This window comes from Pseudidiomarina sp. (assembly GCF_033722695.1).
Classification (GTDB): domain Bacteria; phylum Pseudomonadota; class Gammaproteobacteria; order Enterobacterales; family Alteromonadaceae; genus Pseudidiomarina.
Map to the genome: position 1 here is coordinate 1 of NZ_JAWVYM010000014.1, position 57,671 is coordinate 57,671.

At 54.6% G+C, this 57,671-nt stretch carries 53 protein-coding genes (1 of these 53 running past the window's edge); 27 read left to right on the plus strand and 26 right to left on the minus strand.

Annotation, left to right across the window (positions count from 1 at the left end; genetic code table 11):
- Positions 1-111 precede the first annotated feature (111 nt).
- From ctaD to lexA, 4 genes are all read right to left on the minus strand, one after another.
- Complete coding sequence (gene ctaD / locus R3196_RS06675) at positions 112-1,698, minus strand: cytochrome c oxidase subunit I (RefSeq protein ID WP_318935980.1); 1,587 nt, start codon at positions 1,696-1,698, stop codon at positions 112-114.
- 13 nt (positions 1,699-1,711) lie between these two features.
- Positions 1,712-2,797: a cytochrome c oxidase subunit II gene (coxB, locus tag R3196_RS06680; protein WP_318936048.1), complete on the minus strand. Its 1,086-nt coding sequence runs from the start codon at positions 2,795-2,797 to the stop codon at positions 1,712-1,714.
- A 335-nt stretch (positions 2,798-3,132) separates the two neighbouring features.
- Positions 3,133-3,546, minus strand: coding sequence for a hypothetical protein (locus R3196_RS06685; RefSeq protein WP_318935982.1), 414 nt, complete (start codon positions 3,544-3,546; stop codon positions 3,133-3,135).
- Positions 3,543-4,163: a transcriptional repressor LexA gene (lexA, locus tag R3196_RS06690; RefSeq protein WP_318935983.1), complete on the minus strand. Its 621-nt coding sequence runs from the start codon at positions 4,161-4,163 to the stop codon at positions 3,543-3,545. Before lexA ends, R3196_RS06685 begins: the two co-directional genes overlap by 4 nt.
- 147 nt (positions 4,164-4,310) lie before the next feature.
- On the opposite strand from lexA, the gene plsB reads away from it, so the two are divergent.
- Positions 4,311-6,758: a glycerol-3-phosphate 1-O-acyltransferase PlsB gene (gene plsB / locus R3196_RS06695; RefSeq protein ID WP_318935984.1), complete on the plus strand. Its 2,448-nt coding sequence runs from the start codon at positions 4,311-4,313 to the stop codon at positions 6,756-6,758.
- Between the two features lie 24 nt (positions 6,759-6,782).
- Here plsB and ubiA read toward each other — a convergent pair whose 3' ends face one another.
- Genes ubiA through R3196_RS06725 form a run of 6 tightly spaced genes read right to left on the minus strand, consistent with a single transcriptional unit; the run spans position 6,783 to position 11,600 of the window.
- Positions 6,783-7,649: a 4-hydroxybenzoate octaprenyltransferase gene (ubiA, locus tag R3196_RS06700; RefSeq protein WP_318935985.1), complete on the minus strand. Its 867-nt coding sequence runs from the start codon at positions 7,647-7,649 to the stop codon at positions 6,783-6,785.
- Positions 7,621-8,190 carry a chorismate--pyruvate lyase family protein gene (locus tag R3196_RS06705; RefSeq protein WP_318935986.1) on the minus strand — a complete coding sequence of 190 codons (570 nt, stop codon included), beginning with the start codon at positions 8,188-8,190 and terminating at the stop codon, positions 7,621-7,623. Before R3196_RS06705 ends, ubiA begins: the two co-directional genes overlap by 29 nt.
- 6 nt (positions 8,191-8,196) lie before the next feature.
- A complete protein-coding gene (locus R3196_RS06710; RefSeq protein WP_318935987.1) occupies positions 8,197-9,033 on the minus strand; it encodes a rhomboid family intramembrane serine protease in 837 nt (278 codons plus the stop codon).
- Complete coding sequence (gene glpE / locus R3196_RS06715) at positions 9,034-9,357, minus strand: thiosulfate sulfurtransferase GlpE (RefSeq protein ID WP_318935988.1); 324 nt, start codon at positions 9,355-9,357, stop codon at positions 9,034-9,036.
- Between the two features lie 8 nt (positions 9,358-9,365).
- Positions 9,366-10,391: an L-threonine 3-dehydrogenase gene (tdh, locus tag R3196_RS06720; protein WP_318935989.1), complete on the minus strand. Its 1,026-nt coding sequence runs from the start codon at positions 10,389-10,391 to the stop codon at positions 9,366-9,368.
- A 15-nt stretch (positions 10,392-10,406) separates the two neighbouring features.
- Entirely contained in the window at positions 10,407-11,600 is a 1,194-nt protein-coding gene (locus R3196_RS06725; protein ID WP_318935991.1) for a glycine C-acetyltransferase, read from the minus strand.
- A gap of 84 nt (positions 11,601-11,684) precedes the next feature.
- Between R3196_RS06725 and coaD the strand changes: the two genes are divergently transcribed.
- Both coaD and pckA read left to right on the plus strand, forming a co-directional pair.
- Positions 11,685-12,170, plus strand: a complete 486-nt coding sequence (gene coaD / locus R3196_RS06730) for a pantetheine-phosphate adenylyltransferase (protein ID WP_318935992.1) — start codon at positions 11,685-11,687, stop codon at positions 12,168-12,170.
- 118 nt (positions 12,171-12,288) lie between these two features.
- A complete protein-coding gene (gene pckA, locus R3196_RS06735) occupies positions 12,289-13,890 on the plus strand; it encodes a phosphoenolpyruvate carboxykinase (ATP) (RefSeq protein WP_318935993.1) in 1,602 nt (533 codons plus the stop codon).
- A gap of 7 nt (positions 13,891-13,897) precedes the next feature.
- On the opposite strand, the gene R3196_RS06740 is transcribed toward pckA, so the two are convergent.
- The gene (locus R3196_RS06740; RefSeq protein WP_318935995.1) at positions 13,898-15,925 is read right to left on the minus strand and encodes a S9 family peptidase; all 2,028 of its coding nucleotides are present in this window, start codon (positions 15,923-15,925) and stop codon (positions 13,898-13,900) included.
- 113 nt (positions 15,926-16,038) lie between these two features.
- Here R3196_RS06740 and R3196_RS06745 point away from each other — a divergent pair, with 113 nt between their 5' ends.
- Positions 16,039-17,817: an SLC13 family permease gene (locus R3196_RS06745; RefSeq protein WP_318935997.1), complete on the plus strand. Its 1,779-nt coding sequence runs from the start codon at positions 16,039-16,041 to the stop codon at positions 17,815-17,817.
- Here R3196_RS06745 and fabR read toward each other — a convergent pair.
- Positions 17,786-18,406: an HTH-type transcriptional repressor FabR gene (gene fabR / locus R3196_RS06750; RefSeq protein ID WP_318935998.1), complete on the minus strand. Its 621-nt coding sequence runs from the start codon at positions 18,404-18,406 to the stop codon at positions 17,786-17,788. The two genes, R3196_RS06745 and fabR, sit on opposite strands and share 32 nt — an antisense overlap.
- 202 nt (positions 18,407-18,608) lie before the next feature.
- Here fabR and R3196_RS06755 point away from each other — a divergent pair, with 202 nt between their 5' ends.
- Positions 18,609-19,754 carry a fatty acid desaturase gene (locus tag R3196_RS06755; RefSeq protein ID WP_318936049.1) on the plus strand — a complete coding sequence of 382 codons (1,146 nt, stop codon included), beginning with the start codon at positions 18,609-18,611 and terminating at the stop codon, positions 19,752-19,754.
- An 18-nt stretch (positions 19,755-19,772) separates the two neighbouring features.
- Here R3196_RS06755 and R3196_RS06760 read toward each other — a convergent pair whose 3' ends face one another.
- The 6 genes from R3196_RS06760 to R3196_RS06785 form a co-directional block, all read right to left on the minus strand.
- Positions 19,773-22,091: a Tex family protein gene (locus tag R3196_RS06760; RefSeq protein WP_318935999.1), complete on the minus strand. Its 2,319-nt coding sequence runs from the start codon at positions 22,089-22,091 to the stop codon at positions 19,773-19,775.
- A 101-nt stretch (positions 22,092-22,192) separates the two neighbouring features.
- Positions 22,193-22,789 carry a 3'-5' exonuclease gene (locus tag R3196_RS06765; RefSeq protein WP_318936001.1) on the minus strand — a complete coding sequence of 199 codons (597 nt, stop codon included), beginning with the start codon at positions 22,787-22,789 and terminating at the stop codon, positions 22,193-22,195.
- The gene (greB, locus tag R3196_RS06770) at positions 22,782-23,267 is read right to left on the minus strand and encodes a transcription elongation factor GreB (protein WP_318936003.1); all 486 of its coding nucleotides are present in this window, start codon (positions 23,265-23,267) and stop codon (positions 22,782-22,784) included. The genes R3196_RS06765 and greB overlap by 8 nt, the downstream gene beginning before the upstream one ends.
- Before the next feature lie 18 nt (positions 23,268-23,285).
- Positions 23,286-23,579, minus strand: a complete 294-nt coding sequence (locus R3196_RS06775; protein ID WP_318936005.1) for a type II toxin-antitoxin system RelE/ParE family toxin — start codon at positions 23,577-23,579, stop codon at positions 23,286-23,288.
- The gene (locus tag R3196_RS06780; protein ID WP_318936007.1) at positions 23,567-23,839 is read right to left on the minus strand and encodes a CopG family ribbon-helix-helix protein; all 273 of its coding nucleotides are present in this window, start codon (positions 23,837-23,839) and stop codon (positions 23,567-23,569) included. Before R3196_RS06780 ends, R3196_RS06775 begins: the two co-directional genes overlap by 13 nt.
- Before the next feature lie 456 nt (positions 23,840-24,295).
- Positions 24,296-25,225: a sodium-dependent bicarbonate transport family permease gene (locus R3196_RS06785; RefSeq protein WP_318936008.1), complete on the minus strand. Its 930-nt coding sequence runs from the start codon at positions 25,223-25,225 to the stop codon at positions 24,296-24,298.
- Between the two features lie 134 nt (positions 25,226-25,359).
- Here R3196_RS06785 and R3196_RS06790 point away from each other — a divergent pair, with 134 nt between their 5' ends.
- The 5 genes from R3196_RS06790 (at position 25,360) to envZ (ending at position 32,260) form a co-directional block, all read left to right on the plus strand.
- Positions 25,360-25,971 (plus strand): TetR/AcrR family transcriptional regulator, encoded by a 612-nt coding sequence (locus R3196_RS06790; protein WP_318936009.1) that lies wholly within the window; start codon positions 25,360-25,362, stop codon positions 25,969-25,971.
- Positions 25,968-27,647, plus strand: coding sequence for an isovaleryl-CoA dehydrogenase (locus tag R3196_RS06795; protein ID WP_318936010.1), 1,680 nt, complete (start codon positions 25,968-25,970; stop codon positions 27,645-27,647). Before R3196_RS06790 ends, R3196_RS06795 begins: the two co-directional genes overlap by 4 nt.
- A 5-nt stretch (positions 27,648-27,652) precedes the next feature.
- Positions 27,653-30,079, plus strand: a complete 2,427-nt coding sequence (locus tag R3196_RS06800) for an alpha/beta hydrolase family protein (protein WP_318936011.1) — start codon at positions 27,653-27,655, stop codon at positions 30,077-30,079.
- Between the two features lie 105 nt (positions 30,080-30,184).
- Positions 30,185-30,913 (plus strand): two-component system response regulator OmpR, encoded by a 729-nt coding sequence (ompR, locus tag R3196_RS06805; RefSeq protein ID WP_318936012.1) that lies wholly within the window; start codon positions 30,185-30,187, stop codon positions 30,911-30,913.
- A gap of 6 nt (positions 30,914-30,919) precedes the next feature.
- Entirely contained in the window at positions 30,920-32,260 is a 1,341-nt protein-coding gene (envZ, locus tag R3196_RS06810) for a two-component system sensor histidine kinase EnvZ (RefSeq protein WP_318936050.1), read from the plus strand.
- Here the strand turns inward: envZ and sthA are convergent.
- Positions 32,249-33,655 carry a Si-specific NAD(P)(+) transhydrogenase gene (gene sthA / locus R3196_RS06815; RefSeq protein ID WP_318936013.1) on the minus strand — a complete coding sequence of 469 codons (1,407 nt, stop codon included), beginning with the start codon at positions 33,653-33,655 and terminating at the stop codon, positions 32,249-32,251. The genes envZ and sthA overlap by 12 nt on opposite strands.
- A gap of 88 nt (positions 33,656-33,743) precedes the next feature.
- On the opposite strand from sthA, the gene nudE reads away from it, so the two are divergent.
- Positions 33,744-34,298, plus strand: coding sequence for an ADP compounds hydrolase NudE (gene nudE / locus R3196_RS06820; protein WP_318936014.1), 555 nt, complete (start codon positions 33,744-33,746; stop codon positions 34,296-34,298).
- Complete coding sequence (gene cysQ, locus R3196_RS06825; protein ID WP_318936016.1) at positions 34,291-35,148, plus strand: 3'(2'),5'-bisphosphate nucleotidase CysQ; 858 nt, start codon at positions 34,291-34,293, stop codon at positions 35,146-35,148. Before nudE ends, cysQ begins: the two co-directional genes overlap by 8 nt.
- On the opposite strand, the gene R3196_RS06830 is transcribed toward cysQ, so the two are convergent.
- Both R3196_RS06830 and R3196_RS06835 read right to left on the minus strand, forming a co-directional pair.
- Entirely contained in the window at positions 35,123-35,335 is a 213-nt protein-coding gene (locus R3196_RS06830) for a YheU family protein (protein WP_318936018.1), read from the minus strand. The two genes, cysQ and R3196_RS06830, sit on opposite strands and share 26 nt — an antisense overlap.
- Positions 35,335-37,239, minus strand: coding sequence for an ATP-binding cassette domain-containing protein (locus R3196_RS06835; RefSeq protein ID WP_318936020.1), 1,905 nt, complete (start codon positions 37,237-37,239; stop codon positions 35,335-35,337). Before R3196_RS06835 ends, R3196_RS06830 begins: the two co-directional genes overlap by 1 nt.
- A 102-nt stretch (positions 37,240-37,341) precedes the next feature.
- Here R3196_RS06835 and R3196_RS06840 point away from each other — a divergent pair, with 102 nt between their 5' ends.
- Positions 37,342-37,557, plus strand: a complete 216-nt coding sequence (locus R3196_RS06840; RefSeq protein ID WP_318936021.1) for a YheV family putative zinc ribbon protein — start codon at positions 37,342-37,344, stop codon at positions 37,555-37,557.
- Positions 37,554-37,970 carry an MAPEG family protein gene (locus R3196_RS06845; protein ID WP_318936022.1) on the plus strand — a complete coding sequence of 139 codons (417 nt, stop codon included), beginning with the start codon at positions 37,554-37,556 and terminating at the stop codon, positions 37,968-37,970. Before R3196_RS06840 ends, R3196_RS06845 begins: the two co-directional genes overlap by 4 nt.
- Before the next feature lie 13 nt (positions 37,971-37,983).
- Here the strand turns inward: R3196_RS06845 and R3196_RS06850 are convergent, their stop codons facing one another.
- Entirely contained in the window at positions 37,984-39,033 is a 1,050-nt protein-coding gene (locus R3196_RS06850; protein ID WP_318936051.1) for a branched-chain amino acid aminotransferase, read from the minus strand.
- 122 nt (positions 39,034-39,155) lie between these two features.
- Between R3196_RS06850 and R3196_RS06855 the strand changes: the two genes are divergently transcribed.
- From R3196_RS06855 to ligD (R3196_RS06875), 5 genes are all read left to right on the plus strand, one after another.
- The gene (locus tag R3196_RS06855; RefSeq protein ID WP_318936023.1) at positions 39,156-41,276 is read left to right on the plus strand and encodes a diguanylate cyclase; all 2,121 of its coding nucleotides are present in this window, start codon (positions 39,156-39,158) and stop codon (positions 41,274-41,276) included.
- 69 nt (positions 41,277-41,345) lie between these two features.
- Positions 41,346-42,560, plus strand: a complete 1,215-nt coding sequence (locus R3196_RS06860) for an EAL domain-containing protein (protein ID WP_318936025.1) — start codon at positions 41,346-41,348, stop codon at positions 42,558-42,560.
- Positions 42,561-42,569: 9 nt separating this feature from the next.
- Complete coding sequence (locus R3196_RS06865) at positions 42,570-43,172, plus strand: DNA polymerase ligase N-terminal domain-containing protein (RefSeq protein WP_318936027.1); 603 nt, start codon at positions 42,570-42,572, stop codon at positions 43,170-43,172.
- Entirely contained in the window at positions 43,165-44,193 is a 1,029-nt protein-coding gene (gene ligD / locus R3196_RS06870) for a non-homologous end-joining DNA ligase (protein WP_318936028.1), read from the plus strand. The genes R3196_RS06865 and ligD (R3196_RS06870) overlap by 8 nt, the downstream gene beginning before the upstream one ends.
- Positions 44,194-44,210: 17 nt before the next feature.
- On the plus strand, positions 44,211-45,140 hold the full coding sequence (gene ligD, locus R3196_RS06875) for a non-homologous end-joining DNA ligase (protein WP_318936029.1): 930 nt from the start codon (positions 44,211-44,213) through the stop codon (positions 45,138-45,140).
- On the opposite strand, the gene R3196_RS06880 is transcribed toward ligD (R3196_RS06875), so the two are convergent.
- Together R3196_RS06880 and R3196_RS06885 are read right to left on the minus strand one after the other, a co-directional pair.
- Positions 45,137-46,111, minus strand: coding sequence for an alpha/beta hydrolase (locus tag R3196_RS06880; RefSeq protein ID WP_318936031.1), 975 nt, complete (start codon positions 46,109-46,111; stop codon positions 45,137-45,139). The genes ligD (R3196_RS06875) and R3196_RS06880 overlap by 4 nt on opposite strands.
- Before the next feature lie 25 nt (positions 46,112-46,136).
- Positions 46,137-47,450: a mechanosensitive ion channel family protein gene (locus tag R3196_RS06885; RefSeq protein WP_318936033.1), complete on the minus strand. Its 1,314-nt coding sequence runs from the start codon at positions 47,448-47,450 to the stop codon at positions 46,137-46,139.
- A gap of 138 nt (positions 47,451-47,588) precedes the next feature.
- On the opposite strand from R3196_RS06885, the gene R3196_RS06890 reads away from it, so the two are divergent.
- From R3196_RS06890 to R3196_RS06900, 3 genes are read left to right on the plus strand one after another with little or no spacing between them, the layout of a single operon-like run.
- Entirely contained in the window at positions 47,589-48,329 is a 741-nt protein-coding gene (locus R3196_RS06890; RefSeq protein WP_318936034.1) for a type II CAAX prenyl endopeptidase Rce1 family protein, read from the plus strand.
- Complete coding sequence (locus tag R3196_RS06895) at positions 48,326-49,420, plus strand: threonine aldolase family protein (RefSeq protein ID WP_318936036.1); 1,095 nt, start codon at positions 48,326-48,328, stop codon at positions 49,418-49,420. Before R3196_RS06890 ends, R3196_RS06895 begins: the two co-directional genes overlap by 4 nt.
- Positions 49,421-49,471: 51 nt before the next feature.
- Positions 49,472-50,389, plus strand: coding sequence for a M14 family metallocarboxypeptidase (locus tag R3196_RS06900; protein WP_318936037.1), 918 nt, complete (start codon positions 49,472-49,474; stop codon positions 50,387-50,389).
- Here the strand turns inward: R3196_RS06900 and R3196_RS06905 are convergent.
- Positions 50,378-51,109 (minus strand): MauE/DoxX family redox-associated membrane protein, encoded by a 732-nt coding sequence (locus R3196_RS06905; protein WP_318936038.1) that lies wholly within the window; start codon positions 51,107-51,109, stop codon positions 50,378-50,380. The genes R3196_RS06900 and R3196_RS06905 overlap by 12 nt on opposite strands.
- A 136-nt stretch (positions 51,110-51,245) precedes the next feature.
- Between R3196_RS06905 and R3196_RS06910 the strand changes: the two genes are divergently transcribed.
- The 4 genes from R3196_RS06910 to R3196_RS06925 are packed head-to-tail and all read left to right on the plus strand — an operon-like array spanning position 51,246 to position 56,287.
- Positions 51,246-53,048 (plus strand): acyl-CoA dehydrogenase, encoded by a 1,803-nt coding sequence (locus R3196_RS06910; protein WP_318936039.1) that lies wholly within the window; start codon positions 51,246-51,248, stop codon positions 53,046-53,048.
- A 28-nt stretch (positions 53,049-53,076) separates the two neighbouring features.
- Entirely contained in the window at positions 53,077-53,817 is a 741-nt protein-coding gene (locus R3196_RS06915) for an esterase/lipase family protein (RefSeq protein WP_318936040.1), read from the plus strand.
- A gap of 11 nt (positions 53,818-53,828) precedes the next feature.
- The gene (locus R3196_RS06920) at positions 53,829-54,074 is read left to right on the plus strand and encodes a hypothetical protein (RefSeq protein ID WP_318936041.1); all 246 of its coding nucleotides are present in this window, start codon (positions 53,829-53,831) and stop codon (positions 54,072-54,074) included.
- Positions 54,071-56,287, plus strand: a complete 2,217-nt coding sequence (locus R3196_RS06925; protein WP_318936042.1) for a glycosyltransferase — start codon at positions 54,071-54,073, stop codon at positions 56,285-56,287. Before R3196_RS06920 ends, R3196_RS06925 begins: the two co-directional genes overlap by 4 nt.
- Here the strand turns inward: R3196_RS06925 and R3196_RS06930 are convergent.
- Positions 56,284-56,979 carry a TVP38/TMEM64 family protein gene (locus R3196_RS06930; RefSeq protein WP_318936043.1) on the minus strand — a complete coding sequence of 232 codons (696 nt, stop codon included), beginning with the start codon at positions 56,977-56,979 and terminating at the stop codon, positions 56,284-56,286. The two genes, R3196_RS06925 and R3196_RS06930, sit on opposite strands and share 4 nt — an antisense overlap.
- Before the next feature lie 152 nt (positions 56,980-57,131).
- Between R3196_RS06930 and R3196_RS06935 the strand changes: the two genes are divergently transcribed.
- Positions 57,132-57,671, plus strand: partial view of a uracil-DNA glycosylase family protein gene (locus R3196_RS06935; RefSeq protein WP_318936044.1) — the 5' portion only. 33 nt of this gene lie beyond the right edge of the window; 540 of the gene's 573 nt are visible here — the first part of the coding sequence; it begins with the start codon at positions 57,132-57,134; the stop codon falls past the right edge of the window.

Here is a 57,671-nt window from a genome sequence, read left to right on the forward strand (position 1 = left end):
CATATAACGGAACCAATGCAAAGCCGAAGGCAAACATCCCGGCTACCGTAAACAGTAGCCGGCGAACGATGCGCATATTATCCGGGCGTGAATTGGTATCGGTCATCGTGGTTATTTCACCTCTGGTGGTGTGTCAAAGGTATGGTACGGAGCCGGAGAAGGCACTGTCCACTCCAGACCTTCAGCACCATCCCATGGTTTCGCTTCGGCTTTCTCGCCGCCGCGTACGCACTTGATCACGATGTACAGGAACAGTAGCTGGGTCAGACCGAAGGCAAAGCCACCGATACTGACAATCTGGTTGATATCAGCGAACTGTAGCGAGTAATCCGGGATCCGCCGTGGCATACCAGCCAGGCCGGCAAAGTGCATCGGGAAGAACAGCACGTTGACGGAAATCAGCGACAGCCAGAAATGCCAGCGGCCCAGGGTTTCGTCATACATGTGTCCGGTCCACTTCGGCAGCCAGTAGTAGGCCGCTGCCATGATCGAGAAGATGGCTCCGGTTACCAGTACGTAGTGGAAATGCGCGACCACGAAGTAGGTGTCATGGTACTGGAAATCCACCGGCGTAATCGCCAGCATCAGACCCGAGAAACCACCTATGGTAAACAGGATAACGAAGGCCAGGGCGAACAGCATCGGTGTTTCGAAGCTCAGCGCGCCGCGCCACATAGTGGCTACCCAGTTAAAGACTTTCACCCCGGTTGGTACTGATATCAGCATGGTGCAGTACATAAAGAAGAGTTCTGCGGCCACCGGCATACCCGTGGTGAACATGTGGTGGGCCCATACCAGGAATGACAGCCCCGCGATAGCACCGGTGGCGTACACCATTGAGGCATAACCGAACAGCGGTTTTCGTGAGAACGCCGGAATGATTGCTGACACGATGCCGAACGCCGGCAGGATCATGATATAGACCTCAGGATGCCCGAAGAACCAGAAAATGTGCTGGAACATGACCGGGTCACCGCCACCTGCGGCATCAAAGAAGCTGGTGCCGAAGTATTTATCCGTGAGCACCATGGTCACCGCTCCGGCCAGTACCGGCATAACAGCAATTAGCAGGAAGGCGGTAATAAACCAGGACCAGACGAACAGCGGCATCTTCATGTAGGTCATGTCAGGCGCACGCATGTTCATGATGGTGACGATGACGTTTATCGCCCCCATTATCGATGAGATACCCATAATATGCACCGAGAACACGAACAGCGCGGTTGAATCACTGCTGTAGGTGGTCGATAAAGGTGCATAGAAGGTCCAGCCAAAGGCCGGGCCGCCGCCTTCCATAAACAGTGAACCTAACAGAATGGCAAAGGCGAACGGCAGGATCCAGAAGCTCCAGTTATTCATTCGCGGTAGCGCCATATCCGGCGCGCCAATCATCATCGGTATCATCCAGTTGGCCAGACCGGTAAAGGCAGGCATAACCGCACCAAATACCATGATCAGGCCGTGGACTGTGGTCATCTGATTGAAGAAATGCGGATCAACTAATTGCAGACCTGGCTGGAATAGCTCGGCGCGAATAACCATCGCCATCGCCCCGCCGACCAGGAACATAATGAAGCTGAACCACAGATACAAAGAACCTATGTCTTTGTGGTTGGTTGTAAACAGCCACCGGGTGATACCCGACGGCGCGTGGTGGTGATGATCGTTGTGATCAGCCTCGCCAGCAGCATAACTCATAGTCGGGTCTCCCTTATTCGTTCATAAATTCGTTAATATCAGCGGCCTGAATCAGGTCGCCGGTATCATTACCCCAGGCATTACGCTCATAGGTAATAACCGCAGCCAGTTCGCTCATGGTGAGCTGATTGCCAAAAGCCTGCATCGCTGTGCCTGACTTACCATTGACCACGATATCGATGTGTCCCTGGATGTCATTCATGACCATGTCGGTGCCTTTAAGGCCCGGGAATACACCGGGAACGCCCTGGCCATTAGCCTGATGGCAAGCAGCGCAGTTGCCGAGGTAGATTTTCTCACCCAGCTCCATCAGCTCGTCTTTGCTCATCTGCATGCTCAGCAGTTCCTGCTCGCGTTGCTTGGCTTCGCGTTGCTGCTGCTCCTGCTCGGTGATCCACTTCTCATACTCGGCAGGTTCTTTGGCGATGACCACCACCGGCATGAAGCCGTGATCTTTACCGCAAAGCTCAGCACACTGACCGCGATAGATACCGGGCTCATCGACACGGGTCCAGGTTTCGTTAATAAAGCCGGGATTAGCATCTTTCTTGATGGCAAAAGCGGGAACCCACCACGAATGGATAACATCATCCGAAGTGATCAGGAAGCGAACTTTCTTGCCAGTCGGGATGACCAGCGGGCGGTCAACTTCCAGCAGGTAGTTTTCACCTTTTTCGAGTTTGTTATTGATCTGATCCTGGCGGGTGGCAAGTAAACTATAGTATTCGACGTCGCGGTCAAAATACTTATAGTGCCATTTCCACTGCGAACCCGTAACCAGAACGGTTACTTCGGATTCGCTGACATCCTCCATCGCGATAAGCGTAGAGGTTGCGGGAATAGCCATACCGATAAGGATCAAAAAGGGCACCACAGTCCAGATAATTTCCACCTGAATATTCTCGTGGAAGGTTGCGGGCTTGCGGCCTTTTGATTTGCGATGGCGAACAATGGACCAGAACATGGCACCAAAGACGACTACACCAATGACACAGCAAATATAAAAGATGGTCATGTGCAGGTCGTATACGCGGTTACTGACCTCGGTTACACCCTGAGTCAGGTTAAACTGCGATTGCGCGCTGGCAACAAACGGCATGCTTGCTGACAGTGCAGTGATTAGTCTCGTTCTCACGGGACGTCTCCTCTCATTCTTCCGACGCGGGATTAACCGCGAATACACCGAAGTGCGAGCCTGAAGAACAACGAGGTAAGCAGAAAAAGGAACAGCATTTCGTAGAAAATCGCTTTCCCTACTAACCCTTTGTTGTTATGTGTTTTTAGTTATTATCGTTTTTGTGTTAGCAGTAAGCTGCTGAAACAAAATACCATGAGTAGCTGAAAAAGCCACCGCCAAAGTTAATAAAATTTGAAAATTGCAGAATAAAAAAGGGCTGCCGAAGCAGCCCTGGGGTACTCGCCTTCACCGCAGATTTAGTGGAGTGGGGTAGATGAAGGCAATTCGTTAAAAACGAAACTGTGGGTATGACTGACCTTACTGGCCATTTTTAAACGTTGCTGCATACGCGGCGCGATATCGTCCAGAAAACTCAGTACCACACTGCTGGTGCCGGCCAGCAGCGCTTGCTCGGTCGCCCATTCGCGATGATCCTGATCCCGCCCGCTAACCCAGCGAATACGTGTGCGGCTGACGCCAGCTGCAACCAGCCGGGCGATAATATCGCGGGAGCCGCCGATGACCGTGACCCACTCAGAGGTGCGCAACGCCAGGGACTGCAGGCGCGGCAGGGCTTCAGCAAAACGTGCATTACCAATCTCTATTTCGGCACCGCAGGTCAGGGAGTCCGCGAAAACGTTTTCAGGGTGTTGTTGATAATTGTGTCTCATAACCATGCTCCATTGCGAATAACGCCAACAGCTAAACCTTCGATGGTGAAAAACTGTTGGGTCAGATCGACCTGAATGGGAGAAAACTCGTCATTTTCCGGGTGTAATATAATCATATTGCCTTTGCGCTCAAAGCGCTTGACGGTGACATCCTCATCTACCCGGGCCACGATGATCTGGCCGTTACGGGCTTCCTGAGTTTTGTGTACCGCCAGTAAATCGCCGTCAAGAATGCCGATGTCTTTCATACTCATACCGCTAACTCGTAGCAGGAAGTCGGCGTGGGGACGAAACAAGTTTTCGTCAACCCGATAATGACTCTCAATATGTTGTTGTGCGAGAATCGGCTCGCCGGCAGCAACCTGGCCGATAAGTGGCAGGCCCATGGGCACATCTTCTTCTTCGGTACCAAGCAAGCGCAGGCCGCGGGACATGCCCGGCAGCATTTCGATGGCGCCTTTTTTCGCCAGCGCTTTCAGATGCTCTTCGGCCGAGTTGGCTGATTTAAAGCCAAGCCGCTGAGCAATTTCGGCGCGTGTGGGTGGCATGCCCGTCGCATCGATTGTATCTTTAATCAACGTCAGGATTTCTTGCTGACGTGGTGTTAATGGACGCATGTTGATACCTGTTTATCTATACAGTGATACTGTGAGTATATACAGGTGTTTTTGTTTCGCAATGTTTTTTATGAAATTTTTTTTCTGGCTTCAGCTGTGCCCGATAAATGTTATGCTTTCAGTATCCGTACTCGGTGAGAGGTTTGAATGAGTTTTCGAGGCTTTTGGCTTAAGGTTCTGTACTGGCCGGTGCGCTGGTTCACCCGCTTTGAAGTCATACTGGATAAAGATGCGGAGGCTCTGAAGGGAGCCGAGCAAGTCGTGTATGTAATGCGCTCAACCTCGGTCACTGATCTCTTGGTGGCCCGGCGGGCGCTGCGCGGCGCCGATCTGCCGGATCCGCGCGAGCCATTGTTGCTTAACGGTGTAGAGCACGCGCGGACGCTTTATCTGGAACGCGTCGGGCGACCTTCCAGTGAAGTCGCCATTGATGAATTTCTGTCGCTGTTGAAAAATCATCAGCAGGATAGCAGCCTGGATGTAAAGGTCATACCAATCGGCTTATTCTGGGGGCGGAAAGCCGGCCAGGAGCGCCGTGAAGGCCATACTATGGTGGCTGATCTCGAGAATCCCGGGCGCTGGCGCAAGTTCTGGCTGGTGTTGTTTTCCGGTCGGCATATCTTGGTGCGTGGCAGCCGTCCGCTGAGTATCCGCGAAGTGGTCAGCAAAGACGGCGCCGATCGCCGGATGGCACATAAACTGGCGCGCGTTGCGCGGGTACATTTTGTGCGGCTGCGCCATGCTGTTGCCGGGCCCAAAATTACTGAACGAGAACTGGTTATTCAGTCGCTGCTGGAAACGGCTGCACTGAAAAAAGCCATCCGAGACGAAGCACGCAGCAAAAAAATATCTGAAGAGCAGGCTCGTAAGACTGCCCACAAATACCTGGACGAGATTGCTGCCAGTTATAGTGAAACCCTGGTGCGCATGCTGGATCGCTTCATGGGTTGGCTGTGGAGTCGCATCTATAATGGCATTCATGTTGAAGGCGGCGAGCGCATCCGCGCGCTGGCACAGGCCGGTCATGAGGTGATTTATGTGCCCTGCCATCGCAGCCACATGGATTACCTGTTATTAAGTTACGTCATTTATAAAGAGGGCCTGGTCCCCCCCCATATCGCTGCCGGCGTGAACCTGGACTTTTTCCCGGCAGGGCCTTTATTCCGGCGCGGCGGTGCGTTTTTTATCCGCCGCAGCTTCAAAGGTAATAAGCTGTATTCAGCGGTATTTCGCGAGTACCTGAACCGGCTGTTTCAGAAAGGCTACCCGGTTGAGTATTTCACCGAAGGCGGGCGCAGCCGCACAGGTCGCTTACTGCCGCCGAAAACCGGTATGGTCGCCATGACCGTGCAGGGCATGCTGCGAGGCCAGCAACGGCCGGTCTCCATCGTACCTGTCTACCTTGGCTATGAGCATGTAATGGAAGTGAACACTTACTTAAAAGAGCTCAAAGGCAAGTCTAAAGAAAAAGAGTCAGTGTTTAAGGTGCTCACCAGCTTGCGGCATCTGCGCAACTTTGGTGAAGGCTATGTGACCTTTGGTCAGCCGATCAACCTCACTAAGGCCCTGGATCGGCTGCAGCCTGACTGGCACGAGTCAACCACTACCGGCGCTGAAGAGCCGTCGCGGCCGAAGTGGCTGACGCCAACGGTAAACCTGCTGGCGGAAGAAATCATGCAACGTATCAACGATGCCGCTGCCTTTAACAGTATTAACCTGACGTCACTGGCGCTGCTGAGTTCCGAGCAGCATGCGCTGACCCGTGAAGAACTGGTCAGTCAGTTGGACCTCTATACCCGTATTATGCGCAGCGTACCGTACAGCAGCGATGCCTACGTGCCTGAGCAAAGTGGTGAAGAGCTATGGCAGCTGGCCCAGCGTCACGATAAGTTCACCGTTGTTGACGATAGCATGGGCGAACTTATCCGCGTTGATGGCACCACCGCCATTGCCATGACTTATTACCGTAATAACATCATGCATATGGTTATAGTACCGGCTATCGTGGCGGCAGTTGCCAGTGCGCATTATGAGTTCAAAGCCAGTACAGTGGTGAACCTGCTGGAAGCCTTGCATCCACTATTGCAGGATGAGCTTTTCGTCAGTCATTCGCGTGAGCGCATGGCGCCGTGGGTAGAAGCCTTGCTGGAAGAATATGCTGAGTTGGGTCTGATCCACGAAACTGAAGGTGAAGACTGCTACCGGGCTGCTGCCCGCGACAGCCATAAGTTCTTTCAGTTACAGCTGCTGGCACGCAGCGCCGCTGAAACCCTGCAGCGCTATGCTGTGGTGCTTGAATTACTGCAGCAGATGCAACCTATTGGTCGCGGGGATCTGGAACGTCATGCAGTAGCACTGGCCGAGCGGCTTAGTGCTATGCACGGCATTAATGCCCCGGAGTTTTTCGACAAAAAGGTACTGGCCAATGTCATCGGCACGCTGAAACGCGAGGATTATATCGGCGTGGACGAGGACGGACAGCTGATTGCCGATGAACGGGTTGGCCATTTCAGTGACTCCATCGATACCCTGCTGGAGCCGGCGGTACTGCAAACCATCCGCCAGTCAGTCCAGCAGCTTATCCAGGACGATTAGAACCCCAGAACTTAGAACCATACTTTAGAACCAGAACTCGGCGGCCACCGCGGCCGCCAGTACTAATCCGACATAATTGTTATGCAGAAATGCCTGCAGGCAACGCTGCGGCTCGCGCCACCAAATCAACCGCTGCTGCCAGACAAAGAGTAAGGCAATAATCACCAGCGCCGCCTGATACAGCAGACCAAACTCAAGCAGTTGTCCCAGCCAGAACAGTAAGCCCAGAGTCACCAACTGAAGCAACGCAATGGCGATGCGGTCATAGCCGCCGAACAGAATGGCGGTCGATTTTACGCCAATCCGCAAGTCGTCTTCCCGGTCAGTCATGGCGTATTCGGTGTCATAGGCGACAGTCCAGGTAATATTAGCGGCAAACAGTACCCAGGCCGCTAGTGACAGGCCCTGGTCAAGTGCGGTAAAGGCCATCAGGATACCAAAACTAAAAGCAATCCCCAGTACCACCTGAGGCAGGTTCGTGAAGCGCTTACAGAACGGATAAAGCACCGCCACGCCAGCGGCGGCAACCCCCAGCAGAATGGTTTCGCGGTTAAACTGGATCAGAATAAAAAACGCAATCGCCAGTAACAGTGCGAATAACAACATCGCGTGCCACGGCCGCAGTTCGCCGGCAGCCAATGGCCGCATGCTGGTGCGGGTTACGTGCCCGTCAATGTGCCGATCGGCGAAATCATTGATGACACAGCCGGCCGATCGCATCACAAATACGCCCAGCATAAACAACACCACGACTTTGAGCGGCGGTGAGCCAGTACCAGCGATAAGCAGTGCGGCCAGGGTTGGCCAGCCCAGCAGCAGGCTGCCGATCGGGCGGTCGGCGCGCATCAGGCGCCAGTAGGCGTTAAAGCGTGTGGTCGCGGAAGGGTGCATGAGCGATCTCCTGATAAAATGGTGTCGCGCCAATAAAAACTTCGGCCACCAGAATGGCCTGCCCGGCGGCGGTAAAGCAACTGCGGCGGCCCCACAGCTGCTGCGAACTGAAGCCCAGTTGCTGATGGAGTTCACCGACGGGTGTGTCCGGTTCAAAAGCGGCGACCTCAATTGCACTGCGCTGCAAATCCGGCTGCGAAAACAGATGCTCGCCCAGCGGCCGCGTACCCAGACGGTCAAGCTGCAGCTGCCCGTCTGGGTCAGCATGAGCAAACACGCTGCGGGCAAATACCCAGGGTTGCTCATCGCACCACAAAATGACCTCGCGCACGGTGGTCGCCGGGGGATTACCCAGCCAGCGCGCCTCGTCGGTAGTTACCGGCGCATCCTGCTGACGCAACAGCTGCACCCGGAACGTCTGACAATGACGTTTCAGTTTCGCGGTTAACGAATCCGGATCGAGCAGCCAGTCACGGGCCGCCGTGGGAATAGCCGTGCGGGCCATATCGGCGCTTTGCCAGGGGGTATCGGAGGGCGACATCGCTGCTTAGCGCGCCGTGCGCGAGCGCTCGCTCAGCCAGCGCAGCACCCCACCCAGCACCAGGCCGCTGATCAGGCCAGCGGTGTGGGCGGTATTGGCGACATTAATCCAGAGCAGATCTGTGTAGCCCAGGATCAGCCAGATCAGCATAAAGCCGATCAGGCCCGGCGGCAGAAACAGCGGGTGGGTAGGCCGTTGCCAGGCAACCACCACAGCAACGCCGAACAGGCCATAAACCACACCCGACAGACCGCCAAAATAGGGGCCGCCCATGTAAAACTGAGAAATGTTCGAAGCCAGCGCACAGAACACAAAGGCCAGGATCAGCCAGGTGGTGCCATAAAGACGCTCAAAGCGGCCGCCTAAATACCACCACCAGAACAGGTTAAATACCAGATGGAGCAGGCTGAAATGCAGTAGCGCCGGAGTCAGCAGACGCCACGGCTGGCTCAGGGGTAATTCATCCCAGGAGTCACTTATTCGCAGGGTGTTAAATATGGCCTCAGCGCTGGTTGGAATCAGCAGCAGTACAAACACCAGTAATACTGCGCCGGCGTATATCGCGGTAAACCAACCGCCCTGACGCAGGACTTTTTTCAGCGGCGAATCCGATGCAGGTTCAGGGCGATTGCCATCGGCGCTGCTTTCATTTTCAGCCGCCTCAGGATCGGTTTTAAACTGTTGGATAAGGTCCTTTGCATGGGCCAGGTAGCTGGATTGCGTCAGCCACAGCTCCAACTGGTTACCATGCTCACTGACCGTGACCGGAACGCCCTGTTGCCGGAGAAAGCGGTGCAACCGGCCCATCATATCTGCGTCACGGGTGGTCAGTAGTTTCTTCATTTAGCTTGACTCCACGGCGTCCGGAAATTGCTGGCCCCAGGCGGTAAAACCGCCATCCAGGCTGCTGACGGTTTCAAGCCCCTGATGGGTCAGGTAATCGGCAGCGCCTTGACTACTGTTGCCGTGGTAGCAGACCACCACCACGGGTTGATCGTCTTCGAGTTCCTGTAGAAAACCGGCCAGGGTGGCATCCGTCAGATGCACCGCGCCGGGAATGTGCCCGGCAGCATAGGAGCGGGCGTCACGAATATCGGCAAAGCGGGCCTGCCCCTGCTGCCAAAGCTCGTGTGCTGTTTCTGTATTGATCCGCGTAAATGCTGCCATAGCCAAGCTTACTCCCAGTTCAGTATAACTTTTCCGGATTGCCCGGAGCTCATAATATCAAAGCCCTTCTGGAAGTCATCTACCGGCAATTCATGGGTCAGAATCGGTGACAGATCCAGCCCTGATTGCAGCAAAGCGGCCATCTTATACCAGGTTTCGAACATTTCCCGGCCGTAGATACCTTTGATAACCAGGCCTTTGAAAATCACTTTGTTCCAGTCAATGGCAACGTCCTGTGGTGGAATACCCAGCATGGCAATTTTGCCGCCATGGTTCATAGTATCCAGCATCTGCCGCAGGGCTGAGGGTACGCCGGACATCTCCAGGCCGACATCAAAGCCTTCTTTCATGCCCAGTTCGGTCATAACGTCTTTGAGGTTCTCTTTGCTGACATCCACGGTGCGGGTAGCGCCCATGGTTTTTGCCAGGTCCAGCCGGTATTCGTTCACATCGGTAATCACCACATGGCGGGCGCCCACATGACGGGCAACGGCCGCTGCCATGATGCCTATAGGGCCGGCACCGGTAATGAGGACATCTTCGCCGACCAGGTCAAAGGCCAGGGCGGTATGCACGGCATTACCGAAAGGGTCAAAAATCGCCGCCAGTTCATCACTGATGTCGTCGGGTAGTTTGAAGGCATTGTCAGCCGGGATCACCAGATACTCAGCGAAGGCACCGGGGCGGTTCACGCCAACACCGACGGTATTGCGGCACAGATGGCGACGGCCAGCACGGCAGTTACGGCAATGACCACAGGTGATATGGCCTTCACCCGAAACGCGGTCACCAACATTGAAGCCACGCACACCGTCGCCCATAGCTTCCACTACACCGACGTATTCATGGCCGACCACCATGGGTACAGGAATGGTCTTCTGAGACCATTCATCCCACTTATAAATGTGCACATCGGTACCGCAGATAGCGGTCTTTTTGATGCGGATGCGCAGGTCGTTATAGCCATAGTCAGGCTTCTGTGCATCGGTCATCCAGATGCCGGGTTCGGCATGGAGTTTAGCCAGTGCTTTCATTCATAACCTCCGCAGTTAAATAATGTCGAGTTCTTTACCGATACGGGTAAAGGCTTCAATTGCTTTGTCCAGCTGCTCGCGGGTATGGCCCGCTGACATCTGCGTACGAATCCGTGCTTTGCCACGTGGTACCACCGGGAACGAGAAGGCCACCACATAAATGCCTTCTTTTAACAGCCGCTCGGCCATTTCGGCAGCAACCCGTGCGTCGCACAACATGACCGGAATAATGGCATGATCAGCACCGCACAGATTAAACCCGGCTTTGGTCATTTCGCTACGGAAGTGTTTAACGTTTTCCCACAGCTGGTTACGCAGCTTGTCGCCGCTTTCAAGCATATCCAATACGTGAATGGATGCCTGAACGATCGATGGGGATACGGAATTTGAGAATAAATAAGGACGCGAGCGCTGGCGCAGCCAGTCGATCACTTCTTTTTTACCCGAGGTGTAACCGCCGGAAGCACCGCCCAGGGCCTTACCCAGGGTGCCAGTCAGAATATCAACGCGACCCATTACGTCGCAGTACTCGTGGGTACCCCGACCTTTCTCGCCAAGAAAGCCGGTCGCGTGGCAGTCATCAACCATAACCAGGGCGCCGTATTCATCGGCCAGGTCACAGATGCTTTTGAGATCGGCAATCACGCCATCCATGGAGAACACGCCGTCGGTCGCAATCAGAATATTACGGGCGCCATCGACTTTGGCCTGTTTCAGCTGCGACTCCAGGTCGCCCATGTTGTTGTTCTGATAACGGTAGCGCTTGGCTTTGCATAAGCGGATACCGTCGATAATACTGGCATGGTTCAGTTCGTCGCTGATAACTGCATCTTCAGGCCCCAGCAGGGTTTCGAACAGGCCGCCGTTCGCATCAAAGGCAGACGAATAAAGAATCGTATCTTCAGTACCCAGGAACTCACTCAGCTTACGCTCAAGGGTTTTATGGATATCCTGCGTACCACAGATGAACCGCACCGAGGCGGTACCAAAGCCGTGCTCATCCAGGCCTTTTTTGGCTGCTTTAATCAGTTCAGGATGATTAGCCAGGCCAAGATAGTTGTTGGCGCAGAAGTTCAGTACGGATTTACCGTTATCGACCACGATTTCAGAGCTTTGATCGCTTTCAATAATGCGTTCGTGCTTATACAGGCCTTCTTCTTTTAGCTCAGCCAGTTGACTCTCGAGTTGTTGATAAAAATCGTTGTTCATGTAATTCTCCGTTTCATTAATACCTTATAGTTTAACTGATCAGCAGGGTACTGCACATCCTCAATTAAGAGGTTGGAGAAAATCATGCACAGACGTGCCATTTATCCCGGGACTTTTGATCCCATTACCAACGGTCATGCCGAACTGATTGAACGCGCCGCCAGCCTGTTCAGTGAAATTGTAGTCGGCGTGGCAAAAAGCCCCAGTAAAAATCCGTTGTTTGACCTGGACGAACGGGTAGAGCTGGTGCGCAAGGTTACCGCAGATATCGACAATGTGACTGTGGTGGGCTTCAGTGGGCTGCTGGTCGATTTTGCCAAAGAGCACCAGGCAACGGTGCTGATCCGCGGTCTGCGGGCGGTGTCAGATTTTGAATACGAGTTTCAGTTGGCCAATATGAACCGCCGGTTATATCCGCAACTCGAAAGTGTATTTCTCACGCCTTCAGAAGAAAATTCCTTTATTTCCTCTACCTTAGTGAAGGAAGTCGCCCTTCATCACGGAGACGTCCGACAGTTTACTGATCAACGGGTCGCTGACGCGCTGACTGCCAAAGTGGCGAGAAAATAGCTGTACAGCACGGATATAACCTCTGGCAGACTATTATTTTTTGCGTTTTAGGGTTAGAATCGCGCCCCAAAATTTCCTATTTATATTTTGCTTTGATCAGACCCGCAGGAGCTCACCAATGACTGATCTGGATTTAAGCCGCTACGGCATAACAGACGTCAACGAAATCGTTCACAATCCTTCGTATGACCAGCTGTTCGAAGAGGAAACCCGCAGTGACTTGGTGGGTTACGAAAAAGGCGTGGTGACGAACCTCGGCGCAGTGGCAGTAGACACCGGTATTTTTACCGGCCGTTCGCCGAAAGATAAATACATTGTGCGTGACGACACCACCCGTGACACCTTGTGGTGGGCTGATCAGGGCAAAAATGATAACAAGCCGATTTCGCAGGAAGTCTGGGCTGATTTAAAAGACACAGTAACCACCCAGTTATCTGGCAAGCGCTTGTTTGTGGTCGATACCTACTGTGGCGCCAACGAAGACACCCGCTTGTCGGTGCGCTTTATTACTGAGGTTGCATGGCAGGCTCATTTCGTTAAAAACATGTTCATCCGCCCGACCGCTGAAGAGCTAAAAACCTTTAAACCAGACTTTGTGGTCATGAATGGGGCCAAATGCATCAACGACAAATGGCAGGAACACGGCCTGAACTCTGAAAACTTCGTGGCTTTTAACCTGACCGAGCGGATTCAGCTGATTGGCGGTACCTGGTACGGCGGCGAAATGAAAAAAGGTATGTTCTCGATGATGAACTACTTTTTACCGCTTAAAGGTATTGCTTCAATGCACTGCTCGGCCAACGTCGGCGAGCAGGGCGATGTGGCTATTTTCTTTGGTTTGTCCGGCACCGGTAAAACCACCCTGTCGACGGATCCGAAGCGCGAGCTGATCGGTGACGACGAGCACGGCTGGGATGACGATGGCGTGTTTAACTTTGAAGGCGGCTGCTACGCCAAAACCATCAATCTGTCGAAGGAAGCCGAGCCTGACATCTACCACGCCATTCGTCGTGATGCGCTGCTGGAAAACGTCACCGTGCGCGCTGACGGCACTATCGACTTTAACGATGGTTCAAAAACTGAAAATACCCGGGTCTCTTATCCTATTTATCACATCGATAATATCGTCAAGCCGGTATCTAAAGCAGGCCACGCGAAGAAAGTGATCTTCCTGACCGCAGATGCATTTGGTGTTTTGCCGCCGGTATCCAAGCTGACGAAAGAACAGACGAAGTACCACTTCCTGTCTGGCTTCACCGCCAAACTGGCCGGTACAGAGCGCGGCATTACTGCCCCGACGCCGACTTTTTCAAGCTGTTTTGGCGCAGCGTTTCTGAGTCTGCACCCAACCCAGTACGCTGAAGTGCTGGTCAAGCGAATGGAAGCCGCCGGCGCTGAAGCCTATCTGGTCAACACGGGCTGGAACGGTACCGGTAAGCGGATTTCGATCAAGGCCACCCGCGCTATCATCGACGCCATTCTGGATGGCAGCATTGAAGACGCAGAGTTTATTAACCTGCCATACTTTAATCTGGCGGTGCCAACGTCACTGAATGGTGTGGATGAACAACATATTCTGGACCCGCGTAATACTTATGACAACGAGCAGGACTGGGATGTGAAGGCGCAGGATCTGGCGCGCCGTTTTGTGGCTAACTTTGAGAAGTTTACCGACAACGACGAAGGAAAATCCTTAGTCGCTGCCGGTCCTCAGCTTTAATCTCCGTTTACAGCTTCTCTGCGTGGGGTAATTCGTGAGGCGGTGCTTCGGTGCCGCCTTCCACCAGGAAGTGCTCCATCCAGCGCATCAGCCGCATACTGTAATCCAGCTGTGCCGCTGCCTTGCGGTTACCATGACCTTCGCCCGGATACAGTACTAGACGCACCGGAACCTTGTCGTGGGTTTTCAGATAGCGATACATCTCCATCGACTGGCTCGGATGCACCCGGGTATCTTCTTTACCGTGCAGAATTAGCAGCGGGGTGCGGGCTTTCTCAGCATGGTAAATCGGGCTGCGCTCCAGGTACCACTGCCATTTGTCCCAGGGGTAGCTGCGGGCGTGAACAGCGTGCATTTCTTTGGCGATATCGGTGGTGCCGAACTTAGAAATATTATCGCTGATACCCACTGACATCACGCTGGCATCAAAATGCTCAGTCAGCGCCGTGGCGGCCCAGGCTGAAGCAAAGCCACCGTAAGAACCACCGGTGATACCAATTTTCGCGTCATCGGCCAGGCCAGTTTCAACCAGATAGTTCTTACCATCGACCAGATCGTCGAATTCCTTGCCGGCGTAATCGTTCTGGCCCAACTTGGAGAATTCAACTCCGCGGCCCGTGCTGCCGCGATAGTTCGGGAAGAACAGCGCGTAGCCACGTTGGGCGGCGTACTTAGCCGGGCTTGCGTAGCGATCCAGCCAGCCGTTGCTGTAATGCGACTCAGGGCCACCGTGTACGACCATGATTAACGGGTAGCTCTGCCCGCTCTGGTAATCCGTCGGGTAAACAACGATTCCTTCTAACTCTAAACCATCCCGGGCTTTATACGTGATGCTCTCCTGCCGCGGCATGGTGATGTCCGCCAGCCAGGGGTTGGAATCGGTTAAGCGGATTAGCGTCTGGTTCTGCAGACGGAACAGCTCAGTAGGGTGTTCTGGCTTGTGCGCGCGCACGAGCACGTCACTCTGGCCCGGCACTGCTTCAACATCAACCACAACGGCAATGCCAGGAGCCAAAAGCTGACGGCTTTCCAGCCATTGCATGGTCAGCGCCTGAACTTCCGAGGTGGTACCACGATGGCCAAGCCAGATCACTTCATCGTTACGACGCCAGGCGATATCTTTCACGTGCCCCTGATAGTCTGGCAGCACCTCGGTACGCGCATTGTCTTTCTCGGTGTCGTAAACATAGAGACGGCCCGCTGACGGGTCGTTGTAGTCTGCCGCACCGATCACTGCCAGATAGCGGCCATCCGGTGAAAAGCGGGCATCGCCCAGTTTGCCTTCTGACTCGAAGTCAGAAACCGGGGCGCCGGAGAAATCGATCAAACGATACTGGCTGCTCATGTAATTATCGTCAACCAGCGGGGTAGGCGCAGTGCGCACCAGCAGTTGCTCGTGCTGTGGCCGGAATTCCGCTGACCAGATCTGCACGTCGCTGGTTAACTGCTGCGGCTTCGCATCTTCGGCTTGGGTATCCCACAACCAGACATGGGTAAATTCCAGCTGTTCTTCGTAGATTTCGGCCTTAAAGCCTTTTTTCTTTAGCTTCTCTTCGTTGGCATCGGCCTTGCTTTTCGCGCGGAACGCGATGTAGCGACCGTCACCGCTGATCGAGTAGCTGGCAATCGAGACGTCGTGGGTCAGTACTTTCTGTGCTTCGCCACCGGTAGTCGCGATGCGATACAGGCTGGTGTGTTTGTCGTCACCGCGCTTGCTCAGAAAATAAATGTTGTTGCCGTCTGGGCTTACGGTTACCGAGCCGATTTGCTCCTTGCCGGTCACAAAGGGTACCGGCTCGCTCTCACCGCGCACGGTAAAGAGCTCTACATAAGGGCTACCGTCGTCATCCTGGTAAGGTTGACGGGGATTGACCCGGGTAAAGGCAGCAAGCTGTGCGCTCGGTGCCAGCGCTGCGCTGTTGACAGATTTTATGGTTACGGTTTCTTCTAAAGTGATCTCGCGTGCTATGAGCGGCATACTTACCGCGGTTATCAAGGCTGCGAGGCCCACTTGTCGTAGCATGGAACTAACCATCAACTTCTCCTTATTGTTTTCAACCAGCCAATCTTAACAGTAAAAGAATTGACATCCCAAGAAATCCCGCCACTCTTAAGTAATTAAAAGACTGACTGAAAACGGAAGCAGTAATGGTTGACCAAATTCTTATAGGCGTGATTATCATTGGCGCCCTGGTGCTTTTTGTCTGGGAAAAGTGGCGCTACGACATCGTCGCAATGATGGCGTTAATGGCAGCCGCAATTCTAGGGCTGGTGCCACGTAGTGAGGTGTTCTCCGGGTTTGGTAATCCGGCGGTCATTACCGTGGCTGCTGTATTAGTTATCAGTCATGCCCTGTGGCGCTCTGGCGTAGTCGATGAACTGGCGGTGACTATGAAGCGGGTGGGAGATAATCCGTTTTCACAAATGATTGCGCTGACGGCGCTGACCACGTTTTGCTCTGCGTTTATCAGTAATACCGGCACCATGGCTATTATGATTCCAGTCGCTCTGCAGCTGTCCCGCAGTGGCGCGGGTCATGCTTCGCGGGTCCTGATGCCAATGGCTTTCGGCTCTCTGCTGGGCGGCACCATCACCATGATAGGTACGCCGCCGAACATTATTATTGCGGATCTGCGTCGCGAGGCCCTGGGTGAATCCTATGGAATTTTTGACTTTACTCCGGTTGGTTTAAGCGTGGCGGTGGTCGGCCTGGTCTTCATGTGGATTTTCAGCCGTTTTCTGGTTCCGGCGAAAAAAAGCCGCGATATGTCGACCTCACCCTACGATGTAAGTGCCTATCTGACCGAACTTTATGTACCGCCGAGTACCAGTCTCGTGGGCGAAACCCTGTATGAGCTCGAATCCCGGGTGCAGGAAAACTTTTCAGTTGTGGCGTTGAAGCGGGACAAAAAATTGATTACCGCGCCGCCACGTTATCAGCGGATCCGCGCTGAAGATGTGCTGATTATCGAAGCCGATACCGAAACCATGCAGGAGATCATCGACGTCACCGGGCTCGAGCTCAACGCTGAAGAAGAGATTGACGACCGCTTCCTGATCTCTGATGAGATTCAGGTTATCGAAGGTATTGTCGGCCAGGACTCGCGACTGATTGGCCGCTCGGCCTCGGATATGCGCCTGCGCCATCGGTTTGGCGTGAACGTACTGGCGGTGGCACGACATGGGCAGGCCGGTCAGCCGAAGCTAGGCAATATTCGCTTTAAGCCGGGCGATGTACTCCTGCTGCAGGGTGATAAAGAAATTCTCAGCGATGTATTCCGCCGCTTTGGCTGTTTTCCGCTGGCACAGCGCAGCATGCGTATTGGTGGCGAGAAGAAAATTCTGCTGCCGCTACTGATTTTTGCTACCGCTATTGGCCTTAGTGCTTTTAACATTCTGTCGGTGCCGGTGGCGTTCACGCTGGCGGCCGGCGCTATGGTGCTGACCAATATTATGCCGGTGCGGGAGCTCTATGAAAACGTCGACTGGCCCATCATTATTTTGTTGGGGGCGACCATTCCCCTGGGCTCGGCGCTGGAGCGCAGCGGCGCCGCCGATAGCATCGCGCAGGGTGCCCTGATGGTCAGTAGCGGGGCGCCGGCGGCCGTCGGTATCGGCTTACTGATGTTGGTGACATTGCTACTGTCGAACATCGTCAATAATGCTGCTGCGGCGGTTCTGATGGCGCCCATCGGGCTGAGTATGGCGAGTACCCTGGGAGCCTCACCGGATCCCTTTCTGATGACGGTAGCCATCGGTGCCGCCTTGCCGTTTCTGACGCCCATCGGCCACCAGTCGAATATCCTGGTTATGGGGCCGGGTGGTTATGTGTTCGGGGATTACTGGAAGTTGGGCCTGCCGCTGACCATGGTGATTATGGCGGTGGCGATTCCGGTTATTCTCTGGGTCTGGCCGCTAACCGGGTAGCTTCAGCGCCACGCGCCACAATGCGCACCTGTTGAATAGTTTGTTCGGTAAGGCGCTCACATTCCTGCGCGTCGGCGTCCAGCGCATCAGCCCCGGCACCAAAGACGATGCGCACTATAGCATCAGCCTGCAGCTCCGCCAGCTCGCGCTGATAGTCTTGCTCATCAAGCAGATAATCCACCAGTTCGGCGGTAAAGTGTTCGATTTCACGCACCACCGCCATACGGAAGTCCCGTGAGTTGCCTGATTTTTCCTGCAATAACAGCCGGAAAATCGCTTTATTGTTACCAACAAACTGCATAAAGGTACGCACTGAACTGCGGATAATAGAACCGCCGTTGGCGATCTGCTGGCGTGACTGGCGCAGCAACTGACGCAGTGCCAGCCCTCCTTCATCAACCAGAGTCAGCCCCAGTTCTTCCATATTCTGAAAGTGTCGGTAAAACGAGGTCGGAGCAATGCCCGCTTCCCGGGCGACTTCGCGCAGGCTGAGGCTGGCGTAGCCATGTTCAGCGCTAAGCTGGTTCATCGCCGCCTGAATTAAAGCGCGCCGTGTTTTTTCTTTTTGTTGTGCCCGGATACCTGCCATTCGCCGTAATGTCCTGCTTATCGTTTGTTTTCAGTGAGCTGGGTAAAACCGATTATGTCAGTGAACGCGTGTTCACGCAATTTATCGCAGATAAGTGTAATTACCATTGCGTTAGGGGGGTAATCCCTGTAAATTGAGCGTACACTTGTTAGCTTAAAGTTTATTGTTTTATATGTTGTCAGAGAATATGTCCTCAGAAAAAATTCAGAAGCCCCCCTTAATCTGGCTTACCACGCTGGTGTTTACCATTACCTTTCTCGTATCTGCTATCGGCGTCCCCTGGTACGGGCTGACTCATGGTTTTTCAACCACCCTGGTGGTGGCGATGATCGCCACCATTGGCTTTGCCGGTATTTCGATTACCGCCGGTTATCACCGGCTGTGGGCACATAAAACCTACGATGCCCACTGGAGCTTGCGGATTTTATTTGCGCTAGGTGGTGCCCTGGCGGTACAGAACAGCGCCCTGCACTGGTCCTCGGATCACCGTGAACACCACAAGCATGTGGATGACAACGATAAAGACCCATATTCAGCTAAGCGTGGTTTCTGGTATTCGCATATTGGCTGGATGCTGCGTGAGTATCAGGCCTCCCGCTATAGCAACTACGATAATTGCAAGGATCTGCAAAACGACCCTGTCGTGATGTGGCAGCACCGTAATTACCTGACCCTGACGTTGCTGACCACCTTTGGCTGGCCGATTGCGCTGGGTCTGATGGTTGGTGATATCTGGGGTGCGATTTTGTTGGTTGGCTTTGCGCGGCTGGTGATCAATCACCACACCACTTTCTTTATTAACTCGCTGGCGCATATCTGGGGCAAGCAAACCTACACCGATCGCAATACCGCCCGCGATAACGGCTGGCTGGCGTTTCTGACTTTCGGTGAGGGTTATCACAACTACCATCACATTTTCTCGGCCGATTACCGTAACGGTATCCGCTGGTGGCATTACGATCCCACCAAATGGTTGATCCGTAGCTGCAGCTGGCTGGGCCTAACCAGCAACCTGAAACGCACTAACGGCTTTCAGGTCGAGAAAGCCCGGCTGGAAATGCAATTTAAAGCCCTGCGGAATAAGGGTGGGATTAGTTGTGAAACGACCATGGAGCGGTTGCAAAACGAATATGATGTACTGATTGCCAAGCTACGCCAGTATTATCAGGTACGTAAGCAATTGCTGGATGCGCGCGCCAAGGCGATAGCCGAGCAAATGCATGTGCCCACGCTGAATGAGTTACAGCAGCAGGTTGAAGACTTGCGGCAGTCCTTCCGTGAGCACAGACATCAGTTCCGGGAACTGGTGAATGCCAGCCTGCGCAAGCCATCAGAGCAGCTGAATTAATCAGCTGCTTTTTTTTTGCTACTTTTTAGCTTTAGCAAAGGCGTCAGCAAAGGCTGAACCCATCGCTGAGTTGGCGGCGGGTGCCGGAGCTGGTTTGGGCTTCGTAGCCGCCGGCTTATTCCCCTTAGCCGCAGGCTTAGCGGCAGCAGTTGGCGCTGCTACCGGTTCATCGTTAAGGCGCATCGACAAACTGATGCGCTTACGCTGCAGATCAACCTCAAGCACCTTCACTTTCACGATATCGCCGGCTTTAACCACTTCACGCGGGTCACTGACAAACTTATCCGCCAGCGCTGACACATGAACCAGACCATCCTGGTGCACGCCGATATCAACAAAGGCGCCAAAGGCCGCCACGTTACTGACTACGCCTTCTAAAGTCATGCCGGGATTAAGATCCTGCATGGTATCCACGCCTTCTTTGAAGGTCGCGGTCTTAAACTCAGGGCGGGGATCCCGGCCGGGTTTATCCAGCTCGCTGAAAATATCTTTAATGGTCGGCAGACCAAAACGCTCATCAACATAATCAGCCGGGTTCAGGCTCTTTAGAAAGCCGGTATCGCCGATAATACCCGCCACCTGCTTGTCATGTTGCTTGGCGATACGCTCCACCACGGGGTAAGCCTCCGGGTGAACCGCCGAGGCGTCCAGCGGCTGTTCGCCGTTGGTAATGCGCAAAAAGCCTGCGGCCTGTTCAAACGATTTGGGACCCATACGCGCCACTTTGAGCAGTTCTTTACGGCTGTTAAAACGGCCGTTGGTGTCCCGGTGCACCACGATATTCTGTGCCATAGTTTTGCTCAGGCCGGCTACGCGGGCCAGCAGCGGCATCGAAGCGGTGTTGAGGTCCACGCCGACGGCGTTTACACAGTCTTCAACCACCGCATCCAGGCTATGTGCCAGTTGCGCCTGACTCACGTCATGCTGATACTGGCCCACGCCGATGGATTTAGGTTCAATTTTAACCAGTTCTGCCAATGGATCCTGCAGCCGGCGGGCGATAGATACTGCGCCACGCAAGGACACATCGAGATCAGGGAATTCTTTGGCGGCCAGCTCGGACGCCGAATAAATCGAAGCGCCGGCTTCGTTGACCATGACTTTCGCGGCCTTGATCTCAGGGTTGCCCTTTAGCATGGCCTCGACCAGCTTGTCGGTTTCCCGTGAGTGGGTGCCGTTACCAATCGAGATAAGCTCAACTTTATGTTGCTTACACATGCCGGCAAGGGTGCGCATGGCCTTGTCGACCTGATTCTGGGGCTGGAACGGGAACACGGTATTGGTGCCCAGTACCTTGCCGGTGCTGTCAACGACTGCCACTTTAATGCCGGTACGTACGCCCGGATCCAGCCCCATAGTGGTTTTGGCGCCGGCCGGTGCCGCCATCAGCAAATCTTTCAGGTTATTTGCGAAGATCTGGATAGCGTCTAGTTCGGCGCGCTCACGCACCGTTCCAAACAACTCAGTTTCCATATGTAGCAGGATCTTGATGCGCCAGGCCCACTGAATGGTCTGCTGTAACCAGGCATCGGTCGGCAGACCTTGTTCGCGAAAGCCAACATGAGCGGCAATCAGTTGCTCGCCATAGCTGCGGGCTTTGGGATCTTCCTGTTGCGGGTCAGCATTAAGCTTAAGTTGCAGGAAGCCCTCATTGCGGCCACGGAATAATGCCAGCGCCCGGTGCGATGGTATTTTTTTCAAACCTTCGCTGAAGTCAAAATAATCGCGGAACTTAGCGCCTTCGGTTTCTTTACCTGGTACCACGGTGCTGGTGATTTCAGCGTTGTTCCATAGATAGTCACGAACCTTCTTCAGCAAGGCCGCATCTTCAGCGAAGCGCTCCATCAGAATAAAGCGCGCGCCTTCGAGAACGGCTTTGGTATCGGCGAAGCCCGCTTCGGCATTGATGTATTCAGCGGCCTGCTGTTCAGGATCCAGATTCTGGTCGGTAAAGAGGGCGTCGGCCAGTGGCTCAAGGCCCGCTTCAATGGCGATCTGGCCTTTGGTGCGGCGTTTGGGTTTAAACGGCAGGTAGAGATCTTCGAGTTCAGTCTTCGACTCGGTGCCCAGAATAGCCCGCTCCAGTTCATCTGTGAGCTTACCCTGGTCGCGGATGCTGGCGAGGATCACCGCGCGGCGATCCTGTAGTTCGCGCAGATAACTCAGGCGCGAAGCCAGGTTACGTAACTGGGTATCATCGAGGCCGCCGGTGGCTTCTTTGCGGTAGCGCGAAATAAAGGGCACGGTGGCGCCGTCATCAAGTAGCGCGATAGCAGCCTGCACTTGCTGCGAACTGACTGCTAACTCGTTCGCGATTTGCTGAGTAATCGAGCTCATAGTATCTCTCATGCTGAAAAAAAAACGGGCTCAAGTATACCAGCCTGAGCCAGCTAAGGGGCGGTGCGGATAAAAAAATTGGCGGGTTTCAGCGGCAATGCTTATTTTTCAGATGCTTCGGCCAGTTGCCAGTTCACATAGGGCAGCAGGCGGGCAATATTTTCGGCGTCATCAATACCTCGATGCAGCCGGCCCCTGAATTCCATATTGTGAAACGCCAGGGCTTTGCGCAGGCTGGTGCGCATAGGCTTGTCGTGGCTCTGGCACCACACCTGCTTGAGGTTGTAGTGGGGCAACTGCATAAATGCCGGTGCTACCTGATGACGCCGTTCTTCAGCCTGCAACTGGCGGTTATCGTAGTTGCCCCAGCTGCACCAGAGATCCGGCTGCCGCTGCTCAGATAACCAGCGGTCCAGCTGCGCGACGGCTTCGGCATAACGGGGCGCAGCATCCACCTGCTCCTGCTCAATACCGGTGAGGCCTTTGCAGAAGTTACTTAGCTCGGGGTGAACCACCGGCTTGACCATAAAGCTTGCCGAGCTTAAGACCTCGCCATCAGCCGTTGCCAGCGCGCAGCCAAACTCAATCACTTCCATATCATCGACGGTCTGCTTCTCGCCGGTGCTGGGCAGTGGTTGGTCCCAGCAAGTGGCTTCAAGATCCACGACCAGGATACACTCCGGCTTCACCTCAGGCATCGGCATTCACCTCATAGTTAATTTCAGTAATAAACCAGGTTTTGGTGCCCCCAGGGGTATTAACCCGGACTTCATCATCCACTTGTTTGCCCAGCGCCGCGCGGGCCATAGGTGCATCAATGGAGACGACATCCTTGCGATCATAAATTTCATCGGGCCCGACAATGCGAAAGCGACGCTCATCGCCGGCGTCATTCTCAATAGTCACCCAGGCACCAAAAAATACTTTGCCGTTCTGCTGGGGAGAGTAATCAACGATCTTGAGGTCTTCCAGGCGCTTGCTCAGAAAGCGGATGCGGCGGTCAATCTGGCGCAGCTTCTGCTTATTGTATTTATAGTCTGCGTTTTCAGAGCGGTCTCCGAGGCTGGCAGCCCAGGCCACTTTCTCGGTTGTTTCGCGACGCTCCACCCGCCACAGATGCTGCAATTCAGCCTCAAGCTTCTGGTAGCCCGCACGGGTAATTAAGTTGGTTCTCATAAATTTATCAGGCGGTCCTTATGAGTATCCGGCTTCTTTCTGATGCCGGATAGCTAAAATAACGGCAGTTTTTCCGTCATAGCGATATAAAGCAACATAACCGTTTTTGCCGAAATCTATTAACCACTCTCGAAATTCCGGTGGCATATCATCCATCGGACGGCCAATCTCAGGCTTATATGCAAGTATGTTTACACCCGTGCGAATGGTTTTTACCGCCAGACGAGCTGCGGCCGCATCCTTTTCAAGGAGAAAATTGTACAGCCGTTCTACATCGCCAAGAGCAGCGGGAGACCAAATCAGGTGTGACATGGCGGGAGCTCTGCATCATCACCCGCTTCCAGTTTTGCCAGCCAGGCATCGGCTTCTGCAAAAGTCAGGTGAAGACCGTTACTCTGGTAAGCTTCCCAGGCATTCAGGGCATCCTGTTTAAAAGCCTCGCGTTTTTCTTCCCGCTCCACATAATCATGGATTGCCTCACGCATAATCCAATGCGCAGAGCGCTGCCTGACATCGGCGAGCTGCTGTACGCGCTTCTTCAGATCGTCATTTAATTTTACCGATGTGGCCATTTTATCTCCCGGGTATCAGAGGGTAGTACCTTTTAATAATAGCGCAGTGTTTATCGGGTTGCCAGCTGAACTTCTGACTGCTGTAACCCGCATCGCCAAATAAAACAGACTTTCATTAAATTTATCAGGCGACTTTTCGAGTTTAATACTTAAGAATAAATTTACCTGGCTGGCATGCTGATTCTGGCATTTGCCTCCTATCAACTCCTGAAGCCCGGCGAACAAGAAGAGCCAGCTATTGCAGAGGTTCTGTTAAGTGACAAGAACGCTAAAACGGAGCCACAGGATGGACAAAGTCCAGCGGCTGACGAGGATGATGCTCTGGCTGATTGTGGAATAGCTCTTAAGTCGACACTGAGTAAGTCATTTATCGAACTGAGGATCACCGTTGCTCAGTCCGGGATTAGCCAGCAGGCGCAAGGTCCTGCTGGCTTGTCGGGTATGGTAGCGGTTGTGCTACTTATCCAGCCAGGCGGCGAGCAGCGGCAGATGCAGCAGCACGTTAATCGGGAAGGTGATGCCGAGCGAGGCGAGCATGGCCAGGCCGATATCGGCTTTTTTGATGGCGGCGCGGATCGCTGCCGGAGCGGCGATATAGGATGCGCTCGCCGTGAGCGCAGCCAGCACCAGGATACTACCCGTTGGCAGGTCCAGCCACCAGCCGACCGCCAGGCCGAGCCAGGCCAGCGGGAAGGGAACCAGCGCTGCGAATATAATCAAGCGCCAATGCTGCCAGGGCAGCGGCTGGAATACCCGGGCGGTACAAAGCCCCATTTCTAACAGGAACAATGACAGGAACGCTTTAAAGCCACCCACGACCACGCCTTCGATAGGTGCAAGCCCTTCAGGACCGTACATCCACCCCAGTAGCACACCACCCATCAGCAAAATCACGCCGCGGCTGGTGAGTGCTTCAATCCAGATGGCGGCCATCGAGCCTTCGATATTTGGATCGCGGTGCTGATACAGAGCCAGCATCAGGATAATTGCGGGTAATTCAAGGATAACCAGAAACAGGGTGGTTTCCGGTGCCAGCGGCATGCCGGCAGTTTCTGCGAGTGCCCAGGCGACGGCGAAGGTACCGGCGCTGACGGAACCGTAATGGGCGGCGATACTGGCGGCGTTGGCCGCATTCAGTTTGACCGCGTAGCTCAGTACCGGATACACCAGCAACGGAATAATTAGCCCCAGGGCGGCGACTAACAGAAGCTGGCTGAGTTCAATACTGGCGGCGTCGGCATGGAGTGCCAGGCCACCTTTGATACCGATGCTCAGCATCAGCAGTATGGTTAGAATTTCATAAACCGAGCCTGGAACCTTGAGATCAGATTTCAGTACCCCGGCCAGCAAACCAAGTGCAAAAAAGGCGATGACTATATCAGGCATAACGTCTCCAGAATTGTTGCTGCCGGCAGTATAGCAATGGTTGCAAAGAATGACGATGACAAATTCAACTGGCTTGACCAAAGAAATGAATCGTGATTCACTTCTTTATATGCATATCATTTTGAGATCTGGTCATGGCCTATCGTGAAACGGAGCGTGGAAAAGCGCGCAAAGCAAAAACCCGTCAGCGAATATTGCAGGCCACGGCTGAACTGGTGGATGAAAGTGGCTTTGGCCTGGTGCAAATGGGCCAGATTGCTGGCCGGGCTGGTATCGCGGCCGGTACGCTGTATCGATATTTCGCCAGCAAAGAGGCTTTGTTCGCTGATTATTTTCGTCTTGCTACTGAACAGGAAGTGCGCCAGGTAGCGGCTGCGCTACAGCAACCCGGACCAAGCAGTGAGCGGATGGAAGCCGGCCTACGGGTATTTGCCCGGCGGGCCCTGTTGAAACCGCGCACTGCCTGGGCGCTGATTGCTGAGCCCGTTGATCCTGCGGTTGATGAGCAGCGGTTACTCTATCGCCAGCGCTACGCACGCTTGTTTGAGCAGGTGATCAGCTTCGGCATGGAAAGCGGTGAGTTGCCGCCTCAGGATGCCCGGCTGACCAGTACCGCCATGGTTGGCGCGTTAGCTGAAGCTTTGGTGGGTCCGCTGGCTGAGCCGTTAACTGACCACGATGCCACCATCGATCACATTATCGCGTTTTGCCTGGCCGGGCTGACGCGCAAGGAGTATCCCCGATGAGTAAAGAATCGTTCAGCAAGGCAGAGAGGTTTCTTGCCAGCACCCATGAGGTATTCAATCAGCCGCCGGCGTTGGAAAACTATAACCTGTATAAATCCGATGTCGCCCTGCAGCAAGCGGTACGCCGTGAAGACGCTGGCTGGGCGGACGCTGACATCACCACTTTTGGTGCGCTGGCCGGGCGCAGCGATATTATTGAACTGGGCTTTAAGGCAAACGCCAACAAACCCGAGTTTCACTCACATGATCGCTTTGGGCATCGTATTGATGAAGTAAAATACCACGACGCCTACCATCAACTGATGCAGATTGCTGTTGAGAATGGCCTGCACAATAGTCCCTGGGCTGACCCCAAGCCCGGCGCCCATGTTGCCCGCGCCGCCAAATATTATCTGCACACGCAGGTCGAGGCTGCCCATGGCTGCCCCATTACCATGACCTTCGCCGCGGTACCGGCGCTGCAGCACCAGCCGGATCTGGCCGAACAGTGGCTACCGAAGATTATGTCGTCACACTATGACCCCCGTAATGTTCCGGACAGCCAAAAGCGCGGCCTGACTATCGGCATGGCGATGACCGAAAAGCAGGGTGGCTCGGATGTGCGCGCCAATACCACCCGTGCGTATGCGATTGGCCAGCAGGGGCCGGGCCAGACCTATGAGCTGGTCGGCCATAAGTGGTTCGTGTCCGCCCCCATGTGTGACGCCTTTCTGGTGCTGGCGCAGACCGCCAAGGGCGTGAGCTGCTTTTTACTGCCGCGCTGGCGGCCGGATGGCAGCAAGAACCCGCTGCAGATCCAGCGTCTGAAGAACAAGATGGGCAATGTTGCCAATGCCTCGAGTGAAGCCGAACTGCGGGGTGCGCTGGCCTGGATGGTGGGCGAGGAAGGCCGTGGTGTGCGCACCATTATCGAAATGGTGGCGATGACCCGCTACGACTGCATGATCGGCTCCTCGGCCGGTCAGCGGCAGGCGGCAGTTCAGGCCCTGCACCATTGTCATCACCGGGCGGCTTTTGGCGCTAAACTTAGCGACCAGCCGCTGATGCAGAACGTGCTTGCTGACCTGGCGCTGGAAAGCGAGGCGGCCATGACCTTAACCATGCGCATGGCCAGGGCTATGGATAACCTCGATGATGAACATGAGAAATTACTGACCCGGATCGCGGTACCCGTCGGTAAGTACTGGATCTGCAAACGCTCAGCCAATCATGCTTATGAAGCCATGGAATGTATTGGCGGCAGCGGGGTGATGGAAGACTGCATTATGCCGCGCTTGTACCGTGAAGCGCCGATCAACGCCATCTGGGAAGGTAGCGGCAACATCCAGTGTCTGGATGTGCTGCGTGCTATCAGTAAGCAACCCGAGGTACTGGACGCTTATTTCGCTGAACTCAAAGCGGCGCAGGGTGGTAACAACTATCTGGATCAGGCCGTTAGCCGGCTGCAGGATGCGTTCGCTGACACCAGCGATATGGAATATCGGGCGCGCAGCATCGTTGATCAGCTGGCGCTAACCCTGCAGGGGGCGCTGCTGGTTCAGCATGCGCCGAACAACCTGTCTGATGCGTTCTGTGCCAGCCGGCTGGGCGACCAGCCGCATGGGAATTATGGTACCTTACCTCAGGGCATCGATGTCGAGGCATTGATCACACGCGGATTTAACCAGGCGGAGTAACAAATATGAAGAAAGTAACGCAACTGCTGGCGCTGGTCGGCGGGCTGGCACTAATAGCCGGGCTGCAGAGTGCTGCAGCGAACCCGGTGAAGCTGGATTACCAGAAACCGGCTCAGGAAATTATTGATATCGTTGATGCAGCACCGTCGCCCGGCGCAGGACTGAGCCCTGATGGCCGTCTGCTGGTGGTCACCGGCTATCCGGCATTACCGGAGATCAGCGATCTGGCCGCACCTGAGTACAAACTGGCTGGACGCCGTATTAACCCGGCCAATAACAGCATCAGCCAAGCCCGTTACATTAATAAGCTGAGCCTTATCGACGTAAACAGTGGCGACGAAGCTGCCATCAAAGGTCTGCCAAAAAATCTTAAAGTCATCGGCTTATCCTGGGCTCCTGACAGCTCAGCTTTTGCGTTTTTACAGATGAACGATGATGCGGTGAATTTGTGGCATGTGGATGTTGCCAAACAGAAGGCAAAGCAGTGGAGCAAGGAAAAAATCAATGCGGTGTGGGGCAGCCAGATTGAATGGAGCCATGACAGCAAGGGTGTGTACGTACTGACGGTACCCAATAACCGCGGCGAAGAACCCAAGCGCAATCCGGTACCCACCGGGCCGATCATTACCGAGAGCCGCGGTCGCAGCGCACCAGCGCGAACCTATCAGGATCTGTTACAGGGCAAATACGATGAAGCCCTGTTTGACTACTACTTTACCAGCCAGGTTATGCATATCAGCACCCGTGGTAAAACCACCGAGCTGAATATCCCGGCCGTGATTGACGATATCAGCCTGTCGCCTAATGACGATTATCTGTTGGTGACTACCCTGCAGGCGCCATATTCCTATGCGGTGCCGCACTATCGTTTTGCCCGCACTACGGATGTCTGGAATACCAAAGGCCGCACCATTTATCAGGTGGTTGATCAGCCGCTGGCTGATGATCTGCCGATTGCTTTTGATGCCGTGGTAACCGGCCGGCGTGATATCAGCTGGCGCAATGACGCTGACGCGACCCTTATCTGGGCCCAGGCCACTGACGGTGGTGACCCGGCCAACGAAGCCGAAATCCGGGATCAGGTGTTTCAACTGGCAGCGCCATTTACCGGCGAACCGCAAAAGCTGGTTGATTTAAGCAAGCGTTATGCCCGGTTACTGGCCGCCGACGCGCAGCACGCGCTGGTGTGGGAACGCTGGTGGGCGGATCGTGATGAAAAGCTCTGGTTAGTCGACACCACCGGTGCTAACGAACCGCGGCTGGTGTGGGAGCGTTCATGGGAAGACCGGTACAACAATCCGGGTACGCCGGAAATCGTTATGCGCGATGGTCGTCGCCTGCTGTATCTGGCTGATGGCGCCATGTTGCTGACCGGTGACGGTGCGTCTGACGAAGGCGACCGGCCGTTTATCGATCGCTACTACCTGAGTGATGGCCGCACCGAACGCCTGTGGCGCTCAGAAGCGCCTTACTACGAAGAGCCGATGGACTTAATTGATCCGGCGCAACTGACTTTCCTGACCCGTCGGGAAGCCGTGGATGAACCGGCCGATTTTTATGTCCGGGATCTGCAACAGGATACGCTGACTGCTCTGACGAATACGCCCCATCCGATGCCGCATACGCTGGGCATTAGCCGTGAGCTGATTCACTATGAGCGCGAAGATGGTCTGGCGATGTCGGCCAAGCTATTCCTGCCGGCCGGCTACGATAAAGAAAAAGATGGCCCGCTGCCGACTATCGTCTGGGCCTATCCGCGCGAATATAAGAGTTCATCCGCTGCCGCACAGGTGTCGGGCTCACCTTATGAATTCAACCGCATCAGCTACTGGACGCCGCAGTTCCTGGCCACCCAGGGCTATGCGGTGATGGATGCGGCGACTATGCCGATTGTCGGCGAAGGCGCGCAGCGGCCGAACGACAGCTTTATTGAGCAGTTAGTCATGAACGGTAAAGCCGTGATCAAAGCTGGTGTCGATCGGGGCGTAACTGACCCGCAGCGCGTCGCGCTGGGTGGCCACTCCTACGGCGCGTTTATGACGGCTAACATTCTGGCACACAGCGATCTGTTCACCGCCGGAGTAGCGCGCAGCGGCGCCTATAACCGCAGCCTGACACCGTTCGGCTTTCAGCGTGAAGAGCGCACGGTGTGGGATGACGCTGAACTCTATGTGACCATGTCCCCGTTTTTCCATGCCAACAAAATTAATGAGCCATTGCTGATGATCCACGGCATGAATGACAACAACTCCGGCACCTTTCCGATGCAGAGTGAGCGTTTGTATCAGGCGGTTAAAGGCCTTGGCGGCACCAGCCGGCTGGTGATGCTGCCGCTGGAATCGCACGGCTACCGCGCCCGTGAGTCGGTGCTGCACATGCTGTGGGAAACCACCAACTGGCTGGACGAATTTGTGAAGAACAAGCCGCAGTAAAACATTTGGAAACAAAAAGCAGCGTGGTGTTACATTGCGGTTATTGGTAAAACCCGCTGCTTCTTTTATAGTAAATGCAGATGCCTGTTTAACGGAGAATACGAAATGTCACAGGAAACCTTCAAGGTTCTGGTCGTCGACGACGATGCGCGGCTGCGTAGCCTGCTGGAGCGTTACCTGAGCGAGCAGAACTTTTATGTGCGCACCGCCGCCCAGAGTGAGCAAATGGATCGTCTGCTTGAGCGTGAAAACTTCCACCTGATGGTGCTCGATCTGATGCTGCCGGGTGACGATGGCTTATCCATTTGTCGCCGGCTACGGCAGAGCAATAACGACATCCCGATCGTTATGCTGACGGCCAAAGGCGATGAGGTTGACCGCATCATCGGCCTTGAGCTGGGTGCCGATGATTACCTTGCCAAACCGTTCAATCCCCGTGAACTCTTAGCCCGGATCCGGGCGGTATTGCGCCGTCGTGGTAAAGAAATCCCCGGGGCGCCCTCGAACAGTGATGAGCAGATCAAATTTGGTGACTTCCGGCTGAATCTGGGTACCCGCGAAATGTTCCGCGGCGATGAGCCCATGCCGCTGACCAGTGGTGAATTTGCAGTGCTCAAAGCGCTGGTTACTCATCCGCGCCAGCCGATGTCGCGCGACAAGCTGATGAACCAGGCACGCGGCCGTGACTACAGTGCGCTGGAGCGCAGCATTGATGTGCAGGTTTCCCGGCTACGGCGGATGCTTGAAGTGGACCCGGCCAACCCGCGCTATATCCAGACCGTATGGGGACTCGGATACGTATTCGTACCCGACGGCGAAAGCAAGCCGGCGTAAGCCGTGATGCGAATTCTGCCGCGTTCCGCGTTTGCCCGCACTGTTGCATTAATTGCCTGTCTGCTACTGATCAACCAGGTGGTGTCATACATCATGGTGGGCTTGTACGTGGTTAAGCCAAGCATGCAGCAAATTAGTTCGGTGGTGGCCCGCCAGGTAGAAGGGGTGCTCACCCTGGATCGCTGGCTAACCGATAGTCGCCTGACCATGAGCGAGAAACGGGAGCTGGCGCGAGCCTACACTGCCGCTACCGGCATTCGCTTAATGAGCCAGAAAGAAGCGCTGCAGCAGGGACTCACTCAAACCACAGGTTATAACTTTCTATCCGCAGAAATGAGTCGCCTGCTGGGTACTGAGGCTGAAGTGCGGATTTCTCAGGGCCAGAATTATCAGGTCTGGATTCATACTGAAGGCATGCCGGATTACTGGCTGCAGATGGAACTCGACAGTTTTGATGAGGCGCGCTTCTCGCCGTTGATGTTCTACCTCATCCTTATTGGTATCCTCAGTGTGCTGGGCGGGATGCTCTTTACCAATTGGCAAAACCGCCCGCTTAAAGCACTGCAGGCAGCAGCCCGCAAAATTGGCCGCGGCGAGGTGCCTGAGCAGCTGCCAGAGCGCGGCTCAACCGAAGTGATTGCGGTGACCCAGGCTTTTAACCAGATGTCCAAAGGGGTGCAGCAGCTGGAGCAGGACCGCGCGTTGCTGATGGCCGGGGTGTCCCATGACCTGCGCACGCCACTGACCCGGATCCGACTGGCCACTGAAATGATGCCACCAAGCGAAGACTTTCTGGCCGAAGGCATCATCAGCGATATCGATGATATGAACGCCATCATTGATCAGTTTATTGACTATGTGCGGATGGATACCTCAGCAGATAATGAAACCCAGAACCTGAATTATCTGATTGAAGATGTGGTGGGGCACGTGCCGGATACCTGGAAGTCGGTGATCAGCGTGAACTACCAGACCATTCCGGATGTCCCGGTGCGGGCAATTTCGATTAAGCGGGTGCTGGTGAATTTACTGGAAAATGCTGAGCGCTACGGGCGCCAACGCATTCAGATTGATACTGGCTTTGATGCGGAGCAGCAGCTGGTCTGGTTTAGTGTCAGTGATGATGGGCCGGGTATCCCCGCCGGTGAGGTGGAGCATCTGTTACTGCCTTTTACCCAGGGCGATAAGGCCCGTGCGACCAGTGGGTCAGGGTTGGGATTGGCAATTGTGAAACGGATTATTGAGCGTCACCGCGGCCACATTAGTCTGGGCCGCAGCGAACAACTCGGCGGTTTGCAGGTACGGGTGGAGCTGCCGGTGGCCAGTTCCACAGGCTCAGCCACGTAAGCGGTTGAGCCCGTTCAGTGCCGCCACCCGATAGGCTTCAGCCATGGTGGGGTAGTTAAAGGTGGTGCTGACAAAATACTCGATGGTATTGCCATCACCTTTTTGTTCCATGATGGCCTGGCCGATGTGGATGATTTCCGCCGCCCGCTCACCGAAGCAATGAATACCCAGCACTTCTTTAGTCTCCTGGTGAAACAGGATCTTCAGGCTGCCGACGGCCATATTTGATATCTGCGCCCGGGCCAGGTGTTTAAACTGCGCCCGGCCAACTTCATAAGGAACTCGCTGTTCCGTCAGTTCTTCTTCGGTTTTACCCACTGAACTGATTTCCGGAATGGTATAGATGCCGGTGGGAATATCGCTTTTCAAACGCTGGGCACAGTCACCGGATAGCATTGCGGTTGCGCAGATACGGCCCTGATCATAAGCGGCACTGGCAAGTGACGGATAGCCGATGATATCGCCAACCGCATAGATGTTATCCACCGCCGTCTGGTAGAGCTTGGAAACTTCCAACTGCCCGCGATAATTCGGCTCGAGACCGACTTTATCAACCTGCAGCTCTTCAATATTGCCCGAGCGCCCGTTGGCATAAAGCAGACAGTCAGCAACGATACGCTTGCCCGATTTGGTTTTCATGACCACATGCTCATCGGTGCCTTCAATGCTTTCATATTCTTCATTGTGGCGGATCACCACGCCGCTATTGCGCAGATGATAGGACAATGCATCGGAAATCTCGGCATCCAGGAAGGACAGCAGACGATCGCGGGTATTGATTAAATCAACTTTAACGCCAAGCCCACGGAAAATGCTGGCGTATTCACAGCCCACCACGCCAGCGCCGTAAATAATGATACTGCGCGGTTCATGCTCAAGCGCTAGCACAGTATCGGAATCGTAAATCCGGGCATGACTGAAGTCGACATCTTTCGGGTGATAAGGCCGCGAGCCACTGGCGATCACCACTTGTTTGGTTTCGATATATTCTTCAACCCCCTCATCCTGGGTCACTTTAATACAGGTCGGGCTTTCAAAACTGGCTGTGCCGTGGATTACGGTGACCCCATTACGGTTGTAGAAACTGCTGCGTAAATTCACCTGTTTACGGATCACGCCCTGAGCATGCTTAAGAATTTCAGCAAAGGTCAGGCCACGCTGAATACGATCGTTGGAAAACAGCGGATTGCTGTGGTATTCGATGAGCCGGCTTACCGAATGCCGCAATGCTTTGGAGGGGATAGTCCCCCAATGGGTGCAGCCGCCACCGATGGAGCTGTGTTTTTCGATCATCACGACTGAGCAGCCACTCTTTGCCAGTTGCATGGCCGCGCCTTCGCCGCCGGGGCCGCTGCCAATCACTACTGCGTCAAATTGTGTCTTGGTCTGACTCATTAAGGACTCCTTTAGGTTGTGCGGTGCAGTTCTTTCCCGTTATAGTAACTAAAATCATGCAGGTTGAGCCAGCTTTAACGGATCCCGAATGGCGCACAAACAAATTCCTGAAATTTTGACCCGACAAACCGTCGCCCGCAGCAGGCTATTACGCATCGAGGCGATTGACCTGCGGTTCAGCAACGGCGTCGAGCGCCAGTTTGAACGCATGCAGGGTAGCGGTCGTGGCGCTGTGATGATGGTGCCGTTTATGGATGACGACACCCTGATGCTGGTTCGCGAATATGCAGCCGGCCTGCATAACTATCAGCTGGGCTTTCCCAAGGGGCTGATTGATGCGGGTGAAACCCCAGAACAGGCGGCAAACCGCGAACTTAAAGAAGAAATCGGCTTTGGCGCGCGCGAACTTATTCCGCTGAAGAGCGTCACCATGGCACCGCAGTTTTTTGCCGCCACTATGCATATTTTTATCGCCCGCGATCTGTACCCCGAACAACTACCAGGAGATGAACCTGAGCCATTGGAGTTGGTGCCCTGGTCGCTTAAAAAAGTTGATGCCCTGCTGGATCAGGATGATTTCACTGAGGCGCGCAGTATTGCCGCGTTGCTGATGATGCTAAGGGAACGTAACGGTCATGACTAACAAGTCACGCAAATACAGCAGCCCTGATCAACTCACGGAATGGCTGGAAGGCGCCGCTGATATCGCAGTGCGGGCTGGTACGCTGATCCTGGAGCTATACCAGGAACAAGATTTTGAAACCTTTGAAAAAGAAGATGATTCGCCGGTTACCAGCGCTGATTTCGCCGCTAATCGCATGATTCTCGATGCCCTTGGCGACTTAACTCCAGATATCCCGGTGCTCTCCGAAGAAGGTTCCCATCGTAGCTTTGAGGAGCGTCGAAAGTGGCCGCGCTACTGGATTATTGACCCTATTGACGGTACCCAGGAATTTATCAGGCAAAGCGGCGACTTTGGCGTGGTGATTAGTCTGGTTGAACATAACCGGCCGGTGCTGGGCATCATTTACTGGCCAGTCGGTGATGTCCTGTTCAGCGCGCAGCAGGGTAAAGGTACCTATAAGCAGGACCGCGATGGCAAGCGTAAAGTTGAAGTGCGTTACCTTGATGACCCCGAGCGTGACCCGCTGACTCTTGCTATCAGCCGGCGCCAGCCCGAGGCTATGGTGCTGGATCGGATGACCGCTGAGCGTCAGCTCGATTTAGAGCGGATTGGCAGCTGCTCATTGAAAGCCTGCCTGATTGCCGAAGGCAAGGCCGACTGTTTTTTACGGGTGGGGCCTACTGGTGAGTGGGATACTGCGGCCGCGGAGGTGATTGTCGGTGAAGCGGGTGGCAGCATTGCCAGCGAGTATTTTGCTCCGCTTACTTATAATCAGGAGCCGAACCTTGGCAACCCGAACTTTATTATTATGGGTGACCCAGCGGTAAACTGGCGTGACGTATTTACCTACCATCGGCAGGAAGAATAGTCACAGTTTCGTGTAGCTCGGACCAAACCAGAACCGCTTCACCGCGTTGCAGCTGCAGCCGCACATCAGCAACTTTCTCTTGCAATGATTTTTCTTCCAGCCCGTAATCAGTGCCTTCGCGCAATACAAAACTTTCGATCAGGTTCTCCAGAGTCTGCTCATCGAGCTGCTGCCAGGGGATCTCCATTAGCTCGCATCCTCCGCCTGTTGCAGGGTTTCTGCCGCTTCCATCCAGGTCGCTTCGGTTTGTTCCAGCTGTTGCCGGAGTGTCGCTTGCTGCTGCAACAGATCGGTCAGTTCAGCCTTGCGCGCGGCTTCATAGAGACCGTTATCCGCCAGTTGGTTATTTAACTGCTCCAGCGTTGATTCAAGTTCAGCCATCTGCTTCTCAGCCTTTTGCAGCTTGTCCTTCAGAGGCTTTAGGGCCTGCCGGCGCTCTGCCGCCAGCCGCTTCTCGACCTTCCGATCCACCTTGCCGGAACCGGTGTCAGCCCCCCCCTCTGAGGGGGGGGCTGACACCGAAACTTGTTGCTTCAGCCAATCATGATAGGCGTCAAGATCACCGTCAAACGGATTCACCTGCTGATTTGCCACCAGGTAAAACTCATCAACTGTGGTGCGCAGCAAATGCCGGTCGTGCGAAACAATGACCATAGCGCCTTCAAAATCCTGCAGGGCGAACACCAGGGCTTCGCGCATGGTGCTGTCCAGGTGGTTGGTCGGCTCATCAAGCAACAGCATATTCGGTTTCTGGTAAACAATCAGCGCCAGTACCAGTCGCGCCTTCTCGCCACCAGACATAGGCGCAACCAGCGAGCTGGCCATATCGCCGGAGAAGCCGAAGCCGCCGATGAAATCGCGCAGTTGTTGTTCCGTTGCTTTTTCATCCAGACGCTGCAAATGCTGTAGCGGTGTGGCCTTTGAATCCAGCAGCTCCAGTTGGTGCTGGGCAAAGTAGCCCAGGCTCACGCCGGGGTTGAGTTGCACCACCCCGGCCTGGGGCTTCAGCTCACCGGCCAGTAACTTAACCAGCGTTGATTTACCGGCACCATTGCGGCCCAGCAACCCAATACGGCTGCCCGGCACCAGATTAAATTTAATGTCTTTCAGAATCGTAAGATCGCCATAGCCCGCCTGCACCTTATCCAGGGTTAGCAGCGGGTTGGGCAACTGATTTGGTTTGCGGAAGCTGAAGTTAAAACCACTGCGGGCCAGCATGGGCGCGCTGGCCTGCAAGCGTTCCAGCGCCTTGATACGACTTTGCGCCTGGCGGGCCTTACTGGCTTTATAGCGGAAGCGATCAATATAACTTTGCAGGTGCTTTTTCTGTGCCTGCTCTTTTTCAAATAGCGCCTGCTGCTGCGCCAGTTGCTCGGCCTGCTGGCGCTCAAAGCTGCTGTAATTACCGCTGTAACTGGTCGCCCGCTGGTGCTCGATGTGAATAATTTGCTGGGCGATGGCGTCCAGGAAATCCCGGTCATGGGAAATCACCATCAGGGTACCGGGAAAGCGCTGCAACCAGTCTTCCAGCCAGAAAATCGCATCAACGTCCAGGTGATTGGTGGGCTCATCCAGTAATAGCAAGTCAGCCCGGGCGATCAGTGCCTGCGCCAGGTTGAGGCGCATCCGCCAGCCGCCGGAAAAGGCCTGCACCGGCTGATGGATCTGGGCCGGCGTAAAACCCAGGCCATCCAGCAGACTGGCCGCGCGGGCATTGGCGTCATAGCCGCCAATGGTGCCCAGCTCATCATGCAGCCGGCCGATGGCATGGCCATCCTGACGATGCTCGGCATCAGCGATCTTTTTTTGCAGGGCCCGTAGCTCCGTATCACCATCCAGAACGTATTCAATAGCAGCCTGGTCTAGCGCCGGAGTTTCCTGGCGGACACTGGCGATACGCCAGCCTTGCGGCACCTCGCAGTTGCCTTGCTCGACCTGGAGCTCGCCCCGTAACAGAGCAAACAGCGAGGACTTGCCGGTGCCATTACGGCCTACCAGGCCCACATGATGGCCCGGAAAAATGGTAATATCAGCGTCTTGTAACAATAGCTTGCCGCCACGCATCAGAGTCATGGCGCGGATGTTTATCATAAAGCTCCCCGAGCTTAGGTGTTTAGCTGCATTTTTATTCTAAACATGCGAAATTTCGGACAAAGTCTGCCACAATTATACCGCATGCCAACAGAGGTGAATATGGCCCGACAACGTAAACGTTTTATTGCTGGTGCTCAGTGCCCGGCGTGTAATGCCCTTGATACTTTAATGCTGTTTGTCGAGGATGATGTCGAGACGGTCGAGTGCGTTCAGTGTAAGCATCGCTTCAGTGAACGTGATGAGCCGGCTCAGCCCGGTGGTCAGCCTGAACCGGTGGCCATAAATAAAAACATAATTGGGATATTCAAACCATGACCGCTAGCTATCCACTGATATTTTGGGGAATCATTGTTATTATCGCTACTGTCATCCTGCAGTCGCTGATCGCTGCCGCGATCAAGGGCAAACAGCCGGATGCCATACCAGGCAAGATTGACCCCTCATTAAGCCATTCTTCGCTGATTTTCCGTACCCACCGTACTTTTATGAATTCGCTGGAAAATACCACCTTCATGCTGGCCACGATCTTTCTTGGTCTGTTCATGGGCGTCAGCGTGTTCTGGATGGGGATCTGGATCTGGATTTATGCCCTAGCCCGTATTTTCCACATGATTCTTTACTACGGCATCGCGACTGAGAAGAACCCCAGCCCGCGTAGCTATTTTTACCTGATTGGGTTGATTGCGAATATCGCCTTGTTAGTGCATTGCGCGTTGGTTTTGATCTAAGCCGTAACCGCTATCAGATTTTCGTAAGCCAGCCGCGGTTGTCAGTGGCTTCGCCCCACTGCACGGCGTTCAGGGCGCGGCGTAACTTTTCAGTGGTCGGGCCCTGGGCCCCGCTGCCCACATGGTAGTCCTTGCCGTTATGGATTAGCGTACCGACCGGCGTCAAAACCGCCGCGGTCCCTGATAACGCCGCTTCGGTAGCGGGTTTCGCTGCCCGTTCAAGTAATTCTTCGACGCTGAGTTCGCGCTCACTGACAGTCATTCCCATATCCCGTGCCAGTGTCAGCAGCGAATCCCGGGTGATGCCATGTAAAAACGAGCTATCCAGCGCCTTGGTAATAATTTCCTCGCCGTCAATCAGCAGAAAGTTAGCGGCACCGGTTTCCTGCACGTCACCGCCCGGGCAGAACAGGACCTGATCAGCATCCACTGATTTGCGTGCCCGCATAATCGGTTGCAGGGCGCTGGCGTAATTGCCGCCGCTTTTAACCATGCCCATATGCGCGGCACAGCGAGCGCCTTGCTCTTCCAGTAGCAGCCGCAGTGGCTTAGCGCCGCCGCTAAAGTAGTCGCCTACCGGCGACAATAATACATAGAGCATTGAGGTGCTGCTGGGGCTGGCCGCCTTACCAATTGCCGGTTCGGTGCCTATATGAGTCGGTCGGATGTACATGGATCCCGGCGGTTGAGGCACCTGATCGGCATAATGAGTGACGATGCTGACTATCATTTCTTCCAGCAGCTCAGGACTAATCTCAGGCAGCGCCAGCAACCGGCTACTTTGAATGAGCCGCGCGATATTGGCTTCCATGCGGAAAATATTGACCGAACCGTCCTTATGGCGAAAGGCCTTCAGGCCCTCAAAACAGGTACTGGCATAGTGCAGCACATGAGCGCCGGGGTGCAGCGATATATGGTTTGCGGAAACGCGCTCGGGCGTGCTCCAGCCGTTGCTATCAAAGGTAATCAATGTCATTTCGGGCATGAAAACAGTACCAAAGGCTGCCATCTTACGTCCTGCGCTTACGCTCTGCTGATGATAGACCGAGTGTAAAGGGCGCAGCCGCTAAGGGCAAATGCCATTACCCGGGCTCCTTCAACGCACCGCTGATCTGACATTCAGTGCGGCATGCGCTACTCTATATAATCCTAGACAACTTAATCATAGCTGAGGAAGTAAACGATTTGGCTTCGAAGACAAGTAGATCTTTTTCGTTCTGGCGTCATATTCCGCTGCGCGCTCAAATTATTGCCGGCTTTGCGGTGCCCATCGTGATTGTGGCCGGTTTGTCCTGGCTGGTATCCGTTAATATGGAAACTGTAACCCGACTGTCGGACCAGTCTGAGCGACTTGCGCGGGAAATAACGGTGCGCACCGAACTACTCAAAGCGGTAGTGAATGCAGAAACTGGTGAGCGCGGCTTCATCATTACCGGGAATGAGGAGTTTCTTGAGCCTTATCAAAACGCGCGGAAGCAGTTTATTAACGTAGCGTCGGAATGGCGCGAACTTTCAGGTGCCGATGGAGCAGATCCGCAATTGGCGCGCATGGAGGAGCTTTTTCAACGCTGGCTGAACGAGATTGCCGAACCCGCAGTAGCGGCACGCTCCCAAACGCCCGGGCGACTGTTCAGCCACAGCTTTAATGCCTACTATCATTTGAACCGTATGCAGGAACTTCTGCAACGAGAGACTATGCTCGAGCGGGTGCGGCTGGAGCTCAGCGAATACCAGGCGTCCTACAACAGAGCGTTGCGTGAAGCCCCGGCTGACACAGTGGGTGAAACCTGGTTGCCCATTGAGGTTGCCAGTGGCCAACTAACTGCGCTGGTTAAGGATCTGGAACCTGGCGGACCGTCGGCCGCGCAGCTGCAAAGTATCAACAGGCTGGCCGCGGGGTTGGAGCGGGACTGGCGGGAAATTACCCATGAGTACCGCGAAGCGGAAGATGTGAGTTCCGCGCTGGTCGCTTCTGGCCGCGGTAAAGCGCTGGTGGATGAAATGCGTGAAATTATTCGCGTTGCAATCCTGGAGAAAAAGCTCAGATACACCACAGTTAAAACGGAAGTCAATAATCGGATGCAATTAGTTGAACGCACGGCAGTGTTGCTGCCCGTGCTCGGTGTGGGTTTAGGGCTGGCCTTTTTGCTGTTGATGCAAATGGGCGTTATCTCCAGCATCGAGCGTTTGCGCCTGACGGCCCGCCGTCTCGAAAGGGGCGATTTAACAGCGCGCGTTGAAGATACGCGCTCCGATGAGCTGGGTACCCTGGCCGGAGATTTTAACCGCATGGCCGGGCAGCTCGAATCAGCTGATCGTGAAACCCGGATTCTGAATAGTTTGCAGTCGATGCTGGTGTCGTCTAACTCGGAGCTCGAAGCTTATGCGGCTACAGGGCGTGCATTCGAACGGTTGCTGCCGTCCATACCCGGCGCGCTGTACCTGATCGCGCCGTCGCGCGATTTTGCTGAGCGCATCATTGAATGGAATAATAACATTGAGCCGGTCCCACGATTCCATCCGGAAGATTGTCGTGCCCTGCGTCTCGGCCGCGTGTACAGGGCTTCTCATGAGTCAGCAGAGTTATTCTGCATGCATGCCGATGAGCATGAACTCAGCTTTTCGGTCTGCATTCCTCTGGTGACCCGTGACGAAGTGCTGGGGACCTTGTTCCTGGCGGCACCAAAGGGAACTTCGGCCAGTTTGAATGACCATGAACTGGCGCTGGCAAAAACCGTTGCCGAACGACTATCACTGGCGTTAAGCAACTTACGCCTTACAGAAAAACTGCGCCGCGAATCAGTCCGTGATCCCCTGACTGGTTTGTACAACCGCCGCTACCTTGAAGAAACGCTGGAGCGGGAGATTCAGCGGGTCTCTCGCGCCGGCAAGCCCTTATCGGTGATCACCCTGGACGTCGACCACTTTAAACGTTTTAACGATACTTTCGGCCATGAGGCCGGGGATCGGGTGCTGGAAGAGCTGGCGACGCAGATGACCAGCCTCGCCCGACCTGGCGATGTAGTCTGTCGTTTTGGTGGCGAGGAGTTTATGCTGATTCTGCCCGAGGCGGCCACTGACATTGCCAGCGCGCGAGCCGAAGAGTTGCGGCGCCGTATCGAAGGTCTCGAGCTCTTTTATGGCGGACATTCGCTGGGCACTGTAACCATTTCGCTTGGGGTTGCCACCTTCCCTGACCATGCCAGCAGAAAAGAAGACCTCCTGCGGCTGGCTGATAACGCTCTGTATGAGGCCAAAAAGCGCGGCCGAAATCAGGTCGCGGTAAATGGCACAGACCCCTCGTAGCGGCTTCGTAACTTGTGAAATACGCTGCTCACATCTATGCTTTGCGTTCTATTCAACTAAAGGAAGGCTATGGCTGGATTAAAGGAACTCATTGAATCAGCGAGGGAAAGTACTAAGGACTTTATTGGCCTTATCGTCGATTCAGTCCGGGAGCATCTGAGTGCCGATGTCTCGTTTCTGGCCGAGTTTAAAGGCGATCGCAAAATAGTTCGTCGTCTCTCCGGTGAGCCTCATCGTGTCTGTATCGAGGAAGGCCATAGCTTTCCGTTAAAGGAAACCTACTGCTATCGTGTCTCCAGAGGCGAGTTGCCCGCTGTTATCGAAAATGCCCTGGAAGACGAACGGGTGCGAGACCTGCCGATAACCGCACAGCTGAACATCGGCGCCTATCTTAGTGTGCCCGTCATGCTCTCGGGCGGGCGTCAGTACGGTACGCTCTGCGCACTTCATAACCATCCCAGCACCCACATACATGAACGGGATATGCGCTTTTTGCGCGTGCTGGGGGATATCCTCGGCGATCACCTGAGCCGGCAGGAATCAACTATCGCTGAGTATGAGATGAAAAGTGAGCGCATTCACCAGGCTATTGATGAAAGTGCGTTTCATGTGGTCTTTCAGCCGATCGTTGATCTCCATAGCGGTAAAACAGTCGGTGCCGAGGCACTCTCGCGATTTGATATGGAGCCCCGGCGGACGCCGGATCTCTGGTTCGCGGAAGCGGCCCAGGTAGGGCTGCAGGAGGAGCTTGAAGTTGCCGCAGTGCGTCTGGCATTAGGGCATATGGACCAGTTGCCGGAGGATATTTATTTGTCGGTAAACGTGTCACCACGAGTGCTGCTGTCTGATGCCCTGTTTGACGCGATCGAGGCAGTGGATGCCAGCCGGGTAGTAGTGGAAGTGACTGAGCACGAAGTGATGGAGGAGTATCAGCCGCTTATTGCTGCGGTACAGCGCCTGCATAGCACCGGAGCTCGTCTCGCGGTTGATGATGCCGGCGCCGGTTATTCAGGGCTCAGTCATATTATCCAGGTAAGCCCGCGGATTATGAAGCTGGATATGTCACTGACCAGGGGCATATACCAGGACGTGATAAAACAGGCACTGGCTATCTCAGCGGTAGTCTTTGGCTCGCGGATCGGTATGGATATTGTTGCAGAAGGCGTTGAGACTGCAGAAGACGTTCTGGCGCTGAAGATAATTGGGGTGCGTTATGCTCAGGGATACTACTTTGCCAAACCGGGCGCTCTGCCGTTAAGCACAGGTGAACCTGAAAAAACCTGAGAGGTAATTATGTCTGAAGATGACAAAGTACCGGAAGATTATCAGAAAAAACGCGATTTCGATAAAACCTCAGAACCGTCAAATGGTGACGTCAGCTTCGACTGGGCCGACGAGCGGCCGATCTTTGTGATTCAGAAGCACGACGCATCCAGCCTGCATTATGATTTTCGCATCGAAGTTGATGGCACCTTGAAGTCTTGGGCGGTGCCCAAAGGGCCATCCACCGATCCGGGCGATAAACGCCTGGCGGTGCCCACCGAAGACCACCCGCTGGATTATGCTGATTTTGAAGGGGTCATTCCCAAAGATGAGTATGGCGGCGGCACCGTGATGATCTGGGATCGGGGCTGCTACCGGAACCTCAAAGACGACAAATCCGTGGCCGATCAGCTTGACGATGGCCATGCCACCATCTGGCTGGAAGGCGAGAAGATCTGCGGTGGTTATGCACTTATCCATACCGACAGCGGTGATGACGAACGCTGGTTGCTGGTTAAAATTGATGATGAGAAAGCCGATGCCCGGCGCAATCCGGTTTCCACTGAAAAGACGTCCGTTGAAAGCGATCGCAGCCTGAAGGAAATCGATGACGAGGAGTCGGACGATGAGTGATCTGCTGAACAGGCTGTCCGACAACGCCCGGGAACAGGCTCAGGAAGTAGAGCAGCCAGATTGGATGGCTCCCATGCAAGCCAAACTGACCCACGACCATTTTTCCGATGATAACTGGCTGTATGAGCGGAAACTTGATGGTGAGCGCGTGATCGCATACATCGAAGCCGATGGCGAAGTACGCCTGATGTCACGTAACCAGGAATGCCTGAATGACAGTTATCCTGAGCTGGAGAAGGCGCTAAAAGAGTGCCACAAAGCGCCATGCATTCTGGATGGCGAAGTGGTGGCCCTGAACGATGAGGGCGTCAGTGAGTTTCAGAAGCTGCAGGCGCGGATGAAAGTGTCCAGCCGTGACGAGGCCCGGCAAAGCGACGTGAAACTCCACTTTTATTTTTTTGACTGTCTTTACATCGATGGTTATGACGTGACCGATTGCCCGCTGAATGAGCGCAAGAAGCTGCTGAAAGAAGCGCTGGACTGGCAGGACCCGCTGCGGTTTACCGAATACCGTAGAGGGGACGGCCTGGACTATTACAAAGAGGCCTGTGACAAGGGCTGGGAAGGCCTGATCGCCAAAGACGGCGAGGGCGCCTACGTGCACAGTCGCTCACCTAAATGGCTGAAGTTCAAGTGTGTGATGGAGCAGGAATTCGTTATCGGTGGCTATACCGAACCTGAGGGTGATCGCGTTGGCTTCGGCGCCCTGCTGTTAGGATTTTACCGCGACGATAAACTGGTTTATGCCGGGCAGGTCGGGACTGGCTTTGACGATGAAACGCTGGAGGATCTCCACGGGCGGCTGCAGAAAATTGAGCGTGACACCTCGCCCTACGATGAGGGGGATCCACCCAGTGATGTCCATTTCGTCGATCCTGAGATGGTGTGCGAAGTTGGCTTTACCGAGTGGACCAAAAAAGATCAGCTTCGCCATCCGCGCTTTAAAGGCCTGCGGCGTGATAAAAAACCAGAGGACGTGCATAAAGAGGAAGAGAGCCAGACGGCTGAACCGGAACTCTGAGTGAAGAGGGCAGCAAGGTGAAAATAGACGGACACGAGATTGAACTATCTAACCGCGATAAGGTGTTTTTCCCTGAAGCCGGCCTGACCAAAGGCGATCTTATTGATTATTATGAGCAGGTCGCTCCGGTCATGGTGCCGCACATGAAGCATTATGGCGTCAGCATGCAGCGCTTCCCTGACGGCATAGACGGCGACAGCTTTTACAACAAAGATACCCCCGACTACTTTCCCGACTGGATTGAACGGATAAACTTCCCGAAGCAGGAAGGCGGCAGCTTTAACGCACCCGTTATTACCAGCAAAGCCGGGCTGGTTTATCTGGCCAATCAGGCGGTGCTGACGCCCCATCTTTATCTGGCCCGCAAGGATAATCTGAATCACCCGGATAAGATGATTTATGATCTCGATCCCCCCGAAGACACTACTGATTACTCTGTGGTGCGCGAAGCGGCACTGGCGATCCGGCAGGTGATGCAGGAACTTGAACTTGAGTGTTGGGTGCAGACCACCGGCTCCAAAGGCTTTCACGTGATTATTCCACTGGATTGCAGTGCGGATTTTGATGCTGTCCGCGAATTCGCCAAAGATACAGCGCGCTTACTGGTGCGGCGCGAGCCCGATAAATATACCCTGGAGCAGCGTAAGAGTGACCGCAAAGGCCGGGTGTTCCTCGATATGTTGCGTAACGCTTACGGTGCCACCGCTGTAGCTCCTTATGCGGTTCGTGCCCGAGAAGAGGGACCGATTGCGACACCACTGGACTGGCAGGAGATTAAAGATGGCGCCTCGCCCCGGGACTGGACTATTGAGAGTCTGCCACGCCGACTGGCGCAAAAAGACGATCCCTGGGCTGGCATCCGTAAGCATGGCTACTCGCTTAGCGGACGCCGCGAACAGCTGGATGAACTGCTGGAGCAGGAAGAGCCCGCTGACGAGGAGTCTTAACGCAGCTCAGGCAGCCCCAGAAAATTAAGAACCGGTTGTAGTGACTGGTCAGGGTCCTCTTCCTGAGGAATATGACCAAGCTCCGGAAACACCACCAGTTCGCTATTACGGATATCTCTGGCATATTCATAGCCGTTCGCCACAGGAATTAAACGATCCTGAGCGCCCCAAAGAATAAGGGTTGGTTGCTGCAGCGACTTGATAATGGCCTGCTCATTGCCGTTGCCCTCCTGCTGAAAACGCTGACGTAACGCCTGCCGGTTTCCCTCGCGCCGGGCCATATCATAATAAAGATCAACCAGGTCATCAGTGACCAGATCCGGGTTCGCGTATACGTTCTCCAGGCTCTTACGCACCATAAACCGTGGCAATGTATAGTCCATAAGCTGGCCCAATACCGGTAACTGCGCCACATGAAATGCCAGCGGTAGTGACTCCGGTGGCAGAGGATAGCCGCCGCTCGGGTCAACTAGTACCAGCCGGGTAACCCGCTCCGGGGCAATTGCAGCGGTGGTCCAGGCAATGCGTCCACCCAGCGAATTGCCGGCTAACACAAATTTGTCGATTTGCAGGCTATCGGCCAGGGCAATCACAAATTCAGAATAGCTGGTGATGTGGTAGTCCTCGCGCGGGTGGGGCCCGGTCAGGCCAAACCCCGGCAGATCCACCCGGACTACCCGGCGCTGCTCGGATAGCCGCTCAGCCCAGCCATTCCAGGTATGCAGACTGGCGGAGGTGCCGTGGAGCAGGATAATCGGCTCAGGATCATTAAGTGGGCCTTCATCGCGTAAGTGTACCCGCATGCCCTGCAATTCGATAAAGGTTGATGGCGGCTTAGCCCAGCGCTCAGCCAGCTCCTCCACCGGCTTGCCGGGTGTCCAGAAAACAATCACAGCCACGGCAATGACCGCGGCTGCAAGGATGATTAATTTTGCGACAAATCGCAGCATAGCCTTAATAAATGTCGTCATGACGTGTTTCCCACGGTAATAACAATTATTTCTTCAGCAAGTTTTGTTCATCTGAGCTGCGTAACTCTGCAGCCACCTGTTTATCAATAGTGTCATCCGCACTGACATCCGTCTGGCTAATATCCGTAGGTTCAGGCACCAGGCGTTCAGCTGTGGCCTGCTCAGTTGCCGCCGGCGCGGCGCCGGGGATCGCGGGCAGCGGTGTTTCAAACCGCAGCCGGTAAGTCGGCTCCGGCATCTCGAGTGCGGCGTCATCAAAGGCCTGCTTCACAAAGCGAATGGCTTCGCTGCGTGCTTTCAATACATCGGTCTGGCGCTGATCGACCCAGCCCAGCACCCGCAAAATAACGGTGCTGGCGCCCAGCTCATGGATCAGGCACTGCGGTGCAGGGTCGCTGAGGATCCCCTTCATCTGACTCAGCGTCTGTCTGGCGAGCTGGCGGGCGTAGGACAAATCTGCATCCGGAGTAATATCGACATTAAAATCAAACCGGCGCAAAGGGTTAAGTGAAAAATTAGTCATCGAGGAGGTCATAATGACGCTGTTCGGGATGCGCAGATGGTTGCCGTCGAGGGTCATTAGCACAGTATCGCGGGAGGTCAGGCGGACGACACTGCCGGTGAACTCACCGATCTCTATAACATCGCCAATACTAAAGGGATTGCGGGCACTTAATAAGATACCCGCCAGATAGTTCTCTACGATATTGCGAAACGCAAAACCGACCGCGATACCGAACACGCCAGCTACGCCCAGTACCGCGCTGAACAAAGCGGTCGCGTTGAGAATTTCCAGGGCGATGATTAAGCCGATAATGGTAATGGTCAGGCGAATAACCCGGCGTCCCAGCAATGAGGCGAGCTCAGACACCCCGAGCCTTTGCAGCCAACCGGATCGGTTACTGGCCCAGCCGCCGATAAACCAGAATAGCACGACCACCGCGAGGGCAATGAGTAGCAGTGGCAGCAACTGCAGGGTGGTATTGCCCAGTTCCTGAAACTTCTGGGTCAGCGGTTGTAAGCGTGCGCCGATCTCTAGTCGCTCGGTCAGTTTATTGCGCACGTGCACAACCCCTTCAGTGCGCGCAGCAATCGCTACCAGCGAACGCGCTTCGTCCAGGCTGGCCACTTCACCGCTGAGCGTGACGACACCCGCTTCCACCGAGACGTTCACGGCGTCAAGCTCGCCGATGGCCGCCAAAATACTCCGGATGCGGGTGGCAATGGCCTCGTCCTGAGGTGCGTCTACAACCTGGATTTGTGGCTCAGCGACAGCGGCTTCCTGAGCCACCGCAAGCGCCGGCGCTGAAACCGCCAGAATGAGAGTAAAAAGCAACATGAAAGATTGATTTCTCATAATAAAAGCTTCTGTATTATTTGAAGTTATTACCAGTGTAGCTGTTTTTTTGCTGTTGAGCGTGCATCACAGGTGCGTTATAACAGAAACTCATTTCTTCTACACAAGGCTCAGGTGTCCGTGACGACCTCCGTTCCGTGGTTTCGTATTGTCATCTTCATGCTGCTGGCGATACTTATTTCGCTGCCTTTTCGGTTTGCGCTGGTCGACTGGCCGGCGATGGACCTTGACCTGTTCGGGGTGCCGGTGTTGCGCGCGCTGCTGGAAGGTAGTGGACCTATTATTGCAGTGCTGGTGGTAACCTTGGGGTTACGCCAGTATTGGCGGCCTGTTACTTTTTCGGGTAGCTCGACTGTTCACGCGTTGCTGATGCTGCTCACTGCTCCGGTGGTCTTTACCCTGATCGGCGTACCCAACGAAACCGGTGTTTCACCACACTTATTCGGTCTGGCGCTCGGTGCTGGTACTATTATTTACTGCCTGTTTGAAGAAGCTGGCTGGCGCGGATTTTTACACAATGCGTTACACAGTTGGTCGCCGGCTCGGCGTTATGTCCTGGTCGGGATACTCTGGTACTTATGGCATTTTGGCTTTCTGGCCGAGGGTGCCACCCTGGCTAACCAACTCACGGCATTAACGGTGCTCATTGGCGGTAGCTTCCTGTTGGGTAAGCTGGCTGATGATACCCATGCCGTTGCCATTACCGCCGCTTTTCATCTGGTGGTCAATATTCTGGTATTTAACAATCTGGCACGGGACGTACCTGTTGCTGATCAGTTGCTGTTGACAGCGGGTTGCGTAGTGCTCTGGGTGCCTATTCTGATTCACTGGAAACGCACAAAGCCAATGGGGCAGTCATGACTGATCCGATCCGACAGGCTTATCAGGAAGCAGCGCGTCACGCGCATTCCTCTATTTTGCGGCATCCACCGGAATCCATGGCGACCACTTTGCGGCGGCTGGCTGATCGGGCCGAGGCGGCGGATGCCCCTGACTATTATGGTACTGGGTCGCTGATTGAAGACTTCGAAGCCAGGGTGGCGGCCATGCTGGGTAAACCGGCGGCACTGTTTTTACCCAGCGGTACCCTGGCGCAGCCAATGGCGCTGAAGATTCATGCGGGGAATCGAACTAAGCAGGTTATTGGTATGCATCCGACTTCGCATATGGTTTTGCATGAGCAAAACGGCTACCAGCATCTGTGGGGCCTGGAGGGACGGTTAATTGGCAACAAGCAGCAGGTGTTAAGCCATGACGACCTGCGACGACAGCCTCCGGAGGAGCTTGCTGCTATCGTGCTGGAGTTGCCGATGCGTGAGATCGGTGGGCAGCTGCCGGCCTGGGATGACTTGCAGGCACAGGTAAACTGGGCGCGGCAGCATAATATTGCAGTACATATTGACGGCGCGCGGCTGTGGCATTGTCCGGCTTATTATCAGCGGAGCCTGGCTGAAATCGGCGCGCTCGCAGATTCGGTTTACGTGAGTTTGTACAAAGATATAGGTGGTATCGCTGGTGCCGTGCTGGCCGGCGACGCGGGTTTTATTGATAAAGCCCGGATCTGGAATCGCCGCGCCGGCGGCAATCTGATCTCGCTCTACCCTTATATTCTGGCGGCCGGGCAGGGGTTTGCTGATAATCTGGCGAGCATAGATCAAGCAGTCGAATATACCCGGCGGCTGGGACCCCTGCTGGCAAATGTGGCTGATGTGCGGGTGAATCCCGAGCTGCCCCAGGCAGCTATGTTTCACCTGCATATTAACCGTGAACCGCAAGTACTGGTGCAGGCCGCAACTGGTTATGCGCAACAGCACGGTATCGTTGTGTTGCCCATCCCGCGGGCAACCGAAAAAGGCCGCAGTGTATGTGAGATCAGTGTCGGCCGCCGCACTATGGAACACCCGCCGGAATTCTGGCAACAGCATCTCCGTGACTGTCTGGCGACCAGCTAGTCTGGTATTATCGATCTATCATTCAATTCAGCAAGCAGTAAGGTGCACAATATGACCTCAGGAAAAGTATATGAAATCGGCACTCCGGGAAAACCCTGGGGTTCTGAAGAAAAGGCCGAATGGCTGGCCCAACAGACCGTCAAGCGCTCTTATTTCGACGATGTGGTGGATAAAATTGACACCCTGGAACAGGATTTTGATGTTGAGCGCTATGGTACCTTGCCTTATGAAGCCAGTACCTATCCGCTATACCTGGTAAAAACCCGCGATTGGGATGTCAGCAAGCCAGTGGTACTGGTCACCGGCGGTGTGCATGGTTATGAGACCAGTGGCGTGCATGGAGCGCTGCGTTTTCTGGAAACCAGAGCGCTAGACTACGCTAAAGTTGCCAATGTAATCGTAGCGCCCTGCATCAGCCCCTGGGGCTATGAAACCATTAACCGCTGGAATCCGCTGGCAATCGACCCGAATCGCTCATTTGTCGACAACAGCCCGGCGCGCGAATGCCGCTTCCTACTGGAATATATGAAGTCGCTGGAAGGCAAGCTACTGGTTCATATTGATTTGCATGAGACCACCGATACGGATAACAGTGAGTTCCGGCCGGCCCTGGCGGCGCGCGAAGGCACCGTTAATACCAACTGGAATATTCCCGATGGTTTTTACCTGGTGGCCGATGCTGACCGCAACGAGCCGGAGTTTCAGCAAGCTATTATCGAATCAGTCGAAAACGTCACGCATATCGCCGAGCCCGACGAGGATGGTAAGCTTATCGGGGTCGATATAGCCCAACATGGGGTGATCAACTATGCCGCTAAAAATCTTGGGCTGTGTATGGGGCTGACCAATGCCCGTTATGTCACCACCACCGAAGTCTATCCGGACAGTCCGAAAGCCACGCCTGAGCAGTGTATTCAGGCTCAGGTCGCGGCCATTACCGGTGGTCTGGATCAGGTGTTAGCCAAATAACATCCAGATACCGGCAATCATCATAAAGATATTTTCGGTCAGTGAAATTGCGCCTAGTGGTACGCGACTGTTGCCGCCGACACAGGCGCATTTTAGTTCGCGCTTATCGATATACACAGCCTTGACCACGGATACCGCGCCAATGGTACCAATAAACAGCGCGACGGGGCCGACCATCCAGCCCGGGAAATGCGCCAGCATGCCGATACCTGCATACGCCTCTGCGAACGGGTACACATACGCATAAGGCACGTATTTCATCGAGAGCAGGTCATAGGTTATGAACTGATTGGTAAAGGACGGTAAGTCCTGCAGCTTCTGAATCGCCAGCACCGCCATGCTGACAGCGATAAAGGTAAACAGGGTGTCGGCGGAAAGAATATTCTGCGAGCGCGCCCAGCTAATCGCTGCTGCCATCAGCAGAGAAACACCGAAAATCGCGATAACGGGCACATAAGTTGTGCCCTCATGGGCTTCTTCCGACATCCCGAAATACTTCCGTAGTTCGTCATAGCCGCCAATACGTTCACCATCAATAAACACCTGCGGAGTTGTTTCGACATTGTGCTTTTCCTGAAAGGCGTCGGTTTCTTCGCGGGAGTCGAAGGTATGATCCTCCACCTCGTAGCCTTTGCGTTGCAGCAGATCTTTGGCTTTAAGCCCGAAGGGGCAGATATGGCCGGAAAACTCCATACGATATAAGGTCGCTTGTTTCGACATCTAATCGATCTCCTTGCGTTATCAGAATAAGCTTATTGCTTTAAGTATAGTCAGCGCCGCAGAAAACGTCAGGCTTTAACCTGAGCGGGCTTTATGCGATAAACACATACTCGCAAATTCGGCTTCAGGAGTAGCTATGTCTCGTTTGGTGTCCCAGCAGGACCTTGAATTTTTGCTTTATCAGGTATTTTCCGCAGAGCAGTTAAAGGAGTATTCCTGCTATCAGGATTATGACCGCGAAACCTTCGATAGCATACTTGCCACTGCGCGCAGCATCGCCGAGCAGCACTTTTTACCTCACAACGCGAAAGCCGATGCTAATGAGCCGCGGTTTGACGGCGAGCGCGTAACCACAATTGATGAAGTCAAAGTTGCCTGGCAGAAATATGCGGAGTCTGGTCTGCTGGCGGCACGCCATTCTGAAGCGGACGGCGGCATGCAGCTGCCGGCGCTGATTAATATGGCTTGTAACGCCTACTTTATGTCGGCCAACCCGGCTACCGCGGCTTATCCTTTTTTAACCAGTGCTGCGGCTAATCTGATCCAGGCTTTTGGTACCGACCAGCAACGCCGGCTATATCTTAAGCCTATGTTCAGCGGTCGCTTTGCCGGTACGATGGCGCTTACCGAGCCCGACGTCGGCTCAGCCCTTGGTGATCTCAGTACCAAAGCGCTGCCGCAACCCGATGGCAGTTACCGCATCAAGGGCCAAAAAATGTATATCTCTGGCGGTGATCAGGATATTACTGAAAATATCGTTCATCTGGTGCTGGCGCGAGCCGGGGGAGCGCCTGCCGGAGTCAAAGGTATTTCGCTGTTTATCGTGCCCAAATTCCGACTGCATGACGATGGCTCAGTTGCTGAACGCAACGATGTGCAGCTGGCCGGGTTGTTGCATAAAATGGGGTATCGGGGCACCACCTCAACAGTGCTGAGCTTTGGTGAACGCGACGACTGTCACGGCTACCTGGTTGGTGAGCGCAATCAGGGCCTGAAGTACATGTTCAAAATGATGAATGAAGCCCGGGTTGGCGTGGGTCTGGGCGCTGCCATGATTGGTTACCGCGGCTATCTTGAATCCCTGGCTTACGCCAAAGACCGGCCCCAGGGCCGGCTGCCCGATGACAAAAACCCACAGAGCAAGCCGGTCCCTATCATTGAACATGCTGATGTGAAACGGATGCTGCTCAAGCAAAAGGCCTGGGTGGAAGGCTCGCTGGCCCTGTGCCTGCTCGCCGCCCGCCTCATCGACGAACATGAGGAGGGGGCTGACACCGATCGCGGCACTGATGCCGGCATCCTGCTGGATCTGCTGACCCCAATCGTTAAATCTTACCCGTCGTGGTATGGACCCAAGGCCAATGACCTTGCCATTCAGGTGCTTGGAGGCGCGGGCTATATCCGCGAGTACCCGGTGGAGCAATGCTACCGTGATAACCGGCTGAATCCGATCCACGAGGGCACGCACGGCATTCAGTCACTCGATCTGCTGGGTAGAAAGCTCTGGCAGCACAATGGCAAAGGGCAAAAATTATTGTTCGAAAGAATACAAAAGACCCTACTGGAAGCCGGTAAACGGCAGGAGCTGAGTGAACTGGTCGCCACTTATCAAACGGCGCTAAAACCTTTTATGCATACTTTGCTTACACTGGGCGAAGCCCTGGGCCAGGGTAAAGTCAGCGAAGCCCTCGCCAACTCGGCAGTATTTCTGGACGTAATGAGCAATTACGTGGTGGGCTGGCTGTGGCTGGAGATGGCAGATAAAGCGCTGGCTACGTTCGGTGATTCACCGGATCAAACGCAGCAGGACTTCGCCGCAGGCAAGCTGCAGGCCGCCCGTTACTTTATCCGCTGGGAGATCCCGCGGGCCCGGGCTCAGCTGCATCAGCTGAACGAACTGGACAATACCTGGCTGGCGATGCAAAGTGAGTGGTTCTGATACAGCTAACGGGCCAGACGAAACAGTGATGAAATCACGCTATTTAATTGTTTTAGTACTCAGTTTGCTGGGCAGCGCTGTAACGGCGCCGCTGGCAGCGAGCGCTCAGCCCCAGCACCTGGTGTTATTGCACGGCTTAGTGCGCTCCGCCACCGCGATGGAGAACCTGGCAGAAGCCGCCAGCGATGCCGGTTACCAGGTCTGCAATATCGACTATCCAGCCCGCCAGCATCCTGTCGGTGAGCTGGCGCGCCAGCACGTATTGCCAGCCATCATGGATTGCATCGGTGACTCCGGCGAACCCGTCGCTTTTATCACCCACTCAATTGGCGGCATTATTGTCCGGCAACTTGAAACCATGGATCCGCCATTTACCTTTGGTCGTGTGGTTATGCTGGCGCCGCCGAACCAGGGCACTCCGGTGGTGGATAAACTGAAAGGATCGGCATTATTTAAATGGATCGGAGGCCCGGCCGGCGCGCAACTGGGCACGAACCCGGATTCCTTAGCAAACCGGCTGGGCCCAACCGGCCTGGAGCTTGGTATTATCGCTGGCACGGTGTCGATCAACCCGTTGTTTTCCTGGCTGATACCCGGCAACGATGATGGCGTGGTAGGCGTTGAACAGACACCGCTTAAGGGCATGAATGATTACATCCGGGTTAGCGCGACCCATGCGCTAATGATGTTTGATGATGAAAGCATACATCAGGCATTATATTTTCTGGAACATGGCCAGTTCGATAAGCCAGCCGATGAAGCCAGATAGGGAGTAGATCTATGTCACTGAGTAAAGCGCAGCAAGAGCTTTGTAATAGCCATAACTATGACTTTTCCGGGCTGTCAGCTGTTTTTTTGAACTGCACGCTGCGGGCGATGGATTACGTAGTGCCTTTCGGGGTTTATCCCGATATGACAGAGCATGGTTTTGAACCCAATGCTGGTGGTATTCCCGCCCAGGGCAACCAGCGCAGCAAATGGGATGACGGCTGCCGCTTTGACCATCCTAACCCGGACTACAGATGAATCGTTTACGCACATTCTATTACGCCAACCTGCTACTGATTGCCGCGCTGATAATCCACCAGGGCTATTTGCATCTGTCGGAGGCTGAATTTTCGGATCTGCACACCGAGCAAGTAGATGCGATCAGGGCGAATCTTGCGGATGAAAGTGCCTATAAGTTCGCTGTGGTGGGCAATATCAAGAACTCAGTACAGGTGTTTCAGGATGAAATGATCCCGCAGCTGCACAATGATGATGTGGCTTTTCTGGTGTCGGCGGGGAATGCGGTAAGCTCCGGCGATGAAGAAAATTATCGCGCTATCTATGATGTGTTTGCGCACCTGGAAATGCCTTATCTGCTTACCTTCGGCGAGCAGGAAGGCAGTAACTTCGGCGACTTCCGTTTTTACGAGTATTTCGGGCCGCACTTTTTCTCGTTTGTCGCCGGTAATAGCCACTTTCTGTTTCTCGACGGTACCGGAAAGACGTCGCTGTCCTGGCAGATGAGCTGGCTCGAACGCGAACTCAGCGCTTCAACAGCGCGGCATAAGCTGGTATTTATCGGCTTGCCCGTGCATGAGCCCCTCGAAGAGACCCCGCTGTTTGAAGAAACGAATTACTTTGCCGACGCGGCGACGCGGCAGCGCCTGCGGGAGCTTTTTACCCGCCAGGGCGTTGACGTAGTGTTCTCGGCTAACCTTACTCTGTATGCCCACCAGACTATAGCCGGGGTTGATTATGTGACCACTGGCGGAGCGGGCGGGTTGGTCGTCGATGACGAGAACAGCTTCCATCATTACGTCGAAGTTTCGGTAACTGATGACGGTATAACGGTGGTGCCGCAGCGGGTTGACCCGGCAGCGCAAGGATGGCAGCGCACCGCTGAAAGTATCTGGTCGATGATCTATTCATTTTTCTATGTCAGCTTCCCGCGCTTTTTACTTATTGTCAGTCTGCTAGTGGTGATAGCGATGAAGCTTCATCGGTTACTGATAGAAGATAAAGATTACTATCGCGATTTCGATGTCGACACCGCAGCCTTTCTAAATAAGTCGCTTCGGGTCGGGATCTTTACCAATAATTATTTTCCTTTTGTGTCCGGCGTGTCGGTTTCTGTTGAACGCTTGCGCCGGGGCTTGCAAGAGTTGGGTGACAAAGTGCTGACGTTTGTGCCCGAGTATCCGCAAAGTGGCAAGAAAATCACCGAAGACGATAAAGAAATTGTGCGGCTACCGCGGCTGTACACTTTTGGCAACCGGGGTAATTTCCCTTTGGCTAATATCTTCTTACCGCGGTTTGGCCGGCGGCTGAAACAGTTTGCGCCCGATGTTATCCATGTTCACCATCCGTTCTGGATTGGCTCACTGGGGCTGTGGCTGGGTCGCCGGCGGCGGATCCCGGTAGTATATACCTACCATACCCGACTGGAGCATTACGCCCACTACGTGCCCTTACCGGGCCTGATTTTCCGCAACCTGATTTCGCACTATCTGGTGAAGCGCTTTGCCAATAAATGCAGCGGCGTGGTGGTGCCGACGTATTCCGCGGAAGAGTATCTGCGTATTATCGGTGTTAAAACGCCGATTCTGGTGCAACCAACCGGCATTGAGTTTCAGCGGTTTCAGAAGCTGGATAATCAGCAGTTGGCCGCATTAAAGGAAAGCTTTGGGTTAACGGATGAGCAGGTGCTGATTAGCGTCTCGCGGCTGGGTACAGAAAAGAATATCGATTTCATGCTGGAAGCATTAGTAAGGGTAAAGGCGAAGTCGCTTCGCCCCTTCAAGCTGCTGCTGATCGGCGATGGACCTGAGCGCGAGCGCCTGAAGCATAAAATCCGCCAGCTGGATTTGCACCATGACGTGGTTCTGGTGGGGCCGGTGCCGCCTGAGGAAATCACCGCTTATTACCAGCTCGGTGATATTTTTGTCTTTGCCTCAAAGTCCGAAACTCAGGGCATGGTTATCCTGGAAGCGATGTCGGCGGGTTTACCGGTGGTGGCAGTGCGTTCGAGCGGTATTGATGATGTCATTAAGCATGAGGTGAACGGCTATAAGACACCGGGGCGCCGCCGCGAGTGGAGTACTGCCGTGCGTGAACTGCTCGAAGACGATGCCCTGCGGGCGCGTATGAGCGGTGAAGCGCGCAGTTTTGCGGCGGATTTTGATGTATCCGAATTCGCCCGCGAAATCCACGAATTCTACGCCTACCTGTTGGCTGAGGCAGAGCAGGGCTAATCGAGCTCAGAAGCCTTGCGGCGCTGGCGCATAGCAGCCAGGTGCCGCAATAGCAGCAACGCTCCGATACCGGCCGCGAGCCCCGCCAATGACCACAGGATGTCATCACGATCAGCAGCAGTAACCAGCGTGCCGAGCTGGCTGCCCATCAGGGTAACTATTGCCAGGCCCGGCACCAGACCCAGTACAGAGCCCAGAAAATAATCGCGGAAGCGCAGGTGGAAAGCGCCGGCCAGCATATTGGTAAGGGTAAACGGAGCCAGCGGCAACAGGCTGATGACAAACATGGTCCGCACACCCCGCTCGGCCAGATGACGGGCAACCTTATTCAGTCGCTCGCCGCCATAGTTCAGCAAGGCTTCACGCCCCAGCCGGTGGCCGATCCAATACGAAGCTGCCGCTGAAGCCAGGCTGCCCGCTATGGCATAAAAAAAGCCCCAGACGGGCCCCAATAGCAGTCCGGTTGCGACTACCAGCACGGTAAGCGGAAACACCAGCAGCAAGGCGATAACATAAGTAATGACCACCGCCGGCAGCATCCACCACTCCCGGCGCCATTGCATCGTTGTTTCGATGATTCCGGCGACTCGTGTGGGCGTCAATGTGCCTTGCGCCGACAACCATTGCCAGAAAATAGCGCAGCCAATCAGAACCAGTAACACCAGAGCGATCGTTCGTAAAGATTTAGGCATGGAATTCGGACTGTCCCGGAGAGTAAGCAAAAAACCAGTATAAAATTTCTGGATCCTGAAGGCAATTCAGTGGTCTGGGTGGCTCGCTGAGTTGCGATCTGAGCCAGTTTGGTTAGGCTTAATAGTCAGATTGTGATTGAGAAGGAGACTCTGTGGAATCCTGGGAACTATTGTTAGAGCAAGTCCGCGCCTGCACCATTTGCCAGGCGGATTTACCGCTGGGTCCACGGCCGGTGGTGCAGATGCATCCGGACGCCCGCATTTTAATCGCGGCGCAGGCGCCCGGGCGGAGGGTGCATGCCTCGGGGAGGCCTTTTGACGATGCTTCAGGCGACCGCCTGCGGGACTGGCTGGGGGTAACGCCGGCGACCTTTTACGACCCGCATCAGATGGCCATTATTCCGATGGGCTTTTGTTATCCGGGCACGGGTAAAGCCGGTGATATGCCGCCCCGACGTGAATGCGCGCCGGCCTGGCGGAAGCCGCTATTGGCCCAGCTGCCCAATCTGGAGCTTACACTGGTAATAGGTAAATATGCCCACGACTGGCATCTGGATAAACGCAAGACAGTAACGGAACATGTCAGAGACTGGGAAGCACTGTGGCCGCAAGTGGTGCCGCTGCCGCATCCCTCACCGCGCAATAATATGTGGTTGCGCCGTAACCCCTGGTTTGAAGCAGAACTTATCCCG

Bases quoted from the DNA above. Each gene is read 5' to 3' on its own strand.
- ctaD (WP_318935980.1), bottom strand. From the start codon at position 1,698: ATGAGTTATGCTGCTGGCGAGGCTGATCACAACGATCATCACCACCAC.
- coxB (WP_318936048.1), bottom strand. From the start codon at position 2,797: ATGCCGTTTGTTGCCAGCGCGCAATCGCAGTTTAACCTGACTCAGGGT.
- R3196_RS06685 (WP_318935982.1), bottom strand. From the start codon at position 3,546: ATGAGACACAATTATCAACAACACCCTGAAAACGTTTTCGCGGACTCC.
- lexA (WP_318935983.1), bottom strand. From the start codon at position 4,163: ATGCGTCCATTAACACCACGTCAGCAAGAAATCCTGACGTTGATTAAA.
- plsB (WP_318935984.1), top strand. From the start codon at position 4,311: ATGAGTTTTCGAGGCTTTTGGCTTAAGGTTCTGTACTGGCCGGTGCGC.
- ubiA (WP_318935985.1), bottom strand. From the start codon at position 7,649: ATGCACCCTTCCGCGACCACACGCTTTAACGCCTACTGGCGCCTGATG.
- R3196_RS06705 (WP_318935986.1), bottom strand. From the start codon at position 8,190: ATGTCGCCCTCCGATACCCCCTGGCAAAGCGCCGATATGGCCCGCACG.
- R3196_RS06710 (WP_318935987.1), bottom strand. From the start codon at position 9,033: ATGAAGAAACTACTGACCACCCGTGACGCAGATATGATGGGCCGGTTG.
- glpE (WP_318935988.1), bottom strand. From the start codon at position 9,357: ATGGCAGCATTTACGCGGATCAATACAGAAACAGCACACGAGCTTTGG.
- tdh (WP_318935989.1), bottom strand. From the start codon at position 10,391: ATGAAAGCACTGGCTAAACTCCATGCCGAACCCGGCATCTGGATGACC.
- R3196_RS06725 (WP_318935991.1), bottom strand. From the start codon at position 11,600: ATGAACAACGATTTTTATCAACAACTCGAGAGTCAACTGGCTGAGCTA.
- coaD (WP_318935992.1), top strand. From the start codon at position 11,685: ATGCACAGACGTGCCATTTATCCCGGGACTTTTGATCCCATTACCAAC.
- pckA (WP_318935993.1), top strand. From the start codon at position 12,289: ATGACTGATCTGGATTTAAGCCGCTACGGCATAACAGACGTCAACGAA.
- R3196_RS06740 (WP_318935995.1), bottom strand. From the start codon at position 15,925: ATGGTTAGTTCCATGCTACGACAAGTGGGCCTCGCAGCCTTGATAACC.
- R3196_RS06745 (WP_318935997.1), top strand. From the start codon at position 16,039: ATGGTTGACCAAATTCTTATAGGCGTGATTATCATTGGCGCCCTGGTG.
- fabR (WP_318935998.1), bottom strand. From the start codon at position 18,406: ATGGCAGGTATCCGGGCACAACAAAAAGAAAAAACACGGCGCGCTTTA.
- R3196_RS06760 (WP_318935999.1), bottom strand. From the start codon at position 22,091: ATGAGCTCGATTACTCAGCAAATCGCGAACGAGTTAGCAGTCAGTTCG.
- R3196_RS06765 (WP_318936001.1), bottom strand. From the start codon at position 22,789: ATGCCTGAGGTGAAGCCGGAGTGTATCCTGGTCGTGGATCTTGAAGCC.
- greB (WP_318936003.1), bottom strand. From the start codon at position 23,267: ATGAGAACCAACTTAATTACCCGTGCGGGCTACCAGAAGCTTGAGGCT.
- R3196_RS06775 (WP_318936005.1), bottom strand. From the start codon at position 23,579: ATGTCACACCTGATTTGGTCTCCCGCTGCTCTTGGCGATGTAGAACGG.
- R3196_RS06780 (WP_318936007.1), bottom strand. From the start codon at position 23,839: ATGGCCACATCGGTAAAATTAAATGACGATCTGAAGAAGCGCGTACAG.
- R3196_RS06785 (WP_318936008.1), bottom strand. From the start codon at position 25,225: ATGCCTGATATAGTCATCGCCTTTTTTGCACTTGGTTTGCTGGCCGGG.
- R3196_RS06790 (WP_318936009.1), top strand. From the start codon at position 25,360: ATGGCCTATCGTGAAACGGAGCGTGGAAAAGCGCGCAAAGCAAAAACC.
- R3196_RS06795 (WP_318936010.1), top strand. From the start codon at position 25,968: ATGAGTAAAGAATCGTTCAGCAAGGCAGAGAGGTTTCTTGCCAGCACC.
- R3196_RS06800 (WP_318936011.1), top strand. From the start codon at position 27,653: ATGAAGAAAGTAACGCAACTGCTGGCGCTGGTCGGCGGGCTGGCACTA.
- ompR (WP_318936012.1), top strand. From the start codon at position 30,185: ATGTCACAGGAAACCTTCAAGGTTCTGGTCGTCGACGACGATGCGCGG.
- envZ (WP_318936050.1), top strand. From the start codon at position 30,920: ATGCGAATTCTGCCGCGTTCCGCGTTTGCCCGCACTGTTGCATTAATT.
- sthA (WP_318936013.1), bottom strand. From the start codon at position 33,655: ATGAGTCAGACCAAGACACAATTTGACGCAGTAGTGATTGGCAGCGGC.
- nudE (WP_318936014.1), top strand. From the start codon at position 33,744: ATGGCGCACAAACAAATTCCTGAAATTTTGACCCGACAAACCGTCGCC.
- cysQ (WP_318936016.1), top strand. From the start codon at position 34,291: ATGACTAACAAGTCACGCAAATACAGCAGCCCTGATCAACTCACGGAA.
- R3196_RS06830 (WP_318936018.1), bottom strand. From the start codon at position 35,335: ATGGAGATCCCCTGGCAGCAGCTCGATGAGCAGACTCTGGAGAACCTG.
- R3196_RS06835 (WP_318936020.1), bottom strand. From the start codon at position 37,239: ATGATAAACATCCGCGCCATGACTCTGATGCGTGGCGGCAAGCTATTG.
- R3196_RS06840 (WP_318936021.1), top strand. From the start codon at position 37,342: ATGGCCCGACAACGTAAACGTTTTATTGCTGGTGCTCAGTGCCCGGCG.
- R3196_RS06845 (WP_318936022.1), top strand. From the start codon at position 37,554: ATGACCGCTAGCTATCCACTGATATTTTGGGGAATCATTGTTATTATC.
- R3196_RS06860 (WP_318936025.1), top strand. From the start codon at position 41,346: ATGGCTGGATTAAAGGAACTCATTGAATCAGCGAGGGAAAGTACTAAG.
- R3196_RS06865 (WP_318936027.1), top strand. From the start codon at position 42,570: ATGTCTGAAGATGACAAAGTACCGGAAGATTATCAGAAAAAACGCGAT.
- ligD (WP_318936028.1), top strand. From the start codon at position 43,165: ATGAGTGATCTGCTGAACAGGCTGTCCGACAACGCCCGGGAACAGGCT.
- R3196_RS06880 (WP_318936031.1), bottom strand. From the start codon at position 46,111: ATGACGACATTTATTAAGGCTATGCTGCGATTTGTCGCAAAATTAATC.
- R3196_RS06885 (WP_318936033.1), bottom strand. From the start codon at position 47,450: ATGTTGCTTTTTACTCTCATTCTGGCGGTTTCAGCGCCGGCGCTTGCG.
- R3196_RS06895 (WP_318936036.1), top strand. From the start codon at position 48,326: ATGACTGATCCGATCCGACAGGCTTATCAGGAAGCAGCGCGTCACGCG.
- R3196_RS06900 (WP_318936037.1), top strand. From the start codon at position 49,472: ATGACCTCAGGAAAAGTATATGAAATCGGCACTCCGGGAAAACCCTGG.
- R3196_RS06905 (WP_318936038.1), bottom strand. From the start codon at position 51,109: ATGTCGAAACAAGCGACCTTATATCGTATGGAGTTTTCCGGCCATATC.
- R3196_RS06910 (WP_318936039.1), top strand. From the start codon at position 51,246: ATGTCTCGTTTGGTGTCCCAGCAGGACCTTGAATTTTTGCTTTATCAG.
- R3196_RS06915 (WP_318936040.1), top strand. From the start codon at position 53,077: ATGAAATCACGCTATTTAATTGTTTTAGTACTCAGTTTGCTGGGCAGC.
- R3196_RS06920 (WP_318936041.1), top strand. From the start codon at position 53,829: ATGTCACTGAGTAAAGCGCAGCAAGAGCTTTGTAATAGCCATAACTAT.
- R3196_RS06925 (WP_318936042.1), top strand. From the start codon at position 54,071: ATGAATCGTTTACGCACATTCTATTACGCCAACCTGCTACTGATTGCC.
- R3196_RS06930 (WP_318936043.1), bottom strand. From the start codon at position 56,979: ATGCCTAAATCTTTACGAACGATCGCTCTGGTGTTACTGGTTCTGATT.